The sequence below is a fragment of the Nocardia sp. NPDC057663 genome (assembly GCF_042799895.1).
In the GTDB taxonomy this organism is placed as follows: Bacteria; Actinomycetota; Actinomycetes; order Mycobacteriales; family Mycobacteriaceae; genus Nocardia.
The window spans coordinates 836628-892617 of sequence record NZ_JBHVHX010000001.1 but is presented as its reverse complement, the minus strand read 5'-3'; the positions used below and the strand labels follow the sequence as shown (position 1 = coordinate 892617).

Here is a 55990-nt window from a genome sequence, read left to right as displayed (position 1 = left end):
ACGGTGCCGGGTGTCTCGACGGTGTCGAGCGTGTTCCTGATGTGTCTGGCCGATCGGGTGCTCGCCTACGGCGACTGCGCGGTGGTGCCGGACCCGACCTCCGAGCAGCTCGCCGATATCGCGGTGTCCTCGGCGGAGACCGCGGCCCGCTTCGGCATCGATCCGCGGGTGGCCATGCTGTCCTACTCGACCGGCGCATCGGGCACCGGCGTGGATGTCGACAAGGTCCGCGCCGCAACGGTATTGGTGCGCGAGCGGGCGCCGCAGCTGCCGGTGGAAGGCCCGATCCAGTACGACGCCGCGATCGAGCCCGCCGTGGCCAGCGCCAAACTGCCGGATTCGGAGGTGGCGGGCCGGGCGACGGTGTTCGTCTTCCCCGACCTCAACACCGGTAACAACACCTACAAGGCCGTGCAGCGCAGCGCGGGCGCGGTCGCGATCGGCCCGGTGCTGCAGGGTCTGCGCAAGCCGGTCAACGACCTGTCCCGTGGCGCGCTGGTCGCCGATATCGTCAATACGGTGGCCATCACCGCCATCCAGGCTCAGGGAGATGACGCGTGAGCGACCTGGTGCTGGTGCTGAACTGCGGCTCCTCCTCGATCAAATATCAACTGCTGCACGCCGATTCGGCGCAGGTGCTGGCTTCCGGGCTGGTCGAGAAGATCGGCGAGGCGCACGGCGGCCGGATCGTGCACGAGTGCGGTGACCGCAAGCTCGTGCACGAGGGGACGATCGCGGATCACCGGGCCGGACTGCGGCAGGCGTTCGAGATGTTCCGGGAGACCGGCATCGACCTGACCACGATCGGGATCGGCGCGGTCGGGCACCGGGTGGTGCACGGCGGCGAGGTGTTCTGGCAGCCGACGCTCATCACCGACGAGGTCGTGCGCACCATCGACGAGCTGTCGGTCCTCGCGCCGCTGCACAATCCGGCCAATGTGATCGGCATCGAGTCGACCAGGGAACTGCTGCCCGGCATCCCGGAGGTCGCGGTGTTCGACACCGCCTTCTTCCACACCCTGCCCGAGGCCGCGAAGACCTACGCGATCGATGCGAAAGTGGCTGCCGCGCACGGTATCCGCAAGTACGGCTTCCACGGCACCTCGCACCAGTACGTGTCGGCGAAGGCCGCGGAATTCCTGGGCAGGCCCACCGAGGAGCTCAACCAGATCATCTTCCACCTGGGCAACGGCGCGTCGGCGTCGGCCGTCGCCGGTGGCGTCGCGGTCGACACCACCATGGGCCTGACCCCGCTCGAGGGTCTGGTGATGGGGACGCGGCCGGGCGATCTCGACCCCGGGATCATGCCGCACCTGATGAACGTCGCCGGCCTGGACCTGCCCGCGGTCGAGCAGCTGCTCAACCGCGATTCCGGGATCAAGGGCCTGTCCGGGGTGAACGACTTCCGGGAGTTGCAGCAGCTCATCGACAACGGCGACACGGCCGCGAAACTGGCCTACGACGTCTACATCCACCGCCTGCGCCGCTACCTCGGCGCCTACCTGGTGGAGCTCGGCGCCGTCGACAGCATCGTCTTCACCGCGGGTGTCGGCGAGAACAGCGCGTCCGTGCGCGCCGACGCGCTGGCCGGGCTGCAGAACATGGGCATCGAGGTCGACCCGGTCCGCAACGAGACGAGAACCCCTGGCATCCGCGCGATCTCGCCGGAGTTCGCGCCGGTGACGGTGCTGGTGGTGCCGACCAACGAGGAACTCGCGATCGCCCGCGCCGCGCACAAGCTGGTCACCGCCTAGAACCAGGACTTCGCGCGCAGGGAGTTGGCCAGGTCGACGAGGGCGTAGCGGTGCACCCGGTCCGGGGCGTTGCGGGCCAGTGCGCGCAGGCCCGCCTCGGTGCCGTCGCGCAGGTCCCGTTCGTCGAAGGGGCGGCCGAACAGCTTGGCGTCCTGGCGTTTCGGTGTGTTCCCGGCCTGCAGCCAGGCCAGCGCGGTGCCCTGGACCAGGGTGCGCATGAGTGTCGCCCGGTGCTCGCCCAGCGGGATGGACTGGGCGCGGGAGGCGGCCAGGCGCAGCACCTGCTCGTCGAGGTCGGCGACGGGAGCGCTGGTGAGCAGCAACAGGATCGCCGTGGTCTGGGCGGTCGTGAAGTGCCGGGACGCGGCGGGCACGTCGTCGAGGGCGTGCACCGCCTCGCCGACGCGGCCCGCCACCGCCAGCTGCCTGGCCAGGCCGAAGGCCGCGCTCACCACGGCGCGGTCGGTGCGCCAGACGGTGTCGTAATAGCGTTCGGCGAAGGATCGCCACTGTTCGGGCGCGTCGGAATCCCAGTGCTGCAGAATCAGTTCCGCGGTGGCGGCCAGTGCCAGCTTGGGCGCGATCTCACCGGGCAGCACCCGCAGGACCGCCTCGAAGGAGGCGAAGGCTGCCTCGTAGTCCAGTTCGAGCAGGTGCGCCTGGCCGGTGAACCAGTCTGCGCGCCAATCGGATTCGCCAAAGATGCGTTCGAGCAGGTGCAGCACCGCCGCCGATTCCCCGAGGTCGAGGCGGGCGCGTACCTCGGCGAAGACCAGCTCGCCCGCCAGGGTCTCGGGCGCGTTGTCCGGGTCGGCCTCGGCGCGCTCACGGGCGTCGTGCAGCGCTTCGAGTACTCGCTCCGGCTCCAGGTTCGCGGTCGCCGCCAGCAGCGGCGCCGAAGGGTCGGCCGGATCTAGCAGCGGAATCGGCAGCGCCGCAACCACATCGTGGGAGTCCAGCAGCGGGGAACGGCCGACGCCGTCGAGATAGGCGTCGGTCTGGCTGATCAGTTCCTCGGTGCCGAAGCTGGTGCGCTGCGGACTGAAAACGGTGGACAGCTGGGGATGTTCGGAGCCGGTGTCGTAGGCGAGGATCTCCCGCAGCACGCCGGCCAGCTGCGCCGACATCGCCCGTGCCGACGGAAACCGCAGTGCCGGATCGGCTTCGGTGGCTGTCAGCAGGAAACGGTGGAAGAACTCGTAGCGGGCCAGCAGCGGCTCGGCGGCGGGATCGGGAATGCCGTCGAGGTAGCGGCCGTGTTCGCTGGGCAGCGCCAGGGTGAGCGCGGCCAGCGTCCGCCCGACCGTGTACACGTCGGAGGCGGGGGTCGGGCCGGTCCTGGCGATCTCGGGCGCCTGGAAACCCTTGGTGCCGTACAGATTGCCGTAGGCCTCGATGGTGGCGACCGCGCCCAGGTCGATCAGCTTCACCTGGTCCTCGGTGACCATCACATTGTCGGGCTTGAGGTCGTTGTAGGTCAGGCCGATGGAGTGCAGGTGGTCCAGCGCGGGCAGGATCTCCAGCACGTAGGCGATCGCCTCGGCCAGCGGCATCCGCTCACCGGGCGGCAGGGTGTCGAGAATGTCGCGCAGCGATTGGCCGCCGACGTATTCCATGACGATGTAGCCGATGCCGGATCCATCGGCCGCCGTGTGCTCGACGAAGTTGTGGATCTTGACGATGCTCGGATGCGCCACCTCGGCCAGGAACTGCCGCTCCGCCACCGCCACCGCCTGCGCCTCGGCATCACCGGCGTGCAGCAAGCCCTTGAGCACCACCCAGCGGTCGCTGACATTGCGGTCGATGGCCAGATAGATCCAGCCGAGCCCGCCGTGCGCGATACAGCCCTGGATCTCGTACTGCCCGGCCACCATGTCGCCCTCGTGCAGCGAAGGCCGGAAATCATAGGCGGCGCCGCAGGTTTCGCATTTGCCCGCCGACGACGCCGCGCCCGCCGGAGTCGACCGGCCGACCGGATTTGCGCAGCGCCAGCAGAACCGCCTGCCCTCCGACACCACCGGATCGGCCAGCACCGCCGCGCGCGGATCGGCGGGGGAGACGGTCGGGATCGGCACCAAGCCGGCGCCGAGCCTGCGGGTCGGGCGCGATCTGGCGGTGCGCACGCTGCGTCCCGATCGCGCGGTGCTCGGGCCGGTTTGCGGTGTGGAAGACCAGGATTCGGGTGGCGTCGCCTGGGTAGCCGGCGGTTCGGTGGACCGGTGGGCGAGCTCGGTGGCGGCGGCCGCACCGGTGTGCTGTGTCCCGGGTTCCGAGCCGGGGCGCTGGGTGGCTTGGGTGGCCTGCGGCTCCGCCGGCCTGCCCGCGGCGATCTCGGTGGCCGCGTGCGGGGGGAAAATGGGCAGCGGCTGGGTCTCGTCGTCGGCCGGTGCCGGTGGCAGGGTCCAGCCGCCGGGCAGTTCGCCCTCGTCTCGCGGGGTCAGCTGCGTCGGCTGCCGATGCTCCGGATCATCCTGTGCTGGTTCGCCGTTCGGCGGTGGTGTCGTGCTCATGGCGGTCAATCCCGGTACGTCGGTGCGGGCGGGCTCGGCGTCTCCCCGAGGGAGGCGAGCCAGCGGCGGTGGATGCGGACCCAGGTGCCGTCGTTGCGGATGCGCTCGAGCGTGGCGTTGACGAAGCGGACCAGATCGTCGTCGCCCTTGGGGATGCCGATGCCGTACGGCTCGGGGCTGATGCTCTCGCCGACCACCTCGGTGTAGGGGTCCTGCGCGGCCAGGCCTGCCAGGATCGCGTCGTCGGTGCTCACCGCGTCGACCTGACGTTGCTGCAGCACCACCAGGCAGTCGGCCCAGGTCGGCACGGTCAGGATGGTGGCGGCGGGCTGGTCGCGGCGGATGTGGTCGAGCGAGGTGGTGCCGCGCACCACGCACACCCGCTTGCCCGCCAGATCGGCCAGGCCGTTGATGCCCGAGTTCTTCACCGCGAGCACCCGCTGGTCGGCGCGCAGGTACACGGTGGAGAACGCGACCCGTTCCTTGCGCTCGCAGGTGATCGTCATCGTCTTGGCGATGAGGTCGACGGTGTGGTCCTGCAGCGCCCGTTCACGTTCTTCCGAAGCGAGACTGCGGTATTCGATCAGATCCGGGTTGCCCAGCAGGTCGCGCGCGATCTCGCGGGCGATGTCGGCGTCGAAGCCGACGATGCGCCCGGTCAGCGGATCGCGGAAGCTGAACAGGTTGCTGCCCGCGTCCAGACCGACGATCAGCCTGCCGCGCGCGCGGATGGCGTCGACCGTCGGACCGCGCGAGGTACTCGGCCGCAGGCTGGCCGTCGGGTCACCGCACTGTTTGCTGTCGGCGGTAGGCAGCGGTGTGTCGGTGCCGATCGGAATCGCCTTGGCGGGCAGGGGCGGTTCGGAGTAGACCGCGCCGTTGTCGGGCGCCGGGGTGCTGTCGGAACAGCCACCGAGCAGCGCCGCCGCCGCGAGCAGCAGCGCCGCGATGGCGCGCCCCGGCCTCACCGGTACTCCCGCAGTCGCGGCCACAGGCCGAGCGCGACGCACACGGCGGCCACGATGCCGAGGACGAGCGCGCCGGGTGCCAGGAACGCCAGCACGTCGATGGCCTGGGACACCCTGTCGCGCAGGGTGTCCCGGGTGGCCGCTGCGGCCTTGTCGAGCGCCCGGTCGAGCGCGTCGACCTGGGCGGCCGCGTCGGCGGCGCTCGGGCCGGTGGCGACGGCGGCGGCGCCGGTGAAGTCGCCGCGGGCGAGGGTGTCGTTCATCCGCTGGTGCGCGGACTGCCAGCGGGCCAGCGCGGTGTGGGCGTCGGCGACCTCGCCGCGGGCGGGCGCGTCCCGGGGGTAGCCGTCGAGCAGTTCGGCCAGCCGGGTGGTGTTGGCGTCGAAGGTACGGTCGTAGTCGCCGGTCGCGTCGCGGCGCACCAGCTTCACCATCTCCGCCGACCTGGCCTGCTGCACCAGGATGCGGCTCTCGGCCAGCCGGGCCGCGGGGACAGCGCCCTGGTCGCGGCATTGGATCATCGACACCGCCGACACCGAGCCCGCCGCCACGGTCCAGATCAGGGTCAGCGCCAGCGCGCCGGTGCCGATCAGTAGTCCCATATTGAATACACGCCGCGACCGGCGGGCCAGTTCGACCTGGACCCAGATCAGCGCGCCGAGTGTCAGCATCAGCAGCACGATCGCGGGCCACGGCGGCAGCACATGCCGGTTCTGTGCGGCGATGATCGCATCCAGCCGGTGGCTCTCCAGCTCCTCGGCCATCGGCAGCAGCGTCGTCTGCATCTGATGCGAGGCCTCGCTGAGGTAGGCCGCGCCGACCGGGTAGCCGTTGCGGTTGTTGGCGCGCGCGGTCTCGATCAGACCGGTGTACACGGGCAGGCCGGTGGCGATGCCGGTGCGCAGCTTGCGGTCGGTGCCGGCCGGGTCGGCGGCCTCCTCCACGGAGATGTGGCCCGCCTGGGTCACCAGCTCGGCGGCGGCCTCACCGATGGCCTGGGTGTAGCGATCGCGCACGGCCGCCGGTTCCAGCCCGCCCGCCAGGAACGCGGTGCCCGCGGCGGCGTCGGCGATCGAGAGGGAGGTGTAGAGGTGATTGGCCGAGTGCGCGTCGGGTTCGGTGTCGTCGAGCAGGACGCCGAGCGCTTGCTGCCGGTCGCTGACGGTCGCCGAAGTCACCGCGCCCGCCGTCACGCACAACACCATCAGCACCAGTCCGGCCACCATCAGCCGGCCCGGCGAGGACTGCACGAAACCACGCAGACGTGCCGGATCGAACAGTGCGCGCAGCGCCTTCACATCCGGAGCAGGCGGGCGCTCGGCGACGATCGCGGGCCGCCGCATCGGCGTGCGCCTACCCGTCACCGGCTTGACGACTGCCCGCTTCGTGCCGTTCGCACCACCCGTGGCCTGCGGCGACGGGCCGGAACGAACGGCCGCCACTTCGGTCGAGGCATCGCGCTTCCCCGAGTCGACCATCGTTCACCTCCCCGTGCTGTCCGCGCACCCCTCATGGTGCGGAGTTTATTGTGGTCCTACCGGTGGCGCAGCCCCTCAGACACCCCCGAAGCGGTTGCTGCTCGGCTGCTACGGAGGAAAGAGTATTGGATGCGCGGTGACGGAGACGGCTGGTCGAACAGCCCGGGCGGAGTTCGGCACTGGGGCAAGTACGGTGCGGCGGGCCTGTTGCTGCGCGCGCCGCTGCCCCGTGGTGGTTCGGCGGTGCTGTTGCAGCACCGGGCGCCGTGGAGCCATCAGGGCGGTACCTGGGCCATCCCCGGTGGTGCGCGGGATTCCCACGAGAGCGCCGAACACGCCGCGGTCAGGGAAGCCTGGGAGGAAGCGGGCATCACCGCCGACCTACTGCGCGTGCGCGCCGAACGGCTGACGATGACCGCGCCGAGCGGCTGGACCTACACCACCGTGGTCGCCGACGCCGAGAGCCCGCTGGCCACCGTCGCCAACAAGGAGAGCTCCGAGCTGGTCTGGGTGCCCGAGGACGAGGTCACCGACCTGCCGCTGCACCCGGGTTTCGCGCTGGCCTGGCTCGAACTGCGTGCCGTGCCGGTGCGCCTGCGATTCGCGGCCGCGCCGGTGACCGATCTGCCGCGCACGGTCGAGATCGCGGATCGGGGGTTCTTCTGGCTGCACACCCAGCCCGACGGACCCGGCGACGAGGTGACGATCGGCGCCGAGCAGCCCGGCGAACTCGCCGCCGCGCTGACCAAGCTGCTGTCCTGAACCCGCGCCCGAGCTGGACCGCGGCGGCCCTGGCTCAGTCGGCAGCCGCGAGCAGGGCCTGCTTGAGCTCCCGCGCCGCGGTCTCGGGGTCGGCGGCTTCGGTGATCGCACGGACCACGACGACCCGTCGTGCGCCCGCGGACAGCACCTCGGGCAGCCGTTCGGCGTCGACACCGCCGATCGCGAACCACGGCATCGTCGGATGGGCGTCGGCGGTGGACCGCACCAGGTCGATGCCGGCGGCCTGACGGCCCGGCTTCGTCGGGGTGGTCCAGATCGGGCCGGTGCAGAAGTAGTCCAGATGGCCCTCGATCGCGGCGAGACCGGCTTGGGCGCGGTTGTGGGTGGATCGGCCGATCACCACATCGGGGCCGAGGATGCGGCGCGCGTAGGCGGGCGGCAGGTCGTCCTGCCCGAGATGCAGGACGTCGGCGCCCGCGGCCAGCGCGATGTCGGCGCGGTCGTTCACCGCCAGCAGCGCACCGTGTCTGCGGGTGGCCGCCCTGATCTCGGCCAGCGCGCCGAGCTCGGCCTTGGCCTCCAGCGGGCCGAATTCGGCCTCACCGGGCGACCCCTTGTCTCTGAGCTGCACGATGTCGACACCGCCGGCGAGCGCGGCATCGACGAACCGGGACAGATCGCCCTTGTCCCGGCGCGCGTCGGTGCACAGATACAGCAGTGCGCCGGCCAGGCGTTCCCTGGGCGGGACGGAACGATTCGGGTGGGAGGGCTGCACGGTGTCGACGGTAGTCGCGCTACCGTGGAGACGCGAACGCCGAGGCGTTCGACAGGCGGAAAAAGACAGGTGGAACGGTGATGCGAACTCTGGCGGTCGTTGGCGGCGGCGCCGTCGGACTCGCCGTCGCATGGCAGGCCGCCGAGGCGGGCTGGACCGTCACCGTCTTCGATCCGGCGCCCGGCTCCGGCGCGTCTTTCGTGGCGGGCGGCATGCTGGCGCCGCTGTCGGAGGGCTGGCCCGGTGAGGACCGGGTGCTGGCCTTCGGCGCCGCAGCGCTCGACGCCTGGCCCGCGTTCGCCGAGCGGCTGCGCGCGGTGACCGGCGAATCGGTGTTCGTCGCCGACGAGACGCTGACCGTCGCCCTCGACGGCGCCGATGCCGCCGACCTGCGCACCGTCGCTGACTGGCTGGCCGGTTTCGGTCACGAACTGCGGATACTCGACCGCGCCGGGGTGCGCGCGGTGGAGCCCGTACTGGCCCGCACCGTGCGGGCCGGTCTGCTGGCCACCACCGAACCCGCGGTCGACAACCGGCGGGTGCTGCGTGCCCTGCATGCTGCGTGTATCGCCGCCGGTGTCGAGATTCGCACGGAAGCCGTTGGCGCACTGGACGATCTACCGCACGACCGGGTGGTGCTCGCCGCGGGCGCCCACTCCGCCGACCTGTGGCCCGGCCTGCCGGTGCGACCGGTGAAGGGCGAGATCCTGCGGCTGCGGCAGCGTCCCGGCGTGAGTCCGGCGCCGAGCCGGGTGATCCGGGCGCGCGTGCACGGCAGGCAGGTCTACCTGGTGCCGCGCGAGGACGGCATCGTCGTCGGCGCCACCCAATACGAGGCCGGTTTCGACACCACGGTGACCGTCGGCGGCGTGCGCGACCTGATCGCCGACGCCGAAGCGATCCTGCCCGGCATCTCGGAATACGAACTGGCCGAAGCGAATGCGGGCTCCCGGCCGGGTACGCCCGACAACCTGCCGCTACTCGGCCCGCTGGACGACCGCGTGCTCGCCGCCACCGGCCACGGCCGCAACGGCATGCTCACCCTCGCCCTCACCGCGACCCTCGTCCCGGCGCTGCTCGACGACGAGTCGCCCGCGATCGCGGAACTCGCTTCCCCGCAGCGCTTTCCGGCGTTGCAGCTGTCCCCAGGAGGAGTTCGATGACCTCGACCATTCCGATCGGCGTCACCGTCAACGGTGTCGACCACGAGTTCGCTGAGCCGCTCAGTATCCGCGAACTGCTGACGAGGCTCGAATTGCCGTGCCAGGGCGTGGCATTGGCCGTCGACGGCGCGGTGTTCCCGAAGTCGCGCTGGGACGAGCCCGTCGGCCGTGGCTGGACCATCGAGGTGCTGACGGCGGTGCAGGGTGGCTGAGCCCGCGCCACTGCGCATCGCGGACAAGGAGTTCGGCTCGCGCCTGATCATGGGCACCGGCGGCGCCGAGAACCTGGCCGTCCTGGAAGAGGCGCTGATCGCCTCCGGCACCGAGCTCACCACCGTGGCCATGCGCCGGGTCGACGCGGCGGGTGGCACCGGCGTGCTCGACCTGCTCAAGCGCCTCGACATCACCCTGCTGCCCAATACCGCGGGTTGCCGCACCGCCGCCGAGGCCGTGCTCACCGCGCAGCTGGCGCGTGAGGCGCTCGACACCAACTGGGTCAAGCTCGAGGTCGTCGCCGACGAGCGCACCCTGCTGCCCGACCCGTTCGAGCTGCTCGACGCCGCCGAACAACTGGTCGACGACGGTTTCGTCGTCCTGCCCTACACCAACGACGACCCGGTGCTGGCCAAGCGCCTCGAGGACGCGGGCTGCGCCGCGGTCATGCCGCTGGGTTCCCCGATCGGCACCGGCCTCGGCATCGGCAACCCGCACAACATCGAGATGATCGTCGCCGCCGCCGGCGTGCCGGTCATCCTCGACGCGGGCATCGGCACCGCGAGCGACGCCGCCCTCGCCATGGAACTCGGCTGCTCGGCGGTGCTGCTGGCCACCGCGGTGACCAGGGCGCGCGAGCCGGAGCTGATGGCCTCGGCGATGGCGGCGGCCGTGCGTGCCGGTTACCTCGCGCGCGAGGCGGGCCGGATCCCCAAGCGGTTCTGGGCTCAGGCTTCCTCCCCAGCGCGGTAGTCCCTGCCTCAGGGTCGGGTCATCCTCGAGGATGACCCGACTCGCGACCTCGCGGCGACGCGCTCGCCGGCTTTGTCGGGCAAGCTGGGGCGCATGATCGAGCTGAGGGGCCTGACCAAGCAATTCGGCCAGACCGTCGCGGTGCAGGATCTCTCGTTCACCGTCCATCCAGGACAGGTGACCGGGTTCCTCGGACCCAACGGTGCCGGTAAATCGACGACCATGCGGATGATCCTCGGCCTCGACCGGCCGACGTCGGGTACCGCGCTGATCGACGGCAAGCGCTACGAGGATCTGGAGCGTCCGCTGACCCAGGTCGGCGCGCTGCTGGATGCCAAGTGGGTGCATCCGAACCGTTCGGCGCGTGCGCACCTGGAGTGGCTGGCCGTGTCCAACGACCTGCCGAAGTCGCGGGTCGAGGAGGTGCTGCGGCTGGTCGGCCTGTCCGAGGTCGCCGGCAAGAACGCCGGCGGCTTCTCGCTGGGTATGTCCCAGCGGCTGGGCCTGGCGGGCGCCCTGCTCGGTGATCCGAAGGTGCTGCTGTTCGACGAGCCGGTCAACGGTCTCGACCCCGAGGGCATCCTGTGGATCCGCCGGTTCATGCAGCGGCTGGCCGCCGAGGGCCGCACGGTACTCGTGTCGAGCCACCTGCTCTCGGAGATGGCGCAGACCGCCGAGCACCTGATCGTCATCGGCCGCGGTCAGCTCATCGCCGACACGACCACCAAGGACTTCATCGACCGCGCCTCCGAGCAGTCGGTCCGGGTCCGCAGTCCCCAGCTGGACCAGCTGCGCAGCCTGCTCACCTCGCACGGCATGACCGTGCGGGAGGAGGGCGATGCCGCGCTGATCGTCGCGGGCGTGACCAGCGACGAGGTCGGCAAGGTGGCCGGAACCAACAACGTCACGCTCTACGAGCTGGCACCGCAGCAGGCCTCCCTCGAGGAGGCGTTCATGCGGATGACCGGCGGCGCGGTGGAGTACCACGGCGCAGGCCTCGACCAGGTGATGGGAGGTGCGCTCTGATGGGCGTGCTCGCTGCGGAACGAATCAAGCTCACCTCGACCCGGTCGCCCTGGTGGTGCTCGGCGATCGTGGTTCTCCTCGGCATCGGCTTGGCCGTGCTGATCGCGCTGGTCACCAAGGCCGAGAACACCCCGCCCGGGGAAATGCCGACCCTGCTCACCCCGAGCCTGGTGACCTCCGGCGTCTCCGGCTTCGGCGTGATGGTGCTGATGATCATGGCCGCGCTGACGGTGACCAGCGAATACCGCTTCGGCGTCATCCGCGCCAGCTTCCTCGCGGTGCCGAACCGGTCGAAGGTCATCCTGTCCAAGGCAAGCCTGGTCGGCGTGTACGCGGCGGTGCTGACCGGTGTGCTCGCGCTCGTCGCCTTCGTGGTGTCCAAGCTGTTCGTCGGTGACGACGCGCCGCTGCTGGTGCTCGACGGCAACTGGAGGGCCATCTACGGCATCCCGATCTACGCCTTCCTGTGCGTGGTGCTGGCCATCGGCGTCGGTGTGCTGGTGCGCCAGTCCGCCGCCGCGATCTCGCTGATCGTGCTGTGGTCGCTGCTGCTGGAGGGTCTGCTCGGCGCGTTCGGCAGCTTCGGCCGCACCGTGAAGCCGTTCCTGCCGTTCCAGAACGCACAGCGCTTCCTGACCGTCGAAGAGGTCGCGGGCAACTGGCACTGGGGCGTGTGGGGCAGCCTGATCTACTTCGCCGCCTTCGTGGCGATCGTGTTCGCCGGTGCGCTCGTGGTGGTCAACCGCCGCGACGCCTGACAAGCCAGCCCGGGCTGCCCTCGCAAGAGCCCGGGCCGCGAGGGCCGCGACCTTGTCGGGAGGTCGCGCGACCCGGCCTTCGGCTTCCGCTGCCCGGTTGCCGAAGGTACGACCGCCGGTCCGCTGTACACAAGCAGCGGACCGGCGGTCGTCGTTCGGTGCGATAGTCTCGGAGCGTGAGTGAAACGCCTTCTGGCGGGGTGGATCCACGGCAGCGCGACGCTGCTGCGGAGGTGGTGATCCCGTTGGAGCCCACCGGGAGTGGGCAGTCCGACGCGTCGCAGGCGGGAGCCGACGACGCCGGGGCGCGATCCGGTCGGCGGCGCGCCCAGTTCTCGTCGAAATTGCAGGCGGCCAACCGTCGCGCCGATGTGATCGGCGCGGTGCGCAAGGCCAGGCATCAGCTCCCCGGCGACCCGGCGTTCGGCGATCCACTGTCGGTGACGGGCCCCGGTGGCGCCCGCGCGGTGGCGCGGGCGGCGGACAAGATCGTCGGCGGCAACCCGAGCGCGGCCCGCGAGATCGGTTTCGGCGCGCTGCAGGTCTGGCAGGCCGCGCTGGAGCGGATCGGCCGTGGCCGTGGCACCGAGGAGGTGACCATCGTGTTCACCGACCTGGTGGCGTTCTCGAGCTGGTCGCTCGCCGCGGGCGACGAGCGCACCCTGGAACTGCTGCGCAAGGTCGCCAAGGCCATCGAGCCGCCGATCGCCGAGCGTGGCGGCCAGGTGGTCAAACGCATGGGCGACGGCCTGATGGCGGTGTTCTCGTCCCCCGACCGCGCGGTCCGCGCCGCGATCGCCGCCCGGCGCAACCTGGCCGCGGTCGAGATCGACGGCTACAAGCCCCGCATGCGCGTCGGCCTGCACACCGGCTCCCCCCGCGAGATCGGCGGCGACTGGCTCGGCGTCGACGTCAATATCGCCGCCCGGATGATGGAAGCGGGCGGCAACGGCAACATGATGCTCTCCAGCACCACCCTCGCCGCCCTGCGCCCGGAAACCCTCGACGAACTGGGCGCCACCGTCAAGCCCTACAAACGCAATTTCTGGGCCGCACCGCTCAACGGTGTCCCGGAGGACGTCCGCATCTTCAGGCTCAGCACCAGCTGAGTCAGCCGCGCTGCTGTTCGCGCTGGTAGGCGCGCCAGGCCTGCTGGGTGGGGGTGGGCCTGGTGGTCAGCGCGGTCCAGTTGGCCGACTTCACGAAGTTGATCGCGAGCAGCACCGGCAGGATGAACGCCTGGAAGAAGATCAGGTAGCTGCCGCCCTCGAAGACGAACGCCAGGTAGCCCGCGTAGCCGAGGAACCCGACGCCGAAGACGGCGTTGAGGGCACGGGCCAGATCGCTCTGCCCGTTCCCGACGTTGGCCATGATGATCATTGCGATGCCGCTGACGGCCAGCAGGCCGACGTACCAGGTGAACATGCCCCAGAGCTAACTGCGATCGCCTTGCCCCGGGCTTTCGAAAACCTTGGCTACTGCAACCAGAGCACCGCGCCGACCGCGGCGAGGACGGCGGCGGCGATCAGGGCGATCGACATCGCGCGATTGTTCTTCCAGGTCGTGTAGGCGCCGCCGAGCAGGAATCCGGCCAGGGCGAAGAGGAGGACCGATGACATGAGTTCCATCTTGCCTGGTCGATTGCTTGCAATTAACAAGCACGCATGCTTGCTTTTTTTCTGAACCGATGTGATCCTGGGATTCATGAGTGCACTCTCGGCGGACCCGGACCTGATCCGGATCGGCAACTGTTCCGGCTTCTACGGCGACCGGCTCAGCGCGATGCGCGAGATGCTGGAGGGCGGGCAGCTCGACGTGCTGACCGGCGACTACCTCGCCGAGCTCACCATGCTGATCCTGGGCCGCGACCGGATGAAGGACCCCAGCCTCGGCTACGCCAAGACGTTCGTGAAGCAGATCGAGGACTGTCTTGCCCTCGCGCTCGAGAAGAACGTCCAGATCGTCACCAACGCGGGTGGCCTGAACCCGGCCGGGCTGGCCGAGCGGCTGCGCAAGGTCGCCGCCGACCTCGGCCTGGACGCCAAGATCGCGCACGTCGAGGGTGACGACCTGGTCGCCCGCGCCGGCGAGCTCGGTCTCGGTCAGCCGCTCACCGCCAACGCCTACCTCGGCGCGTGGGGCATCGTCGAATGCCTGAACTCCGGCGCCGACATCGTCGTCACCGGCCGGGTCACCGACGCATCGGTGATCGTCGGTCCCGCCGCGGCCCACTTCGGCTGGGGCCGAACCGATTACGACGCCCTCGCCGGCGCCGTCGTCGCGGGCCACGTGATCGAGTGCAGCACCCAGGCCACCGGCGGCAACTTCGCCTTCTTCACCGAGCTCGGTGACATCGGCCGTCCCGGCTTCCCGATCGCCGAGATCCGCCGCGACGGCTCTAGCGTCATCACCAAGCACGACGGCACCGGTGGCGCGGTCACCGTCGACACCGTCGAAGCCCAGCTCATGTACGAAATCCAGAGCGCGCGCTACGCGGGCCCGGACGTCACCACCCGGCTCGACAGCATCACCCTCAGCCAGGAGGGCAAGGACCGGGTGCTGATCAGCGGTGTCACCGGTGAGGCGCCGCCGCCGCAGCTCAAGGTCTCGCTGAACACCCTCGGCGGCTTCCGCAACGAGATGGAGTTCATCCTCACCGGCCTCGACATCGAGGCCAAAGCCGCACTGGCGCAACGGCAGCTGGAAGCCTGGCTGCCCGCCAGGCCCGCCGAGCTGTCCTGGACGCTGGCCCGGCTCGACCGTCCCGACGCCGACACCGAGGAGCAGGCCAGCGCGCTGCTGCGCTGCGTGGTGCGCGACCCCGATCCGAACAAGGTCGGCCGCGGATTCTCCAGTGTCGCCGTGGAATTGGCGCTGGCCAGCTACCCGGGCGCGACTTTTACCACGCTGCCCGGCAACGGCTCGCCCTATGGCGTGTTCACACCGGGCTTCGTCGACGCGCACGAGGTGCCGCACACCGCGGTCCTGGCCGACGGCACCCGCGTCGCCATCGAGCCCGCTGCCGAAACCGCGGTGCTCGAACCGGTTTCCGAGCCCGAGTTGCCCGCCGGCCTGCCGCCGTCGGAGACCACCCGCGTCCCGCTCGGCACCGTCGCGCTGGCTCGCAGCGGTGACAAGGGCGGCGACGCGAACATCGGCGTCTGGGTGCGCACCGACGAGCAGTGGCGGTGGCTGGTGCACACGCTCTCCGTCGAGAAGCTCCAGGAACTGCTGCCCGAGACGGCCGAACTGACCGTCACCCGGCACGTGCTGCCGAACCTGCGGGCCGTCAACTTCATCATTTCCGGTCTGCTCGGCAAGGGCGTCGCCTACCAGGCGCGTTTCGACCCGCAGGCCAAGGGGCTCGGCGAATGGCTGCGCTCTCGCCACATCGATATGCCGACGGAGCTGTTCGCATGACATCTGTTTGGGACACGCCGGAACGTAGAGAGCTGCGCGCTAGCGTGCGCGGGTTCGTCGAGCGGGAGATCCTGCCCGACCTCGACACCTGGGAACGCGAGGGTTCGCTGCCCCGCGAGCTGCACAAGAAGGCCGGCGAACTCGGCCTGCTCGGCATCGAGTACCCGGAATCGGCGGGCGGCGAGGGCGGCAGCATCATCGACACCGTGATCGTCGGCGAGGAGATTCACCTCGCCGGTGGCTCCGGTGGTCTGTGGGCGTCGCTGTTCACCTGCGGAATCGCGTTGCCGCACATCATCGCCTCGGGCAACCAGGACCAGATCGAGCGGTGGGCGAAGCCGACGCTGCGCGGTGACCTGATCGGCTCGCTGGCCATCACCGAACCCGGCGGCGGCTCCGATGTCGGCCACCTGACCACCACGGCGGTGCGCGACGGCGACGACTTCATCATCAACGGCGCCAAGACCTTCATCACCTCGGGTTGTCGCGCCGACTTCGTCGTCACCGCGGTGCGTACCGGCGGCGCGGGCGCGGCGGGCGTCTCGCTGATCATCGTGCCGACCGATACGCCGGGCTTCACCGTCAGCCGCAAGCTGGAGAAGATGGGCTGGCTGGCCTCCGACACCGCCGAGCTGTCCTACGTGGACGTGCGGGTGCCCGCGGCGAACCTGGTCGGCGGCGAGAACACCGGCTTCGCGCAGATCGCCAACGCGTTCGTCAGCGAGCGGGTGGGCCTCGCGGTGCAGGCGTACTCGCTGGCCCAGCGCGCCCTGGACCTCACGGTGCAGTGGTGCCGCGACCGGGAGACCTTCGGCCGCCCGCTGATCAGCCGCCAGAAGGTGCAGATGACGCTGACCGAGATGGCCCAGCGGGTCGATGTGTCGCGCACCTACACCCGGGCCCTGGTCGAACGCTTCGTCGCGGGTGATCAGAACCTGATCGCCCAGGTCTGCTTCGCCAAGAACAATGCCGTCGAGACCGCCGAATGGGTCGCCAACCAGGCGGTCCAGCTGCACGGCGGGATGGGCTACATGCGCGAGTCCGAGGTGGAGCGCATCTACCGCGATGCGCGCATCATCGGCATCGGCGGCGGCACCAACGAGATCCTGACCATGCTGGCGTCGAAAGTATTGGGGTACCAGTCGTGACGACCTTCCGTTCCATCATCGACACCGCGTCGCCGGAGTACACCGCGGCCGCCGAGGCGATGGCCACCAAGCTCACCGAGGTCGAGGCCGAGTTCGCCAAGGCGATCGCCGGTGGCGGCCCCGACAAGGTGGCCCGGCATCACAAGCGCGGCAAGCTCACCGCTCGTGAGCGCATCGAACTGCTGCTCGACGAGGACTCGCCGTTCCTCGAGCTGTGCCCGCTCGCGGCCTGGGGCAGTGACTTCCACGTCGGCGCGTCCACGATCGCCGGTATCGGCATCGTCGAGGGTGTCGAGTGCATGATCGTCGCACCCGATCCGACCGTGCGCGGCGGCACGTCCAACCCGTGGACGCTGCGCAAGACCTTGCGCATCAACGAGATCGTCAAGCAGAACCGCCTGCCGGTGATCTCGCTGGTCGAGTCCGGCGGCGCGGACCTGCCGACGCAGAAGGAAGTCTTCATCCCGGGTGGCGCGATGTTCCGCGACCTCACCCAGGCCTCGGCGGCCGGAATCCCCACCATCTCCCTGGTCTTCGGCAACTCGACAGCCGGTGGCGCGTACATCCCCGGTATGTCCGACTACGTGGTGATGGTCAAGGAGGGCGCGAAGGTCTTCCTGGCTGGCCCGCCGCTGGTGAAGATGGCCACCGGTGAGGACTCCGACGACGAGACCCTCGGCGGCGCCGAAATGCACGCCCGCACTTCGGGTCTGGCCGACTACATGGCCGCCGACGAGCAGGACGCGATCCGCATCGGCCGCAATATCGTGCGCAGGCTGAACTGGAAGAAGCAGGGCCCCGAACCGCGCGCCGAGGTCATCTCGCCGCTATACGATCCCGAGGAACTGCTCGGCATCGTGCCCTCGGACCTGAAGATCCCGTTCGATCCGCGCGAGGTCATCGCCCGCGTCGTCGACGGTTCCGACTTCGACGAGTTCAAGCCGCTCTACGGCTCGAGCCTGGTGACCGGCTGGGCCGAGATCAACGGCTTCCCAATCGGCATCCTGGCCAACGCGCGCGGCGTGCTGTTCTCCGAGGAATCGCAGAAGGCCACGCAGTTCATCCAGCTGGCGAACAAGAAGAACACGCCACTGTTGTTCCTGCACAACACCACCGGCTACATGGTCGGCAAGGAGTACGAGCACGGCGGCATCATCAAGCACGGCGCGATGATGATCAACGCGGTCGCCAACTCCACGGTGCCGCACATCTCGCTGCTGGTCGGCGCGTCCTACGGCGCCGGGCACTACGGCATGTGCGGGCGCGCGTTCAACCCGCGCTTCCTGTTCGCCTGGCCGAGCGCGAAGTCCGCCGTGATGGGCGGCGCGCAGCTGGGCGGCGTGCTCACCATCGTGCAGCGCGGCGCGGCCGAGGCCAAGGGCATGCCGTTCGACGAGGAGGCCGCCGCCGGTCTCGCCGCGATGGTCGAGGCGCAGATCGAGGCCGAGGCCATGCCGATGTTCCTGTCGGGCAGGCTCTTCGACGACGGCATCATCGACCCCCGTGACACCCGCACCGTGCTGGGGATGGCCCTGTCGGCCATTCACACGGCACCGATCCAGGGCGCCGAGGGCTTCGGCGTCTTCCGAATGTGAGGCGCACAGTGTCTATGTCCCCCACCCCACCCCGGATCACGAACGTTCTCGTTGCCAACCGTGGTGAGATCGCGCGTCGCGTGTTCGCCACCTGCCGCCGGATGGGTATCGGCACCACTGCGGTGTACTCCGACGCGGACGCCGCGGCTCCGCACGTGTCCGAGGCCGACGCCGCCATCCGGCTGCCCGGCAACACGCCCGCCGAGACCTACCTGCGCGGTGAGCTGATCATCGAGGCCGCGCTGTCGGCCGGCGCCGATGCCATCCACCCCGGCTACGGATTCCTCTCGGAGAACGCCGAATTCGCGCGCGCCGTGCTCGACGCTGGCCTGGTGTGGATCGGCCCGCCGGTCGCGGCCATCGAGCAGATGGGCTCGAAGGTCGAATCGAAGAAGATGATGGACGCCGCCGGTGTCCCCGTCCTCGCCGAGCTCGACCCCGCCGAGGTCACCGAGGCGCACCTGCCGGTGCTGATCAAGGCCTCCGCCGGTGGTGGCGGTCGCGGCATGCGTGTGGTGCGCGAGCTGGGCGAGCTGCGGGAGCAGATCGCCGGCGCCCAGCGCGAGGCCGAGTCGGCCTTCGGCGATCCGACCGTGTTCTGCGAGCGCTACCTCGAGACCGGCCGCCACATCGAAGTGCAGGTCATGTCGGATACTTTCGGCAAGACCTGGGCCGTTGGCGAGCGTGAGTGCTCGATCCAGCGGCGTCACCAGAAGGTCGTCGAGGAAGCGCCCTCGCCGCTGGTCGAGAAGATCGACGGCATGCGGGACCGGCTGTTCGAGGCGGCCCGGCTGGCCGCCGAGGCGATCGGCTACGAGGGTGCGGGCACCGTCGAGTTCCTGGCCGACGAGAAGGGCGACTTCTTCTTCCTGGAGATGAATACCCGTCTGCAGGTGGAACATCCGGTCACCGAGCAGACCACCGGCCTCGACCTGGTCCGCTTGCAGCTGCAGGTGGCCTCCGGTCTGCCGCTGCCTGCGACCCAGCCTGCCCAGCGCGGTCACTCGATCGAGGTCCGCCTCTACGCCGAGGATCCCGCCCACGATTGGCAGCCGCAGAGCGGCCCGGTGCACAGGATCGAGATCCCGTTCACCACCGGCGAATTCACCGTGCTCGACCAGCCCGGCGTGCGCCTGGACACCGGTGTCGTCGACGATTCCGTGGTCGGCGTGCACTACGACCCGATGCTGGCCAAGGTGATCTCCTACGCCGAAACCCGTGCCGAGGCAGCGCATCTGCTCGCCACGGCGTTGCAGCGGGCCAAGATCCACGGCCTGGTGACCAACCGCGACCTGCTCGTGCGGGTGCTGCGGCACCCGGCGTTCCTGGCCGGTGACACCGACACCGCCTTCTTCGTCACCCACGACCTGGCCGCGCTGTCGGCGCCGCTGGCCTCCGAGGCCGACGAAGCGCTGTCCATCGTGGCCGCGGCCCTCGCCGATTCGGCCGCCAACCACGCGGCGAGCCGCTACACCCGGCTGGCGCCCAGCGGCTGGCGCAACCTGGCCTCGCTGCCGCAGATCAAGTCCTACGAGAGCCGCACCTCCGGCACGCACGAGGTGCGCTACCGCTTCACCCGCACCGGGGTCGCGGTGGAGGGCCACGAGGGCCTGGAACTGATCTCGGCGACGCCCGAGCGCGTCGTCCTGGCGGTGCCGGGCGAGCGTGGTCCGGTGCGCAGGCAGTTCGAGATCGCCCGCTACGGCGACCTCGTCGCGGTGGACTCCCCGCTCGGCCCGGTGGCCGTGCGCAGGCTGCCGCGCTTCACCGACCCCTCCGAGCAGGTCGCGGCCGGTTCGTTGCTCGCGCCGATGCCGGGCAGCGTGATCCGCCTCGGTGCCGCCGAGGGCGATCACGTGCAGCAGGGTCAGCCCATTCTGTGGCTCGAGGCGATGAAGATGGAACACACCATCGCCGCGCCGGCCACCGGCATTCTCAGTGCACTCAATGTGACCGTCGGCCAGCAGGTCGAGGTCGGAACCGTCCTCGCCGTCGTCGAGGAAGAAGAGCAGGAGCAGGAGCAGGCATGAGCTTCATCGAAACCGAAGAGCAGAAGGCGCTGCGCGCGGCGGTCGCCGCGCTGGCGTCGAAGTACAACTACCGCGACTACGTGCTGCCGCTCTCGCGCAAGAACGAGCCGCTCACCGAACTGTGGGACGAGGCGGGCAAGCTCGGCTTCCTCGGCGTGAACCTGCCCGAGGAGTACGGCGGCGGTGGCGCGGGCATGTACGAGCTGGCGCTGGTGCAGGAGGAGCTGGCGGCGCAGGGCGCCGGGCTGCTGCTGATGGTCGTCTCCCCGGCGATCTGCGGCACCATCATCACCAAGTACGGCACCGACGCGCAGAAGCAGACGTGGCTGACCAAGCTGGCCGACGGCTCGTCGAAGATGGTCTTCGCGATCACCGAGCCCGACGCCGGCTCCAACTCGCACCAGATCACCACCACCGCCCGTCGCGACGGCGGCGACTGGATCCTCAACGGCCGCAAGATCTTCATCTCCGGCGTCGATCAGGCCGAGGCCATCCTGGTGGTCTCGCGCACCGAGGACCACAAGACCGGCAAGCTCAAGCCCGCGCTGTTCATCGTGCCGGTCGACGCGCCCGGCCTGGTGAAGAACGTCCAGGAGATGGACATCGTGGAGCCGGACAACCAGTTCACGCTGTTCTTCGACGATGTGCGCCTGCCCGCCGATGCCCTCGTCGGCTCCGAGGACGCCGCCATCGCGCAGCTGTTCGCCGGCCTGAATCCCGAGCGCATCATGGGCGCGGCCATGGCGGTCGGCCTCGGCCGCTACGCCATCGACCGGGCTGTGGAATATGCCAAGGAGCGCACGGTCTGGAAGTCGGCGATCGGTGCGCACCAGGGCATTTCGCATCCGCTCGCCCAGGTCAAGATCGAGCTGGAACTGGCCAAGCTGATGATGCAGAAGGCCGCGACGCTCTACGACACCGGTGACGAGTTCGGCGCCGCCGAAGCGGCCAATATGGCCAAGTACGCGGCCGCGGAAGCCAGCATCAAGGCGCTCGACCAGTCGATCCAGACCCACGGCGGTTCGGGTCTGACCCGCGAGGTCGGGCTCGCGGCCATGCTGCAGGCTGCGCGCATCTCGCGCATCGCGCCGGTCAGTCGCGAGATGATCCTGAACTTCGTCGCCCAGCACTCACTCGGTCTGCCCCGCTCGTATTAGTTGGAGCGCTGGCGCGCTCGAGTCGCGGCCCCTAGGGGCCGCCGGTCAGGCACCGTTTCTTGCTCCTTCGTCGCCTACGAAACGGCGCCTGACCGGCGACCCGGCCGCGACCGGCCACTACGTGGCCGCCGCTCCTCGAGGTCGCGGGTGCGGGCTGGGTGTGCGGTCAGAGTTGAGTTTGATCTAGGAAAGGTTGAGGTGGGTTCGATGAGTGATCCTGAAGCTGCGCCCTATGTCCGCTACGAGGTCGTCGATAGGTTCGCGACGCTGACCTTCGATTCCCCGCACAACCGCAATGCGCTCTCGTCCAAGCTGGTTCGTGAGCTGCTGGCTGGACTGGACGCGGCGAACGCCGACCCCGCGGTCCGCGGCATCGTGCTCGCGCACACCGGCGACACCTTCTGCGCGGGCGCCGACCTGAAAGAGGCGAGCACCGCCGACCCGGCGACCGCGGCCGATCAGCGGACCCGCGTGATGATCGACGTGCTGCGCGGCATCCTCGCCTCGCCCAAGCCGGTCGTCGCCCAGATCGACGGCAATGTCCGCGCCGGTGGCATGGGCATCATCGGCGCCTGCGATCTCGTCGTCGCCGGACCCGGCAGCAGTTTCGCCCTCACCGAGGTGCGCATCGGCATGGCGCCGTTCATGATCTCGCTCACGCTGGTGCCGCGCATGGACCAGCGCTCGGCGAGCCGCTACTTCCTGACGGGCGAGAAGTTCGACGCCGCGACCGCGCAGGAGATCGGGCTGGTCACCATCGCGGCCGCCGATGCCGCCGCCGAGGTGAAACGCCTGTGTGGCGAGCTGCGCAAGGGTTCGCCGCAGGGTCTGGCCGAGTCCAAGAAGCTGGTCAACTCGGTCCTGCTCGCGCGCTTCGACGCCGAGGCCGAGGAGCTCGCGCAGCGCTCGGCCGGCTTCTTCGGCACCCCCGAGGTGATCGAGGGCATGACCGCCTTCTTCCAGAAGCGCCCGCCCAGCTGGGCACAATAGTCCGATGGCGACACCCCACGAACCCAAGCAGGACCGCAGCCGGGCCACCCGGCAGCGGCTGCTCGAGGCGACCATCGACTGCCTGGCCGAAACCGGCTGGGCAGCCGCCACCGTGTCGGTGGTCGCCGAACGGGCCGGGGTGTCGCGCGGTGCGGCCCAGCACCATTTCCCCACCAGGGAAGACCTGATCACCGGCGCGCTCGAGTACATGTTCGACACCAGGATGGACCAGTCGGCCGCGGAGGCCGCCGCCATCAGCGAGGTCGCCGAGGGGGTCGGCCGCACCCGCGCGGTCGTCTCCGGCCTGGTCGAGTCCTACACCTCGCCGCTGTTCAAGGCGGCGTTGCAGGTGTGGACCCATGCCGCCGCCGACCCGGCCCTGCGCGAGCGGATCGTCCCGCTCGAGGCCCGCTTCGGCCGTATCGCCCACCGTCGCGCCGTCGAAGCGCTCGGCGTCGACGACTCCGATCCGGTCAATCATCACCTGGTCCAGGCGACCCTCGACCTGGCCCGCGGACTCGGCCTCGCCGATGTCCTCACCGACGACTCCGCGCGCCGCAAACTGATCGTCGAGCAGTGGGCGTCCACCCTGCACGCGGCACTCAACGCCTAGGAACAACCCTTGTGACCTGCGCAGTTCCGTGTATATACTCCACGAATGGGGGATATATCGAGGGACTGTGACATGACCAAGCGACTTATCGAGATCGACGACGAACTACTCGAGTCCGCGCAGGCCGCACTCGGGACTTCGGGCGTCTCCGATACCGTTCGCGCCGCGCTGAACTCAGCTGTGGTGGCTCGTGCACGTGCTCGCGAAGTCGAGTGGTTGATCAACGGCGGTATGGCCGAGATGGCCGACAAGGAACGGCGTGACGACGTATGGCGATAACGGCGCGCTACCTGCTCGACACGAGCGCATCCGCGCGGATGCGGCATCCCGGAGTCGCCGCCGAAATTGCTCCGCTGATCAAAGCGGGGTTGATCGCCACCTGTGGCCCGCTTGATTCGGAGGCGCTGTACAGCGCCCGAAATCCGGCCGAGTACGAGGAGATCCGGTTCCGTCGGCGGGCGGCCTACGAATATCTGCCCACCAACGACGAACACTGGCACAGCGCGTTCGTCGTTCAAGGGGAACTGGCACGTTCGGGGCGGCACCGATCGGTCGGCATCCACGACCTGCTCGCCTCGGTTCTGGCGGTCGAACATCGCTTGGTCCTGATCCACTACGACGCGGATTTCGAAGCGGTCGCCTCGGTCGTCGACCTCAATCACCGCTGGATAGCGCCACGAGGGAGCCTCGAATCATCCTGATGTCACACTCCGCCGCGCTGCTTCGTCGTCTCTGTGAACGCGAAAGAAGCTACGAAGGAGCAGATCATGGGTGAGCAGAAGAAGATCGCGGTGGCGGGTGCGACCGGCCGGCTGGGCAAGCACGTCGTGGACGTGCTGACCGAGCGCGGACACGAGGTCGTGGCGTTCTCCCGTGCGAACGGCGTCGACATCGAGACCGGTGCGGGCCTCGACGAGGCGCTGACCGGGGTGGACATCGTGATCGACGCGTCGAGCACCCCGTCGGCGGATCAGCAGGTGGCGACGGAGTTCTTCACCGCCTCCGCCCGCAACCTGCACGCGGCGGGTGAGCGTGCCGGGGTGGAACGGCTCGTCGTGGTCTCCATCATCGGCATCGACGGCTCCCTCGCCGGCTACAACGCCGCCAAGCTCACCCACGAGCAGGAACTGCTGAAAGGAGCTGTGCCGGTGCAGATTCTGCGCGCCGCCCAGTTCCACGAGCTCGTCGAGGTGATGGTGCAGTGGGGCACCCAGGGCGAGGTCGCCTACCTGCCGCGGATGCGCACCCAGCTGGTCGCCGCGCGCACCGTCGCCGAGGCGCTGGTGGATCTCGCGACGAATCCGATTCCGGCCGAGGAGATCCCGTTCCCCGAGATCGCCGGTCCGCAGCCGGAGACGATGGCCGCCGCTGCCACCGCACTCGTCGCTGCCCGTGGTGACGCCCTCCAGATCATCGAGGTCTCCGACAACGCCAACCCGGATCGCGAGCAGTTCGAGAACGGCACCTTGCTGCCCTCCGCCCACGCCACCCTCGCAGGCCCGACCTTCGCCGAGTGGGTCGCCGCGACCGTTCCGTCCGGTCGGTGACTCCGCCTCCGTGCGAAGAGCTGCCGCACGGTGCCTGCCGGGTCGGCGACGGTGTCGAGCGAGGTGCTGGGCGCCCTGCCGACGCTGGGTGCGCCGACCCGACGACGGCGGCAGGTCAGCCGCCGGTTTCTCCCGCGCAACTGGTTGAATCGCGAGCATGTCGGCTCGGCGCCGAGAACAGGCCTGGAGGATCAGTGCGATCCGCCAGGCCCGGCCTCGAGTGTTGGCTACGACTTGGGTTGGGTCAGGTCGTAGAGGGTCACCCCGTCGACCGTGGTGGCGGTGTAGTTCGCCGTCACCCAGGCGGTGATGGCCGAGCTGGTCGACTCGCTGTTCCCGCCGGGTCCGCCCCGGCCGCCCGCCACGAAGTAGTGGATCTTGCCCTCGGTGACATAGTTCTTGAACTGTTCGAGGGTGGGGGACGGGTCGCTGCCGTTGAAGCCGCCGATCGGCATCACGGGCAGTTCGGTGGCCAGCTGGTACCCGGCGGCGCTGTTGGAGCCGACCGTCGCGGCGACCCAGGTGTAGTCGCCACCGTTCTGTTCGAGCAGCGTGACGATCTGGTCGCTCGGACGTGAGCCGCCGAGCAGGCCGCCCGCACCGCCCATGCGATCACCCTGCATGGCACCGTCCTGCTGCGACGCGCCTCGCTGACTCGCCGAACCACCCGATGGTGTGCTGCTGCTCGGTGCGGCAGCGCCGTCCGAGGGCGTACTACCGCTTTGCGCGGTGGAACCGTCCGGCGGTGTGGAGCTGCCGCCCGGGGTAGTTGAGCCGTCCGGTGGCATAAGGCCGCCCTGCCCGGCGGAGCCGTCCGGGGGCATGGCACCGCCTTGGGAGCCGTCCGGCGGTGTGGCGCCGGTTCCGGTGTTGCCGGGGGCGGCACCCATCCGGCCGTCACCCCCGTCGGGACGCATACCGGGCCCGCCCATCCCGCCCATCCCACCGGCATTCGGTCCGGCAGACGGGATCGCACCGGAATGCGCGGTGGCGATGGTGTCGATCGAGTAGGCGACCGGCCCGGCGAGCCCGATGAAGGCGGCGGCGAGCGCGGCGATCACCGATTGCCTGCGCGCGAGTGGGAAGGCGGCGGCGATCGTCACGAGCACCCCGACCACCAGGATCGTCCAGCGCAGCCACGGTTGGAAGGAAGCGCTGCGTGACAACAACACCCACGCAGTCGCGGTCGTGAGGCCCAGGCCGAGAGCGCAGCTCAGACGCACCCACAGCCGGTCCCGCGCACCCCAGAGCTGCACGGCGCCGATGCCGACCAGCGCGGCGACGGCGGGCGCGAGAGCCACCGTGTAGTACTGGTGGAAGATCCCCGCCATGAAGCTGAACACCAGGCCGGTGACGAGTAGCCAACCGCCCCACAGGATCAGCGCGGCACGGCGCCGATCGGTGCGCGGCGCGCGTCCGCACAGCACGAGTCCGGCGACCAGGGCGACCAGGGCAGCCGGGATCAGCCAGGCGATCTGACCGCCCTGGGCGGGTTCGAACAGCCGGGTGATCCCGGTGCTGCCCCACATCCCGTTGCCACCCGCGGGCAGTTCACCGCCGGGGCCGACGCTGCCGCGCTCGTTGCCGTTCAACCGGCCGAGTCCGTTGTAGCCGAGGGTGAGTTCGATGATCGAATTCTCGTGCGACCCACCGATCCACGGCCGCTGATCGGCAGGCCAGAGCTCGACGGTCAGCAACCACCAGCCGGCGGCGACGACCATCGCGGCACCGGCGGCGAACAGTTGCGCGATGCGCTTGCCCAGCTTGGGCGGACCCGCGAACAGATAGGTCAGCGCCAGCGCGGGTACCACCAGCAGTACCTGCAACTGCTTGGCGAGGAAGCCGAAGCCGATCAGGCCGCCGGTGAGCAGCAGCCACCGCCACCGGCCGTCGGCGACGGCACGGGTCATCGCCCAGGCCGCCGCGGTCATCAGCAGCACCAGCAGGGCGTCGGGGTTGTTGAACCGGAACATCAGCACCGCGACGGGAGTCACCGCGAGCACCGTGCCCGCGATCAATCCCGCGGCGGGTCCGAACGACCGGCGCACCGCCGCCCACAGCACCGCGACCGACGCGACGCCGAGCAGCACCTGCGGAACGAGCATGCTCCAGCTGTTGAGCCCGAACAGGCGCACCGACAGCTCCATCACCCACAGCGAGGCCGGTGGTTTGTCGACGGTGATCGAGTTCGCCGCATCGGAGGAGCCGAAGAAGAACGCCTCCCACGATTGCGAACCCGCCTGCACGGCAGCGGCATAGAAGTCGTTGGCCCACCCGTTGGCGCTCAGATTGATCAGATAGGCGATGGCAGTGCCGACCAGCAACACCGCCAAGCCCGGTACTTCCCAGCGTTTTCGAGCCACAGCTGTGGTCTCGGCGCCGGTAGAAGCTCGTCGCTCGATCGTCGCAGTCATCGACGCACCTCCATCGTGCTCGGCCGCGCTGTCGAATCCGTGCCGCCGGTGATGGTCACCGGGCGGTCGGCTGCCGCAGTACCGTCGGTGGTGACACATGCGGCGGACTCGGTGGCCGAGCGCCGGTAAGCCGAGCCGTCAGCGATGCTCGCGGTGCGGTCGGAGCCCGCATGCCGGAAGACCCAGCGCAGGCCGACGAAACGGGCGAGTGTCGCAACGAGATTGGCTGTGACGAGGACACCGAGTTCCACCGCGACGGGTGCGTCGGGTGCCCAGCGGTGCAGGGCGAACAGTGAGCCGCTGGTGATCGCGAGCCCGAACCCGAAGATTGCCAGGCCTTGGAACTGGTGCGACACCGCGTCTCTACGGCCCCGCACACCGAACGTGAACGTCCGGTTGGCTGCGGTATTGCCCACCGCGGTCACCAGCAGCGCCACCAGATTCGCGCCCTGGCCGCCGAACAGCGGTTGCAGCAGCAGGTACAGCACGATGTAGGCCAGCGTCGAGCTCACGCCGACGATCGCGAACCGCACCAACTGGCCGACCATTCCGAGCGGCACCCCGGCAACCAGCGGCTCCCGGCCGACGGCGGCGCGCAGTTCGTCCAGCGGCAGCGCGCCGGTGGTCAGCGCCCTGGTCAGCCGCCAGATCCCGCGTAGATCCTTGCGCGCGGTGTCGATGATGTCGACCCGGCTGTCGGGATCGTCGATCCAGTCGACGGGCACCTCGTGGATGCGCAGCCCCGCGCGCTCGGCGAGGACGAGCAGTTCGGTGTCGAAGAACCATTCACCGTCGCGCACCAGCGGCAGCAGCTCACGGGCGACCTCGGTGCGGACGGCCTTGAAACCGCACTGCGCGTCGGAGAAGTGCGCGCGCAGTGTGGTTTTCAGCAGCAGGTTGTAGCAGCGGGAGATGATCTCGCGCTTGGGTCCGCGCACCACCCTGGCCGCCGCGTCGAGCCGGGTGCCGATCGCGAGGTCGGAGTGGCCCGACACCAACGGGGCGACCAGCGGCAGCAGCGCGTTCAGGTCGGTCGACAGGTCGACGTCCATGTACGCGACCACCGCCGCGTCCGATCCGGCCCACGCGGTGCGCAGCGCCCGGCCGCGGCCCTTGGCCTCCAGGTGCAGCACCTGCACGCCGTCGAGCTCGTCGGCCAGCAGCCGCGCCACCGCCAGGGTGGCATCGGTGCTGGCGTTGTCGGCGATCGTGATCCGGGCGGTGAACGGGAATCCCGCGCGCAGGTAGGCGTGCAGCCTGCGCACGCACACACCTAGATCGGTCTCTTCGTTGTAGACGGGAATCACCACGTCGAGCACCGGCGCGCGGGTGCTCTGCGTGGTCTGTGGCTCGGCCTCGGTCTGGGTCATGGCACCACCCTCGACGGCGGCGCTGCCACCGGGCTGGGACCGAGCTGGGAGGTTGCTGGGGATCGGCGGAAGGCGCCGAGCCCGCTAAACTGAGCGGGCTCGACGACATGCTGGAACAGTGATCGGCTGGAAGCATGGAGGCTCTCCGATGCCCACCATCATCGCGGTGCTGGTCGCCCTCGTCGGCGGGTTCGTGCAGAGCCGACGCCGGCCGGGCCGCCCGGCGGCCGACATCCACATGGTGTGGTGGATGGTGGCTGTCGTCGGCGTCGCGTCCGTTCTCGGCGCGGCCGCGCATATCTTCGACGGCGCGAATGTCGCCGAGCAGATCGGCTACACCCGTGGCGACGGCGGCTTCCAATGGGAGAACGCGATGGGCGACCTGGCCATCGGCGTGGTCGGCATCATGGCCTACTGGTTCCGTGGCCACTTCTGGTTGTGCACGATCGTCGTCTTGACCATTCAGTACTGGGGCGACGCGGCCGGGCACATCTACTTCTGGGTGGCCGAGGACAACACGAAGCCCTACAACATCGGGATCCCGCTGTGGACCGACATCCTCCTGCCGATCGTCATGTGGGTTCTCTACCTGCTGTCGCGACGAAGCAACGGCGACGCGGTGCCGAAAGCCGAAGCGGGCGCCCAGGGTAGCTGACCACCCCGTGCTAGCCGCGACGAATGCGCAGCACGCTGTCGGCGCGTTCGCCCTCGACGCCGTCGGGGCTCTTGGACGGGCTGGTGATCAGTCCCGCGGCCTCCACCTCCCACTCGGGGCCGAGGTCGAGCTGCGCGAGCATCTGCTCGATGGTCGGAAAGACGACGTCGTGCGGTGGGGTGGTCACCCAGGTCGGCCAGTGCGCGTGGCTGCCGATCACCAGCACGCCACCAGGCGCGACGGCGGCCGCGGCCTTGCGCAGGATGGTCGGGCGCTCGTCGGGACGTTCCACCGGTGAGTGCAGGAACTGCGCGGAGACCAGGTCGAAGGTGCCCGCCGGGAAGCTCGTCTGAAGGTCGTGGCGCTCCCAGGTGATCCGCACGCCCGCGTCGGCCGCGTGCCGGGCACCGCGTTCCAGCGCCGTCGCGGAGACGTCGACCGCGGTGACCTGCCAGCCCTGCTGAGCCAGCCAGATCGCGTCGCCGCCCTCGCCGCAGCCGAGGTCGAGCGCGGTGCCCGCTGGCAGCCCGGTGACCTCGCTGACCAGGGTCTTGTTGGCGTTGCCTGTCCAGATCTGGTCCCGCTCGCGGTAGAAGTCTTCCCAGAACTGTTCGGGGGCTGTTCCGCCTCCCCGGGAATTCAGGCCAGACTCGTGTGCTGTTCCGCCTCCCCGAGAATTCAGGCCAGACTCGTGTGCCTCCCGTGCCGCGTTGGCGGCTTGCTGTTCGGAGGGGTGCGAGTTTGCCCGTACCCGGTGAGTTACCGATGTACTCGCGGTGGTCGGTCGTTCGGTCATCGGGGCTCCTCGATCGGGGATGCGGAATCTATTCGATAGTGCAGTGCCCCGCCGAAAACCAGCAAGGAAAATTGCCGGTCTGGCAAACACTGCCCCGCGGAGACCTGGAGCCGACCGCCCCAATAGGCTTCTGCCCGTGACGCGGGGTTACCGGAAGGCAGACGAGATGCCCGGTCGTCGTGTCGATGCGCGGACCGAGCGGTGGCGCGAACACCGGGTGCAGGTGCGCATCGAGTTCGTCGACGCCGCCTTCCGTGCCCTGGATCGGGTCGGCCCCGATGTGAGCATGGGTGATATCGCCAAGGAAGCGGGCGCGGCCAAGCCGAAGCTCTACCGGCATTTCGAGGACAAGACCGACCTCTACAACGCGATCGTCGACCGGGTGCGCGACATGCTGTGGGAACGCATGCTCAGCGGGGTGAATCTCACCGACGATTCCGTCGCCGACCTGGTCCGTCGCGCGGCTGCCGAATACGTGGCGGTGGTGTCGGAACACCCGAATGTCTTCCGGTTCATGCTGCACAGCCATTTCAGCCAGCAGGCCAAGGAAACGGAACGGGCCTTGGTCGCCGCCCGGCAGTCCGCGCGACGCGCCGCCGAATTTTTCGCCGGTCTGCTGCCGACGGAGTCGATCGACGTGGCCGGGATCGAACTGGTGAACTACTCGATTTTCGGTGCGGTGGCCTCGGCCACGGACTGGTGGCTCGGCGCGAATCAGCGCGAAGTCTCGGCGATGCCGGTCGAGCGATTCGTCGAGTATCTGGCCGAGAGCATCTCGGCGCTGGCGCAGGCGCACGCGCGCTTCAACGGGGTCAGGATCGACCCGTCGCAGCCGCTGCGCGACGCGTTCGTCGTCGACTGACGCTTCCTTCTGCCGCGCCCGGCACGAACTCCGTTGTTCTCGCCGGCTACGCCGTTGGAACCGGTGGGGGGTGCGGCGAATTCAGTATGAACCCGCCCACCGACAAGTTCGCGACGCCGCGCTAGGCGTCGGTGTGCAACCGCCACAGCGGGGAAACCGGCCCGTGGCCTGCGCCGAGATCGTAGGACGCGGCCAGGCAGCGATAGGTCCACTCCTTGGCGAAGGCGACCGCGTCGGGAACCGGGTACCCGTTGGCGAGCGCGCTGGCGATGGCCGCGGCGAGAGTGTCGCCGCCGCCGTGGTCGTTGCCGGTGTCGATGCGCGGCGCGGTGAACTCGCGGAAGGTGTCGCCGTCGTAGAGCAGGTCGGTGCTGTACTCCGAGGCGCGCAGGTGCCCGCCCTTCACGATCGCCCACTGCGCGCCCAGCGCGTGCAGCGCCTCGGCGGCCTTGCGGGCGGTGGTGTCGTCGACGACCTCGACGCCGGTGATCAGGCGGACCTCGTCGAGATTCGGGGTGACCACTGTCGCCAGCGGGATGAGGGTGTTGCGCACCGCGTCCAGCGCCTCGGCGTGCAGCAGCGGGTCGCCGTGCATCGAGGCGGCGACCGGGTCGACGACGAGTGGGACCGCGGCGTCGCGCCCGATCCCGACCTCCCGGCACACCCCGGCGACGGCCTCGATGATCGCGGTGGAGGCCAGCATGCCGGTCTTGGCCGCGCCGATCCCGATATCGCGGACGACCACCCGCACCTGATCGGCCACGATCTGCGGCGGGATCTCGTGAAATCCGCTGACGCCCACCGTGTTCTGCACGGTCACCGCCGCCACCGCGACGCAGGCGTGCACGCCGCACAGCGCCATGGTCCGCGAATCGGCCTGGATGCCCGCGCCGCCACCGGAATCGGTGCCCGCGATGGTGAGCGCGCGGACGGGGGTCTGGCCATCGGGGGTCAGCGGCAGCATCTTCACGCCCCAACCCTACGACCGGCTGTCCGGTTCCAGGACCCCGCCCACAAACATGAAATGAAAACCATTACCATTAACTGGTGACCAACTCCGCCGCTCCCTCCCACCTGCCCGTCACCGTCCTGTCCGGCTTCCTCGGCGCGGGCAAGACCACGCTGCTCAACCACATCCTCGCCAACCGGGACGGCCGCCGGGTCGCGGTCATCGTCAACGACATGAGCGAGGTCAATATCGACGCGGCGCTGGTCGCGGGCCAGGGGCAGCTGGACCGCACCGAGGAGAAACTGGTCGAGCTGACCAACGGCTGCATCTGCTGCACGCTGCGCGAAGACCTGATCGAGGCGGTCGCCCGGCTCGCCCGCGACGGGCGGTTCGACCAGCTGGTGATCGAGTCGACCGGCATCTCCGAGCCGATGCCGGTGGCCGCGACCTTCGACTGGGAGTTCGAGGACGGATTCCGCCTCGGCGATCTCGCCCGCCTCGACACCATGGTGACCGTCGTCGACGCCTCGACCTTCCTGGCCGAGCTGGTCAAGGGCCAGGCCTTGGCCGAGCGGGAACTCGAAGCGGGCGAGGGTGATTCGCGCACCATCGCCGATCTGCTGGTCGACCAGGTGGAGTTCGCCGACGTGCTGCTGATCAACAAGACCGACCTGGTGAGCGCGAACGCCGCGGCCACCGTGGAGGCGACGGTGCGGCGGCTCAACCCGCGGGCGCACGTACTGCGCACCGAGAAGGGCGTCGTCGATCTGGACGAGGTGCTCGGCACCGGCCGGTACAACCCGGTGGTGGCCGCCGAGACCGAGGGCTGGGCCGAGGAGCTGGCAGGCGGTCACACTCCCGAAACCGAGGAGTACGGGATCAGCAGTCTCACCTACACCGCCGATCGCCCGTTTCATCCGGAGCGGCTCGGTGTTGCGCTGTCGGTACTGCGGGGGATGTTGCGCAGCAAGGGGTTCTGCTGGATCGCGAGTCGTCCCGAGCTCGCCGCGATCTGGTCGCAGGCCGGTCCGAATCTGACCTTCGAACCGGGGGCGTGGTGGTCGTCGCTCGAAGTGCCCGCGGGACAGGAGCTCGTCGTCATCGGAGTGCGCCTCGATAAGGCCGGGGTCCGGCGGGAACTCGACGCCGCGCTGCTCACCGATGCGGAGTTCGTGGCGGGTCCGGCCTCCTGGACCGGCTACGCCGATCCCTTCCCTGCCTGGGGTGACCTGCACGAGCATCACTGATTGCCGCCTTTGGGGCGCGTATCACACTGTGCTGGTGCATGATTCGAAGGGGTCGCGACCCACGCACCGATGAGGGGAGCGTGGGCCGCGGCACCGAAGCCGAATCAGGCGAGGCCGGCGAAGAACTGGCGGATATCGCCGACCAGGACCTCGGGCGCCTCGTGCGCGGCGTAGTGCCCGGCCGCGTCGTTCGCGCCGCCGGATGCCGCGGCGGTGTCGTAGGAATTCCAGCGCACGATATTGCTGTGGTCGCGCTCTGCGAACCGGCGGATCGACTGGAAATCGCCCGCGAACATCGCCAGCCCGGTCGGCACGACGGTCGGCTCGGCCGGGTGCTCGGTGGCGTGCGCGTCCTCGTAGTAGAACCGCAGCGAGGAGCCCGCGGTCCCGGTGAGCCAGTACAGCGCCACATTCGCGACGATGAACTGGGCGTCGAGCGATTCACCGAACAGCTGGGAATTCCAGCCGAGCAGGCCGATCGGGGAGTCGGCGAGGGCGTAGGCCAGGGTCTGCGGCTGCTGGCTGTGCAGGGTGTTGAAGGCCATCTTGTTCTCGTGGAACCACTGCAGGTGCTGCAAGGCGGCCATATCCGCCGCCGAGAGGCCCTCGAACTCGGCCGGGTCGCCGGAGGGGAACGAGAACAGCTGGGTGACGTGCACGCCGATCACCTGCTCCGGCGCGATCCGGCCGAGCTCGGGCGAGACCATCGAGCCGCCGTCGTTGCCGATGGCGCCGTAGCGCTCGTAGCCGAGACGTGCCATCAGTTCCGCCCAGGCGCGGGCGGTGCGGTAGCGGTTCCAGCCGGTGCTGCGGGTCGGGCCGGAGAAGCCGAAGCCGGGCAGCGACGGGATGACCAGGTGGAAGGCGGGATCCTCGGCCGACTCCGGCTCGGTGAGCGGCGCGATGACGTCGACGTATTCCAGGATCGAGCCGGGCCAGCCGTGGGTCAGGATCACCGGCGTCGCGTCCGGGCGCGAGGACCGGATGTGCAGGAAGTGGATGTCCTCACCCTCGATCTCGGTGGTGAACTGCGGGTACGCGTTCAGCTCGGCTTCCAGTGCGCGCCAGTCGAACTGCTCGAGCCAGTACTGGACGAGGGCGCGGACGCGATCGGCCGGGACACCGTAGGAATCGCCGACGCCGGGCAGCTCGTCCGGGTACAGCGCGCCGCGCAGGCGGGCGGCGAGGTCGTCGAGACGGGCCTGGGGGACATCGATGCGGAAGGGGGTGATGGTGGCCGTGGTGGTCATGACGACTCCTTCTAGTGAAACGGAATGTTTCGTTCTGTTCCAAATGTAGCAGAACGGATCATTCCGTTTCAAGTGGTAGGCTGATATTCATGCCGAAGCAGACCGAAGCCGCAGCTCAGCCCCGCTTATCCGGCCGCAAGGCGCAAGCCGCGCGCAACGACGGGCTGATCCTCGACGCCGCCCGCGCCGTGTTCCTCGACGACCCGACCGCGCCGATCGCGGCCGTCGCCGAACGAGCGGGCGTCGGGATCAGCGCGCTCTACCGGCGCTACCCGAGCAAGGAGGTGCTGCTGCGCACGCTGTGCCATGAGGGGCTGCGCCGGTTCAACGCCGAAGCCGATGCGGCGCTGGAGGATTCGGATGGCTGGCGTGGTTTCGTCGGCTTCCTGGAACGGGTGGTCGAGGCCGACGTGCACTCGCTGACGGTGAAGCTCGCCGGCACCTTCACCCCCGACGAGTCGATGCTGCCCGACGTGACCCATTCGGGCGAGGCGGCCACGGAGCTGGTGCGCCGGGCCCACGCGAGTGGACAGCTGCGGTCCGATTTCGACGCGCAGGACGTCGGACTGCTGCTGGAAGCCTGCGCCGCCGTGACGATGCCCGATCCGGTGCGGACCTCCGAACTGCGGCAGCGGGTGCTGGCATTGCTGATCGACGGCATGACGGCCGAGGGTGACTTGCCAGGCCCACCCCCAGCCGTCGGCGAATACGCCTGGCGGTGGGAGCGCAGGCCATGAGCGGGTCGTTCGGCCGCGACGAGGCGGGGCTGGTGGCAGACTTGGCGCGACCATCCGACACCGCAGGAGGCACGTCGTGAACTGGACCTTGGAAGTGGTGATCGTCCCGGTGTCCGATATCGATCGGGCCAAGGATTTCTACGCGAATCAACTCGGCTTCGTCGTCGACCACGACACCGTGATCTCCGACGATGTGCGCATCGTGCAACTCACCCCGCCCGGGTCCGGCTGCTCGATCGTCATCGGCAAGGGCGCGGTGCCCGAGATGCCGCCCGGGTCGCTGAAGGGGTTGCAGCTGGTGGTGCCCGATATCGAGCAGGCGCACGCCGAATTGGTGGCGCGTGGCGTCGAGGTCACCGACGTGCAGTCGCTGGGGCAGAACCCGTCGCCGACACCGCACCCGCTCGACAATGTCGGCTTCGTCTTCTTCAGCGATCCCGACGGCAACGGCTGGGCCGTCCAGCAGATCTCGAGCCGGGCCGGGTAATTCTCGAGCTGATTCGAACCCTGTCGGGGGACCTGTCCGGGCGGGCACCATGCACGAATGCTGTTGGCGAGCCCCATCGAAACCGACGAGCGACGGATCCCGCTGTACCGTCGCGCTGGCTTCCTGCGCGCGCTCTCGCCGATCGTGCTGCTGCTCGTCTGGCAGATCGGCAGCACCAGCGGCTGGATCCCGGCCAAGAAGCTGCCCGCGCCGTCGGTCGTCTTCGACGCGGGACTGGAGACCTTCCGTTCCGGCCAGCTCGGTGAAGCGCTGCTGGTCTCCGGCCAGCGCGCCCTGTACGGCTTCGTGCTCGGCGCGGTGCTCGCGCTGGCGCTCGGAGTCCTCGCCGGGCTGAGCAAGATCGGCGAATACGCGGTCGACCCGCCGCTGCAGATGATCCGCACCATCCCGCTGTTCGGCCTGATCCCGCTGTTCATCATCTGGTTCGGCATCGGTGAGGAACCGAAGGTCTACCTGATCGCGCTCGGCGTGTTCTTCCCGCTGTACCTCAACACCTTCGCCGGTATCCGCCAGCTCGATCCGAAACTGCTCGAGCTCGGCAGCGCCCTGCGACTGGGCCTCGGCGAGCGGCTGCGGCTGCTGATCCTGCCCGGCGCGCTGCCGCAGATCCTGGTCGGTGTCCGGCAAAGTCTCGGCATCGCCTGGCTCTCGCTCATCGTGGCCGAACAGATCAATGCCAGTGCGGGTCTCGGCTTCGTCGTCAACAACGCCCGTGAATTCCTGCGCACCGACATCGTCGTGTTCGGCCTGGTGATCTACAGCCTGCTCGGCCTGCTCACCGACTCCATCGTGCGTCTCCTCGAACGCCGCGCCCTGCGCTGGCGCCCGGCGGTGCACCACTGATGTCCGTCTTCGTCACCTCCACCAACCCGGGGACCTACTCCGTCCCGGTTGTCGGCCGGCCCACCACAAGCCGCCTTTCGATCGCGAGGATCTCGTCATGACCGCTGCTACCGTCACATCCCTTTCCGCGAGACCCGCCGTCGGCCCGACCGCCGCGCGAATCGCCGGTCTGGGCAAGCGATTCGGTCAGCGTACGGTGCTCGACGGCATCGATCTCGAGATCGGTGCGGGCGAGATCGTCGCGCTGGTCGGGCGCAGTGGATCGGGCAAGTCCACCCTGTTGCGGATCATCGGCGGGCTCGATACCGCCAGTCGCGGTGAGGTTTCCGTCGAGGGCAGGCCGACGATCGTGTTCCAGGAACCCCGGCTCATTCCGTGGCAGCCGGTGGTGCGCAATGTCGCCCTCGGCAGGCCCAAGCCGCGCAATCGCCGCGCCGGCGAGCGGGCCGCCCGCGACCTGCTCGCCGAGGTCGGCCTCGCCGGTCGCGCGGACGCGTGGCCGCTGACGCTGTCCGGTGGTGAGGCGCAACGCGCGGCACTGGCACGCGCGCTGGTGGCCGAGCCGACGCTGCTGCTGCTCGACGAACCCTTCGGCGCCCTGGACGCGCTGACCCGCCTGACCATGCACGAACTGCTGCTCGGCCTGCACGCCCAGCGCGCGTTCGGCGTGCTGCTGGTGACCCACGATGTGCTCGAGGCGATCACGCTGGCCGACCGCGTGCTCGTGCTCGACGAGGGGCGCATCGCCGCCGACGTGCCCATCGACCTGCCGCGACCGCGCACCGCGGGCGCCCCGGACATCGCCGACTACGCCACGCAACTGCTCACGCTGCTCGGCGTCACCCACTGACCATCTGGCGCACCACCCAACGCACGAAAGTTGTTCCCGTGAAACGCACTCCGAAGACCCGCCTGGCTGGGCTCGCCCTCGCCGTCATCGCCGCGCTCTCGCTGAGCGCCTGCGGTGACGACGCGGCAACCGATGCCGCGCCGTCGGGGCCCGTTGATCTGAGCACGGTGACGCTGAAAGTCGGCGACCAGAAAGCGATCTCGATCGAGGTGCTGCTGAAGGCCTCCGGCCAGCTGGAGAACCTGCCCTACAAGATCGAGTTCTCCACCTTCACCGCCGGCCTGCCGCTGGTCGAGGCGGCCAGCGCCGGTGGCATCGACATCGCCCAGACCGGCAACACCCCGGTCATCTTCGGCGCGGCGGCCGATGCCGACATCAAGATCGTCGGCGCGCTCTCGGCCACCGGCAAGGGCGACGCGATCCTGGTCGGCAAGGACTCCTCGATCAGCTCCGTCGCGGCGCTGAAGGGCAAGAAGGTCGCCGTCTACAAGGGCAGCTCGGCCAATGCGAATCTGCTGCTGCAGCTGCAGAAAGCGGGCCTGTCGCTCGGCGACGTCGAGCCGGTCTACCTGGCTCCGGCCGACGGTTACACCGCGCTCACCCGGGGCGATGTCGACGCCTGGGCGACGTGGGACCCCTACACCGCCATCGCCGAGAAGGAGATCGGCGCGAAGTCGATCGCCACCGCCGACCAGGCCGCCAACGGGTACAACTTCTGGGTCGCCGGCAACAAGGCCGTGGGCGACGCGGGCAAGTCCGCCGCCATCGCCGACTTCTTCCAGCGCTACGCCGCCGCCACCAAGTGGTCGTCGGACAATCTCGACACCTGGTCCACCAGGTACGCCGAACTCACCCAGATCAGCATCGACGCCTCCCGCACCACCTGGACCCGCTCGATCAAGGAACCGATCAAGCTCACCGACCAGGTGATCGCCTCCGAACAGGAGATCGCCGACGCCTTCACCAAGGCCAAGGCCATCCCCGGCAAGGTCGACTTCGAGTCCTTCGTCGACACCAGATTCGACAAGGCCTAGTAACCTGCCGCAGGCATTACCGGGCGTGCCCGGTCGCTCTCGGTAGCTTGTCGACAACGGACGTCGACGGCCGAGCGGCGGTGAGGTGGCCAGCGTGAGCGACACACAGGAGAAGACCTACGGCACGATCCGGTGGGTCATGCTCGGGGTGCTGTGCGCCAGCCTGTTGCTGGTGGCCATGGACGCCACGATTCTCAATGTGGCCCTGCCGTCGCTGATCGACGATCTGCAGGTCGGGCCGCTCGAGCAGCTGTGGATCATCGACATCTACGGTCTGGTGCTCGGTGGGTTGCTCATCACCACGGGTGCGCTCGGTGACCGGGTGGGCCGAAAGCTGTTGTTCATCAGCGGCTTCGTGCTGTTCGGTGTCGCCTCGGTGATCGCGGCGACCGCCGGGAGCGCGGCCCAGCTGATCGGCGGCCGCGTGCTGCTCGGCATCGGTGGCGCGATGGTGATGCCGTCGACCCTCTCGCTGATCCGCAATATCTTCACCGACGCGCGCGAGCGCACCATGGCCATCGGGATCTGGGCGGCGGTGGCGGGCGTCGGCGCAACGGTGGGACCGATCGTCGGTGGGTTCCTGGTCGAGCACTTCGGCTGGTCGTCGGCGTTCTGGCTGAATGTGCCGGTGGTGCTGGTGACGGTGGTGGTCGGGCTGTGGGTGCTGCCGGAATACCGTGCGCCGCAAGCGGGCAGCCTCGACTGGTTCGCCGCGGTGCTGTCGATCGCGGGCGTCGTGTGCCTGGCCTGGGGTGTCAAGCATCTCGCCAAAGGCGAAGCGGGACTGGTCGACTGGGTGATCCTGCTGGTCGGCATCGGCGCGATGGCCTGGTTCGTCCGCCGCCAGCTCACCGCCGACGACCCGCTGCTGGACGTGCGCCTGTTCCGCAACGGCGCGTTCACCGCGGCCGCCGTCGCGACCCTGCTGGCCATGATGGCGATCGGCGCGGCGATGTTCCTGGTCTCGCTGTGGCTGCAATACGTCCACGGCTACAGCCCGTCGCAAGCCGGCATCCGGATGCTGCCCGCGGCGCTCACTCTGCTCACCGCCTCGCTGCTGACGCCGATGCTGATGGAAAAGTTCGGCGTCCGCACGGTGCTCGGCGTCGGCCTCGGCGCGGTGTCACTGGGCTTCTTGCTGCTGGCGGTGAGTCCGGAACCCACGACCTATCCGGTGGTCGCGCTGGTCCTGGTGTCGTTCGGGCTCGGCGACGGCATGGCGGTGACCGCGGCCGCTGCGGTTCTCGTCGGCGCCGTCCCCGCCGATCGGGCAGGTCAGGCGGGCGCGGTCGAGGAGACCAACTACGAGGTCGGTGTGGGTTTCGGTGTCGCGCTGCTCGGCAGCCTGCACGCCAGGATCTTCAGTCAGCACATGGCGAACCCGCCGGTCCCGGCCGACAAGGTGGAGCAGGCGAGCGGCTCGGTCGGCGGGGCCTACGAGGTGGCCACCGAGCTGCCCGAACCAGCCCACACCCAGCTCCTCGACACCGCGAGCCATGCCTTCGACACCGCGCTCACCACGACTTCCTACATCTCCGCAGTGGTGGTCGCGCTGGTCGCGGTCGGCGCGGTGTGGCTGGTCCCGCGCGGTTTCCGGGTCACCGGCGAGCACTGACCCTTGACGCAACCAATCGGTTGCCATACTCTGAGTTGCAACCAACTGGTTGCTACTGACTGAGGAGAACACCATGGGATTCCCTGATCAGATCGTGCGGACCGTCGAGCTCGCCCATCCGCCCGCCAAGGTGTGGGCGGCGATCACCACCGCCGAGGGGCTCGCGAGCTGGTTCGGCAATACCGCGGAGATCGACCTGCGTCCGGGTGGGGACATGCGGATGACCTGGAAAGAGGGGTTCGCCGCCGATATGCGGGTGGAGCGGGTCGAGGAGCCGACCGTGTTCGGCTACACCTGGCCGATCAACGGCCTGCCTGACGATGACCCGCGGCGCACCTACGTCGAGTTCACCCTCGAACCGCACGGTGACGGCACCCGGCTCACGGTCGTCGAGTCCGGGTTCGCGCAGCTGCCGGAGGACGCGCACAAGGAGGCGTTCGAGGGCAATGTCGGTGGCTGGAAGAGCGAGCTGGGCGAGCTCGTCGAGTACCTCGATGCGGCCTGAGTTCGAGGCCACCGCCGAGCGGGTCTTCGTCGCGCTGGCCGACCCGAGCAGGCGATCGGTCCTGGCCGCCCTCGCCGCGGACGGGCCGTCGACCGCGACCGACCTCGCCGATCGCCTGCCGATCACCCGGCAGGCGATCGCCAAACACCTTGCCCTGCTGGCAGATGCGGGCTTGGTGATCGCGGAACCCGGCGAACGGCGTCGCGTGCGCTACCGCCTCGATTCCGCACCCATGCAAGTGGCCCAACAGTTCCTGGCCGCGCTGGCGCGCGACTGGGACGGACCGCTGGACGCGCTGCGCCGCCACCTGGACGGCTAGCCGGAAGGAAAAGCAATGAGCGACACCGATTTCACCGTCACCATCACCGTCGACAAGAGCCCCGACGAGGTCTTCGCGGCCGTCAACGACGTCTGGTCGTGGTGGTCGGAGACCATCGAGGGCAGCACCGGCACCGTCGGCGACAGCTATCTGTTCGAGGTCCCCGGAATCCACCGCTGCACCATGACGACCACCGAGTCCGTCCCCGGCAGGCGCCTGGTCTGGCACGTGACCGACTCGCACCTCTCGTTCGTCGCCGACACCACCGAATGGGAGGACACCGACGTCGTCTTCGACATCGTCGAAGGCGCCGACGGGACCGAGATCCGTTTCACCCATCGGGGTTTGGTGCCCGCGGGCGAATGCTATGAGGTGTGCTCCAACGCCTGGGGCGCCTATATCACCACGAGCCTGCGCGGCCTGCTCACCACCGGCCAGGGCGATCCGTTCCGCCGCACCAGCACCGCGGAATCGGAACTACGCAAGCACGGCAACGACGACCTGGTGAATCTGGACGCCCTGCGCTGATCAGCCGCGCGGCGCGATGAGCAGCGTCTGCGTGCTGCGCCCGATCGGCCCGGTCTCGTCGAACAACGCCGATTCGGCGAGGCCGATGCCGTGCGGCTGCGGATGGGTCACCGCGTCCAGGCACACCCATTCGCCGACCGGCTGCCGGTGCAGGGTGACGGTGAGGTCGGTATTGATGAACAGGTACTTCGACCAGTCGAGTACCGAGCTCACCCCGTTGCCCGAGTCGGCGGCGGCCAGCGTCCGCTCCAGGGGGCTCGGTGTGGTGCCCGCGACGATTGGATACTTCAACCGGATCCAGCAGACCGCGGGCCCCGGCCGCCCGAAAGAGCCGGAGGCGAACCGGTATTCGATACCGGTGTGGAAACCGATCTGCTGATCGGAGGGGAACACCTCGGGTTCCGTCGCCGTCGGCAGCGGGCGCGTACCGCTCGGCAGGAATTCGACCGGCAGATCGAGTTCGGGCTCACTGAGCTTGAGCCGCCACGCGTTGGCCTGCATCACCGGCCCACGCTCCGACGACAACGTCGCCTGGATCAATTCCACGCTCCGCCCCGACCGCACCACCTCGGCCCGCGCCGTCAGCGGCGCCAGCGGCACGGGCCCGAGGATCTCCACCGCGACCCGCCCGACCTGGAACCCGTCCCGCGGCTCGCACCGCTCGATCACATGCCCGAGCAGCGCCGAGGGCGGCCCCGCGTGCTGCGCGTCCGGCGACCAGGGGCCGCGGGTGAGCTCGGTCGACTCGAACCGGTTCGGGTCCGCCGGGTCGGGGAGATAGAACGCATCGGCCATATCGCCGACGCTACCGCAGGGGATTCGCGGTTAGTTGCCGCCTCCGGCGGAGCCACTGGTCAGCGCGCTGAGCAGGTCGAGCAGCGGGCGGATGGGGCAGGGATTGATATCGGTCGACGTGCAGCCGATGGACGACGAACCGGAATCGGCGACCGGCAGCGGCGAGGCCGCCGCAGCGGTACCGAGCGGTGCGGAGAGAGACAGGGCGGCGGCCGCGACGGCCCCGGCGACGATGCGTTTCGTGCGAGCAGACATGCCAGCACCCTACTGATCGCCCGGAGTAGGGAAAGCCCCCGAAATCCAGGGGTGGACGTCGGGGGCTCGGCTCCGTTCGGTCAGGAGACGACGGGCAGGTAGACCTTGTTGCCCTGGTCGGCGAACTCGGCCGACTTCTCGGCCATGCCCGCTTCGATGGCGGCGACGTCGGTGAGGCCCTGCTTTTCGGCGTATTCGCGCACGTCGGCGGAGATACGCATGGAGCAGAACTTCGGGCCGCACATGGAGCAGAAGTGGGCGGTCTTGGCGGGTTCCGCGGGCAGGGTCTCGTCGTGGTATTCGCGGGCGGTGTCCGGGTCGAGCGAGAGCGCGAACTGGTCGTGCCAGCGGAATTCGAAACGGGCCTTAGACAATTCGTTGTCGCGGTCCTGGGCGTGCGGGTGGCCCTTGGCGAGGTCGGCGGCGTGGGCGGCGATCTTGTAGGTGATCACGCCGACCTTGACGTCGTCGCGGTTGGGCAGGCCGAGGTGCTCCTTGGGGGTGACGTAGCAGAGCATCGCGGTACCGGCCTGGGCGATGATCGCGGCGCCGATGGCCGAGGTGATGTGGTCATAGGCGGGCGCGATATCGGTGGCCAGCGGGCCGAGGGTGTAGAACGGCGCCTCCTCGCACAGCTCTTCCTCGAGCTTCACGTTCTCGACGATCTTGTGCATCGGCACGTGGCCGGGGCCTTCGATCATCACCTGCACGCCATAGGATTTCGCGATCTTGGTGAGCTCGCCGAGGGTGCGCAGTTCGGCGAACTGGGCCTCGTCGTTGGCGTCGGCGATCGAGCCGGGACGCAGGCCGTCGCCGAGGGAGAAGGTGACGTCGTACTTCGCGAGGATCTCGCAGAGCTCACGGAAGTGCGTGTACAGGAACGATTCCTGGTGATGGGCCAGACACCACGCGGCCATGATCGAGCCACCGCGCGAGACGATGCCGGTGACGCGCTTGGCGGTCAGCGGGATGTAGCGCAGCAGCACGCCCGCGTGCACGGTCATGTAGTCCACACCCTGCTCGCACTGCTCGATCACGGTGTCGCGGTACATCTCCCAGGTGAGCTTGGTGGGATCACCGTTCACCTTCTCCAGCGCCTGGTAGATCGGCACGGTGCCGATCGGGACCGGGGAGTTGCGCAGGATCCACTCGCGAGTCTCGTGGATGTTCTTGCCGGTCGACAGATCCATGATGGTGTCGGCGCCCCAGCGCGAGGCCCACACCATCTTCTCGACCTCTTCGGCGATCGACGACGACACCGCGGAGTTGCCGATGTTCGCGTTGATCTTCACCAGGAACTTCTTGCCGATGATGGTCGGCTCCAGCTCCGGGTGCTTGTGGTTGGCCGGGATCACCGCGCGGCCGGCGGCGACCTCGTCACGCACCAGCTCCGGCGAGACACCCTCGCGCGCGGCGATGAAGCGCATCTCCGAGGTGATGATGCCCTGGCGCGCCCAGGCGAGCTGGGTGGGCGGACCGTCGACGGCGGGCTTGTCCCACTCGTCGCGCAGCTTCGGCAGACCGGCCTCGAGGTCGATCACCGCGTTGTCGTCGGTGTACGGGCCGGAGGTGTCGAAGACGTCGAAGTGGTCGCCGTTGGTGAGGTTGATCCGGCGCACCGGAATGCGCAGGCCGTCGACCTCTTGGTAGTGCTTGACGCTGCCCTGGATCGGACCGGTGGTGACGGTGTCGACCGGAGCGGTGCTCCCGTTCGAAGACGTGGCTGTGCCCATGGTGTTTCCTCCCTACGCCGGCATTACCCGGTCAGGTTCAAACGGTCGACGGCCCTGAGCGCCCTATTCGAATGGGCTAGCCGTCCTCTCAGCCCGCTGGTGCGAGCCCCCGTTGGCGTGTGAAATTTTTCGAGGCCGACGATACCCGGCGTGGTTCGCGACCCGCCCGGGAAGTCCGGGACGGGCCGCGAACAGCTCAGACCGAGGCCGGTTCGAGGACGGGCTTGTCGGCCCGGTCGGGCACGGCCTCGACCGCGGGTTCGTCGGCCTCGCGCAGACCGAACTTGTTGTGCAGCAACACCAGCGGCTTGGGCGCCCACCAATTCCACCGACCCATCATCCGCATCAGCGCCGGTGCGAGCAGTCCGCGGATGACGGTGGCGTCGCTGATCACGGCCAGCGCGCAGCCGAGGCCGAACAGCTTCATCATCGACACGCCGGAGGTCGCCACGCCGAGGAACACGATGCTCATCAGCAGCGCGGCGGCGGTGAAGATGCGGCCGGTGCGGGCGACGCCCATGGCGACGGCTTCGGTGTTGCCCTCGTTCGTCTTGGGCCCGGCCAGCCATTCCTCGCGGATCCGCGAGAGCAGGAACACCTCGTAGTCCATCGAAGCGCCGAACGCCAGGCTGAACATGAGGATGGGCATGGCCAGGTTGAGGGTGCCGGTGGAGGTGAAACCGAGCAGCCCCGACAGGTTCCCCTCCTGGAAGATCCAGACCATCGCGCCGAAGGTCGCCGCCAGCGACAGGATGTTCAGGGCCAGTGCCTTCACCGGCAGCACCACACTGCCGGTGAACAGGAACAACAGCACCAGCGTGGTGAGCGCGATCAGCGCGCCGGCCAGCGGCAGCTTGCCGGTGATCGCGGTGACCGAGTCCTGGTTGAGGGCGGCCGGGCCGGTGACCAGGGCATCGGACGGAGCGGGGACGGCGCGCACCGCGTCGAGCTGGTCACGGCCCGCGTCGGAGTACGGGTCGAGCGTGGTCGCGACCGTCAGGTACGCGCCCGCCGACGCGTCCGACATCTCGGGAACACCGGCGGCCACCCGCAGCCCGTTGCGGTAGACGGCCGCGCTGCTGAGCACGGCGGGCACATCGGGCACCTTGGACAGCTCGCGGGCGTAGCCGTCCAGGTCGGCGGGGGTGCCACGGAACTCGGGCAGCACGATGGTCGCGCTCGACGCCATGTCGGCGTCGAATTCGGTGCGCAGCACGTCACCGACCTCGCGACTGGCCACCCCGGTGGGCAGCGAGCGGTCGTCGGGGTAGCCGAACTGGACGCCGAGGAACGGCGAGCCGAGCAGCAGCAGGAACGCGGTCGTGACCAGCGCGATGGGCAGCGGCCGCTTCATCACGGCGGTGACCAGGCGGTACCAGAATGTCTGCTGCGGCTGTTTCGCCGCGCGCGGCGCCCGCCGGAACAGCTTGCGCAGCGGCGCTCGCAGGTCGAGCGCATCGATGCGGGGGCCGACCAGGATGAGCAGTGCGGGCAGCACGATCACGGCGGCGGCGGTGGCCGCGGCGACGACCGCGATGCCCGCGTAGGCGAACGACTTGAAGAAGTACTGCGGGAACACCAGCAGCGCCGACAGCGACAGCGCGACGACCAGCGCCGAGTAGACGACCGTCCGGCCCGCGGTGCGGATCGACCGGATCACGGCGTCGGTCGGGGAGGCGCCCGCGGTCAGTTCCTCGCGGTAGCGGCTGACGATGAACAGGCTGTAGTCGATCGCCAGCGCCAGCCCGAGCGCGGTGGTCATGTTCAGCGCGAAGATCGACACATCGGTGACCGCGGTGAGTACCCGCAGGATGCCCAGCGCCGCCGCGATGGCGAACAGGCCGATCGCGATGGGTAGTGCCGCGGCGACGGCGCTGCCGAACACCAGAGCCAGCAGCAGACCCGTGATCGGGATGGCGACGGCCTCGGCGATCACCAGATCCTTGCTGATCTGGGTGTTGATATCGGAGAACGAAGCGGCCAGACCGCCCGCCTCGATCGTCACCGGCCCGCCCTCGACCTGCACTTCCTCGCTGAGCTTGCTCGCGCGGACCGGCAGCTCGGCGTCATCGCCCTCGATGCTGGCCAGGATGAGCGCCCGCTTGCCGTCCTCGCTGCGCAGGGCCTGCTTCAGGTCGGGACGCGAGGTCCAGTACGACTGCACACCGCTGACGATGTCGGGATGCGACCGCAGCTGGGCGATCGCGGCATCGGCAGCGGCGCGCGCCGCCGGCGAATCGGCGCCGTCCTCGGCGGTGACGAGCAGGACGTAGTTCGGCTCGGAGCCGGGGAAATGCTCGCTCAGGTACTGGCTCGCCTGTACCGAATCGAGATCGCCGGTGACGAATCCGCCCGATTTCATATGCGAGTGCACGGTGGCGCCGATCGCGCCACACAGGATCATCAGCAACAGTGCGACCGCGACAACCAGCCGGGGCCTACCCACGGCGGTGCGGGCGATTCTCGTCAACATCTCGTCGGGGGGCTCTCTGCTCGGGATCGTCTCGAACGTCACGGTATCCCGCAATGAATTCTGCTCGATACCACCCCAAGGTGGAGGTTAGACCACTACCATCTCCGCCCCCGGGCGGTTGTCGAGTGGATAGCGTTGCTCGCTACGGCGTGGACGAACCGCCGAACAGGGCCTGCCGCAGCAGGGCGAAGACGTCCTGGATCTGCTCCGAGGAACTGGGTGCGCAGGGCACGGGATAGGGGCCGCACGTTGCCGCTGCCGCCGGCGCCGCCAACGGCAGCTGAACGAGGCCGATGAGGGCGAGACCTGCCACGGCGGCGATGGTGGATTTCATGGATGTACCTCCGGATGTGATGCTCGGACGCGGTCACGGTATCGAGAGGTACGGTGGCCGCGGCAGACCCGAGTTCCGGGGTGGTTCGGTGGCGTCAAGTGTTGCGGGCGGGCAGGATTCGTCCACTGACCTGGCCGAGGGCGATGCGGCGGCCCGCCGTGCCGGGTGCGGTGGCGGTGATCGTCACCTCGTCGCCGTCGGCCAGGAACGTGCGGGATTCGCCGCGCACGGTGACGGGTTGCGTTCCGCCCCAGGACAGTTCGATGAACGAACCGCGCTGGGTGGGTTCGGAGCCGGAGATGGTGCCGGAGGCGTAGAGATCGCCGGGGCGGACCGAGGCGCCGTTGGCGGTGAGGTGAGCGAGCATCTGGGCGGGGGACCAGTACATGCGTGAATAGGGCGGGTGCGCGACGACTTCGCCGTTCCAGCTGACGGTCAGGTCGATGTCGAGGCCGTAGTTGTCGGTGCCGCGCAGGTAGGGGAGCGGTTCGGGGGACTGCGCCGGTAGCGGAATCCGGGCTTCGGCCAGTGCCGCGAGCGGGGTGATCCAGGCGGAGATCGACGTACTGAACGACTTGCCCAGGAATGGGCCGAGCGGCTGGTACTCCCAGGCCTGGATGTCGCGGGCCGACCAGTCGTTGACCAGGGCGACTCCGAAGACGTGCTCGGCGAACTCGTCGACACCCACCGCAACGCCGAGCGGTGATCCGGTGCCGACCACGAAACCCAGCTCCGCCTCGATATCGAGCCGCCGCGACGGCCCGAATTCCGGTGCGCCGGAATCGGTGCGGCGCTGTCCCTGTGGGCGGATCACCGGTGTTCCCGACACGATGACCGTGCCCGCGCGGCCGTGGTACCCCACGGGCAGATGCCGCCAATTCGGCAGCAGCGGTTCACTATCCGGCCGGAACAGCCTGCCCAGGTTCGTGGCGTGGTCGATGCTGGCGTAGAAGTCGACGTAGTCCCCGATCCGCACCGGCAGCGCCAGATCCACCGCGTCGACGGGATGCAGCGCCTCGACCGGCAGCTCGTGCTCGGCGAGCTCGCGCAAGTGGTCACGCACCGTGCGCCAGCGGGCGGGGCCTGCCGCGAGGAAGGCATTCAGATCCGGTCGGGCGAAGATCGGATCACCGAGCAGCACGACCAGATCCAGCACCGTGTTGCCGAGCCTGACCCCCACACGGAACTCGCCATCGGGCGGCGCGAAGACCCCGTACGGCATGTTCTCCGGCCCGAACAGCGAGTCCGGGTGCACCTCGACGCGCAGCAGCCGGCCGCTCATCGCAGCCCCGGTCCCCGGCCGGACCAGGTCCAGGCATACGCCGGATCCTCGCAGGCCAGCGCGCCTTCCCCGAGTTGCAACGGCCGGAAGGTATCGACCATCACCGCCAGCTCGTCGAAGAACTCCGCGCCGATGCTGCGTTCGTAGGCGCCCGGTTGCGGGCCGTGCGCGTAGCCACCCGGATGTACCGACACCGAACCCTGCGTGATCCCGGAACCCTTGCGCGCCTCGTAGTTTCCGCCGCAATAGAACATGATCTCGTCGGAATCCACATTCGAGTGGTAGTACGGCACCGGAATCGACAGCGGGTGATAGTCCACCTTGCGCGGCACGAAATTACAGACCACGAAGTTGATGCCCTCGAAGGCCTGATGCACCGGCGGCGGCTGATGCACCCGGCCGGTGAGCGGTTCGAAGTCGGCGATATCGAAGGTGTACGGGTACAGGCAACCGTCCCAGCCGACCACATCGAACGGGTGCGTGGCATAGGTCATCCTGGTGCCGACCACTTCAGCACCTGGCCGGTGCTTGACCAGCACCTCCACCTCGGCACCCTCGGCGAGCAGGGGTTCGGACGGGCCGTGCAGATCCCGCTCGCAGTACGGCGAATTCTCCAGCAGCTGACCGAATTTCGAGAGATACCGCTTGGGCGGGGTGATGTGGCTCGACGCCTCGATCACATACGCGCGCAGCGGTTCCCCGCCGGAGGGCAGCCAGCGATGGGTCGTCGCCCTCGGCAGGATCACCTGATCGCCTTGCTTGACCGGCACCACGCCGAACACGCTCTCCACCACGGCCGCACCGGATTCCACGTACACCAGCTCGTCGCCGATGGCATTGCGGTACAGCGGGGACGCGCCTTCGGCGACCACATACGAGATCCGCACATCGGCATTGGCCAGCAGCAGCCTGCGGCCGGTCACCGGGTCGGTCTTCGCCGGGGTATCGCCCGGGAAGAGGTCAGGGAGCCGTAGATGCCGATGGCGCAGTGGATGATTCGGTGTCAGTGACTGATCGGGCAGTTCCCACACGGTCGCATCGACGATCGCGGGCGGCAGGCCACGGTGGTAGAGCAGCGAGGAGTCACCGGAGAAGCCCTCCTCACCCATCAGCTCCTCGTAATAGAGGTTGCCGTGCTCGTCCCGATGCTGCGTATGCCGCTTCGGTGGCACCGCTCCCACCTGCCGATAGAAAGCCACAAGCACACCTCCCGCTACGTCGCAGGCCGGATGGTCCTGTCATCCACGGTACCGCTCGCGGAGGGTCAGTCGGTGAACTCCGCGATGACCGGGGCGTGGTCGCTGGCGCCCTTGCCCTTGCGCTCCTCCCGGTCGACGGAGGCGTCCTCGACCGTGTCGGCGAGGGCGGGGGAGGCCAGGATGAAGTCGATGCGCATGCCCTCCTTGCGGGGGAAACGCAGCTGGGTGTAGTCCCAGTAGGTGAAGACGCCAGGTCCCGGCGCGAACGGGCGCATCACATCGCGGAAGCCGGTGTCGAGCATGCTCTGGAAGGCGGCGCGTTCGGGCCCCGAGGTGTGGGTCTTGCCTTCGAAGAACTCCGGCGACCACACGTCGTCGTCGGTGGGGGCGATATTCCAGTCGCCGACCAGGGCGATCTTGGCCGCCGGATCGTCGGCCAGCCAGCCGGTCGCCTGCTCGCGCAAGGTCGACAGCCAGTTCAGCTTGTAGGTGTAATGCGGGTCGGCGAGCGCGCGGCCGTTGGGCACGTACAGGCTCCACACCCGCACCCCTCCGCAGGTCGCGCCGATCGCCCTGGCCTCGACCACCGGCGACTCGATCAGCGAATCGCCCGCGTTCTTGTCGAAACCGGGCTGGTGCGGGAACGCGACCTCGACGTCGGTGAGTCCCACTCTGGACACGATGGCCACACCGTTCCACTGGTTGAGCCCGACGTGGGCGACCTCGTAGCCCGCGGCGTCGAACTGCTCGTAGGGGAACTGGTCGTCGCGGCACTTGGTTTCCTGGATCGCCAGCACGTCGATGTCGTGGCGGTCCAGGAAGGCCGTCACCCGATCGACGCGGGAGCGGACCGAGTTGACGTTCCAGGTGGCGAGACGCACTTCGCGTTCCTTTCCTACGGCGCGCTCGGCGGCGCGGCGTAGCGGTAGCTGTGGTGTTCGAGGAAGCCGAGCTCGCGGTAGAGCGCGAGTCCGGCGGCATTGCCCATTTCCACCTGCACATAGGCGTGGGTGGCTCCGTGCTCGGCGCCCCAGCGGATCAGTTCGGCGCACAGCAGCGCGGCGAGTCCGTTGCGGCGGTGCGCGGTGGCGACGGCGACACAGGTCAGGCCGACCCAGCGCCTGCCGTCGGGCGCCGTTGTCACCGCGCCGCGACCGATGGCCAGCGGCTCCGGCATGCCGAGCGAGGCGAAGCCCAGGGCGCCGTCCAGGACGGAGGTGAGCACGGCCCGGTCCGGTGCGCGCACGGCGGGATCGAGCGGGATCTCGCCGCGGTAGCGGTGTACGGCCAGCCAGCCGTCGTCGGGCTCGCCGGTGATCCGCACCATCGACGGGCCTTGCGGCAGGACGAAATTCGCGATGTCGAGACCGAGGACGACGGTCTCGCTCCAGGTGTTCCAGCCCGGCGGGACCGGGGCCAGCCGATCGGGCAGCTGCAACAGCAGCGGCAGCCCGTTGGCGGTGTACCAGTCCGCGATCCGGTGCATGGTGTCGATGGACAGCACGGCGGGCACGCCGGATTCACCGAGCGGCACAGCGGAATTCGCGCGCCCGGTGTAGCCGTTGCCCGCCCGGACGAGCCAGCCGTCGATCCACAGGTGACTGCTGCCCGGCCACGCGGCGGCCGCGGCGGTCTCCAGCGACCTGATCTCTTTGGTGCGAATCGGCCTGGGCCCCAGCGCTTTCAGCGCGACGACCCGATCGGCCGCGACCGAGACCAGCTCACCCTCGGCGGTCCGTACCGACGGTGGGCTCAACGACACCAGTTCGCCGATCACATCGGTGAGCGGCTGCGGATAACCCTCCGGCAGCTGGTACCGCATCACCACGCGGCGGCCGAGGGGGATTTCAGTCGTCATGACCGAACGGATCGGGGACGGTGCCGGGGATCCAGCTCAGACCCGGTGTGCCCCAGCCGTTGCGCTTGATCGCCTTCTTCGCCGCGCGGGCGTTGCGGCCGATCAGCACGTCGACGTAGAGGAAGCCGTCGAGGTGGCCCACCTCGTGCTGGAGCATCCTGGCGAAGAAGCCGGTGCCCTCGATGTCGACCGGCTCACCCTTCTCGTCGGTACCGGTGACCCTGGCCCAGTCGGCGCGACCGGTCGGGAACTGCTCACCCGGCACGGACAGGCAGCCCTCTTCGTCGTCGTCGGGATCGGGCATGGTCTCCGGGATCGCGGAGGTCTCCAGCACCGGGTTGATCACCACGCCCTTGCGGCGGATCTGCTGGCCCGCTGCGTCGAAGTCGGGGCAGTCGTAGACGAACAGCCGCTTGCCGACGCCGACCTGGTTGGCCGCCAGGCCGACACCCTTGGATTCCTCCAGGGTGTCGTACATGTCCGCGATCAGGTCGGCCAGCTCGGCCGGCGTCTCCGTCACCGGTGCGGTGGGGTTGTGGAGGACGGGGTCACCGACGATCACGATCGGGAGAATTGCCATGGCCGCCATTATCGCCGTTCGCGCGCGTCGGCGGGCGGCGACCCCTGTGGCCCGCAACACCCTACTGGCCTGTAGCCAACACGCCGGGGCATCGGTCGGACGATCCGGCCGCTACATGGTTGAATGATCCGCGACGTGCAAGCGTCATTTTCATCTCGTGATACTCGGCGAGGGAGCAAGATGGACGGCGCAGCGGCTCGCGATATCGAGGCTCGTACTACGGAAGACGCGGCCATCGACGCAGGCAGTGGTCTGAGTCGCCGTGAGCTCGACATCCTCGATTTCGAACGCAAATGGTGGAAGTACGCGGGCGCCAAGGAAGACGCGATCCGCGACCTGTTCTCCATGTCGGCGACCAGGTACTACCAGGTACTCAACGCGGTCGTGGACAAGGATGAAGCGCTGGCGGCCGACCCGATGCTGGTCAAGCGGCTGCGCAGGCTGCGGGCGAGCAGGCAGAAGGCGCGTGCAGCGCGCCGACTAGGTTTCCAGGTCTGACATGACAGCCACACAGCGGTGGTTGCGACTAGGGTTGCTCGGGTGAGCAACCCTAATCCCACCCCCGGCGGCCCACCGCTGCGCGCGCTGGCGATGGTGTTGATCGCGCTGGCCATCGTCTTCGCCGGTCTGGGTGCGATGTCGTTGTCGAACTCCGGTGCCGAGGCATCCGATTCGGCCGAGCAGACCGAGACGACGACCTCCAGCGTGGTCGCGCAGGCGCCCGCGACCACGGCCGCCGCCACGACCACCCGCGCGGCCGTCGCTCCGACCAGCAGCGCGGCCGCCGCCTCGACCACGACGACGGTCGCGCCCACGACCACCACGGCACCCACTACCACGGCGCCCGCCGCGCCCGCGGCCAGCGTCGATCAGAGTGTGCCCGTGCGCGTGCTGAACAACAGCCTGGTCGCGGGCCTGGCCGCCCGCACCGCGAGCGAACTGACCTCGGCGGGCTGGAGCAATGTCAGCACCGGCAACTACAACGGCGCGAACCTGACCGCCACGACGGTGTTCTACGGCAGCGGCGCGGGCGACAAGGCCGCGGCCACCGAGATCGCCGCGGATATCGGCGGAACGGTCGCGCCGAAGTCCGGTGACACTTCGCCGGGCGTCGTGGTCGTGCTGACCGGCAGCTGAACGAGGCGCGGCACGCGGTGCCGGGGGCTGTACCTGCGCTGTGGCATCATCTTGAGCGGTACAGCCCTGTCCACCCAGCTTTACTCGTTAAACTCGGTACTCGTAAAGGAGTTCCCTGATGGCCACGTCGACAACTCGTCGCCCGTCCTGGCGCATTGTGACCCCGGTGCTGGCGGTTGCCGTGTTCGGTCTCGCTGCTTGCACCAACAGCCAGGAATCGAGTGACGTCAAGGGAACCACGCCGCCGGTGTGGACCAGCTCGCCCGCGCCCGCGAGTACGGGCGATGCGCACGGCGGCGGTGGCCACGCTGCGCCGACCACCGCCGACAGCCACGGCGGCGGCAATCACGGCGCCCCGGCGGCCGGTGGGCTGAAGACCGATCTGAAGAACAGCTCCGGCGCGAATGTCGGCACCGCGACCATCGTCGCCGAGGGCAACCACCTGGTCGTCACCGTCGAGGCGCAGGGGCTGACCCCCGGCTTCCACGGCCTGCACTTCCACCAGAACGGCACCTGTGAGGGCGATTTCGCCTCCGCGGGCGGTCATCTGCAGGTCGGCGCGGCCAACGCGCACCCGGCCAGCGGCGACCTGACCTCGTTGCAGGTCAACGCCGACGGCACCGCGAAGCTGGTCACCCGGACCGACACGGTCACCCTGGACAACGTCAAGGGCAAGGCCCTGATCGTGCACGCCGGCGCCGACAACTTCGGCAACATCCCGACCCGGTACTCCCGCGAGGGTGGCACCGGTCCCGACGAGACCACGCTGTCCACGGGTGACGCTGGAACCCGGGTCGCCTGCGGCGTGGTCGGTTAGCGAGACGCACATGGCCGGGGCAATCCAGTCGGTACCGTTCCCTGGTTCGCCCCGGCCGACTATCGGCATCGAGTGGGAGATCGCGCTCGTCGACAAGGTGACGCGTGATCTGTCCAACACCGCCTCCGCGGTGTTCGACGCCGTCGGCGATCTGCGTGCCTACGACGGCACCCCGCAGGTCACCAAGGAATTGCTGCGCAATACGGTCGAATTGGTGACCGGCGTGCACGATACGGTCGGCGGCGCGGTCGACGATCTGCGCGGCACCATGGACGCGGTGCGCCGCGCGGCCGATCCGCTCGGCGTCGACCTGTTCTGTGCGGGTACCCATCCGTTCGCGCAGTGGTCGGCCCAGCAGCTCACCCGCTCACCGCATTACGACGAGCTGATCGAGCGTACCCAGTGGTGGGGCCGCCAGATGCTGATCTGGGGCGTGCACGTGCACGTGGGAGTCTCGCACCGGGACAAGGTCTTTCCGATCCTGAACTCGCTGCTGCTGTCGTATCCGCATCTGCTCGCGCTCTCGGCGTCCTCGCCGATGTGGTCCGGCGACGACACCGGCTACGCCAGCAATCGCGCGCTGATGTTCCAGCAGCTGCCGACCGCCGGGCTGCCGTTCCAGTTCGAGAGCTGGCCGCAGTTCGAGGGTTTCGTGCACGACCAGCTCAAAACCGGTGTGTTCGAACAGCTCGGCGGCATGCACTGGGATATCCGGCCCGCGCCCAAGTGGGGCACGATCGAGATCCGGGTGTGCGACGGGCTGTCCAGCCGGGCCGAGCTGGCCTCGGTGGCCGCGCTGATCCACTGCCTGGTAGTCGATCTGGAGCGCAGGCTCGACGCGGGGGAGGACCTGCCGACGCTGCCGCCGTGGCATGTGCAGGAGAACAAGTGGCGGGCAGCGCGCTACGGGCTCGACGCCATCGTGATCGTCGACGACGCCAGTAATGAGCGTTTGGTCACAGACGATCTGATGGACCTGCTGAATAAACTGGAGCCGACCGCGAAGCGGCTCGGCTGCTCCGACGAGCTGGCCGCCGTCGCCGACATTCCCCGGCACGGTGCCTCCTACCAGCGGCAACGTCGCGTCGCCGCGCATTCGCAGGGTGATCTTGTCGCGGTCGTCGATTCGCTGGTGCGCGAACTGGATCAGTAGCGTTCAGCTACGCATCGGGGTGGCGTTTACCCGCCGTTTACGATGTCTGGATGCTAGTCGAACATCCGTGCGCCGCTGCGGGGGGTGCCGCCCTCCGGAACCGTCTCCGTGAGCCACGCACACTCGCCGTCGTCGGGGTGTCGTCGGTGCTCGCACTGCTCATCGGATTGCAGATCGCCGCGACCGTCAACGGTTTCGACGGACCGCTGGCGAGTCTGGCCCGCGACTACATCGGGACACCGAAGTCGATGTCGGTGCCGTGGGCCGGGCTGGTGCTCGCGCTGGTCGGGGTGAACGCGCGCAGGCGGATGTTCGCGGTGTTCGCGGCGATCGGGATCGACGCGGTGTGCGCCGCGCTGCGGGTGCTCGACGGCAAACCGTTCACGGTCGGCAACGGGCCGACGATCGTCTTGACCGTGCTCGCGATCGTCGCGGCGGTGTCCTGGAGCGGTCGCGAACGCACGGATGCGTTGAAGGCGGCGGCGCTGGGCGCGCTGCTCGTGCTCGCCACCAAGGTCGGTGACGTGTGGTTGCACGTCACCTCGGCGGTGCGGCCCGCGGTGCTCGACGAATATCTGCTGCTCGCCGATCACGCGCTCGGTGATCCGTCGTGGGTTCTCGGCCGGGTGCTGGATGTGCTCGGGCCCGAGGTGTACGCGGTGCTGCACTGGGTGTACATCGAGCTGCCGGTGGCGGCGATCGTTGTCGCGGTGTGGCAGTTGCGCAAGGTCGTCCCGACCGGGGAGTGGCCGACGCACTACCTGGTTCGGACGTTCCTGGTGCTCGGGCTGGTCGGTCCGCTGTTCTATGTGCTGTTTCCCGTCGTCGGGCCGATGTTCGCGTTCGGCGCGGACGGGCACGGTTTCCAGGTGGGCAACTTCTGGCCGACCGCGCTGCCGCCGATCGACCACAGCCCGGCGGCGCTGCCGTTCGACGCGTTCACCCCGCGCAACTGCATGCCGTCGATGCACACCGCGTGGGCGCTGTCGCTGTTCATCCACACCCGCCGCGATATCGACGGTTCCCGCGCGCCCGCCTGGTTGCGCTGGGGTGGCGCGTTCTGGCTGGTCGCGACCGTGGCCGCCACGCTCGGATTCGGTTACCACTACGGTGTCGACCTGGTGGCGGGCGCGGTGCTGTGCCTGACCGTCGAGTCGGCGCTGCGGGCGCCCGAACGCGGCTGGGGTGCGTTCCGGGTGCAGATGGTCGGCTTCGGCGCGGTCGCCTTCGCGGGGCTGCTGCTGTCCTACCGGTACCTCGCGGTGCCGATG

57 protein-coding genes and 1 riboswitch (2 of these 58 only partly in view) are annotated in these 55990 nt (G+C 69.1%); of the genes, 36 read left to right on the top strand and 21 right to left on the bottom strand.

Annotation, left to right across the window (positions count from 1 at the left end; translation table 11 throughout):
• Together pta and ACFVAV_RS04175 are read left to right on the top strand one after the other, a co-directional pair.
• Positions 1-561 carry the end of a phosphate acetyltransferase gene (gene pta, locus ACFVAV_RS04180; protein WP_379029587.1) on the top strand. 1518 nt of this gene lie to the left of the window's left edge, so only the last 561 of its 2079 coding nucleotides appear in the window; its start codon lies beyond the left edge, outside the window; its stop codon occupies positions 559-561.
• A complete protein-coding gene (locus tag ACFVAV_RS04175) occupies positions 558-1754 on the top strand; it encodes an acetate kinase (RefSeq protein ID WP_379029584.1) in 1197 nt (398 codons plus the stop codon). Before pta ends, ACFVAV_RS04175 begins: the two co-directional genes overlap by 4 nt.
• On the opposite strand, the gene ACFVAV_RS04170 is transcribed toward ACFVAV_RS04175, so the two are convergent.
• Genes ACFVAV_RS04170 through ACFVAV_RS04160 form a run of 3 tightly spaced genes read right to left on the bottom strand, consistent with a single transcriptional unit; the run spans position 1751 to position 6710 of the window.
• A complete protein-coding gene (locus tag ACFVAV_RS04170; RefSeq protein ID WP_379029581.1) occupies positions 1751-4264 on the bottom strand; it encodes a tetratricopeptide repeat protein in 2514 nt (837 codons plus the stop codon). The two genes, ACFVAV_RS04175 and ACFVAV_RS04170, sit on opposite strands and share 4 nt — an antisense overlap.
• Positions 4265-4269: 5 nt before the next feature.
• The gene (locus ACFVAV_RS04165; protein ID WP_379029578.1) at positions 4270-5232 is read right to left on the bottom strand and encodes a glutamate ABC transporter substrate-binding protein; all 963 of its coding nucleotides are present in this window, start codon (positions 5230-5232) and stop codon (positions 4270-4272) included.
• On the bottom strand, positions 5229-6710 hold the full coding sequence (locus ACFVAV_RS04160; RefSeq protein ID WP_379029575.1) for a hypothetical protein: 1482 nt from the start codon (positions 6708-6710) through the stop codon (positions 5229-5231). The genes ACFVAV_RS04165 and ACFVAV_RS04160 overlap by 4 nt, the downstream gene beginning before the upstream one ends.
• Before the next feature lie 129 nt (positions 6711-6839).
• Here ACFVAV_RS04160 and ACFVAV_RS04155 point away from each other — a divergent pair, with 129 nt between their 5' ends.
• The gene (locus ACFVAV_RS04155; RefSeq protein ID WP_379029572.1) at positions 6840-7472 is read left to right on the top strand and encodes an NUDIX domain-containing protein; all 633 of its coding nucleotides are present in this window, start codon (positions 6840-6842) and stop codon (positions 7470-7472) included.
• Positions 7473-7506: 34 nt separating this feature from the next.
• On the opposite strand, the gene thiE is transcribed toward ACFVAV_RS04155, so the two are convergent.
• Positions 7507-8208: a thiamine phosphate synthase gene (thiE, locus tag ACFVAV_RS04150; RefSeq protein ID WP_379029569.1), complete on the bottom strand. Its 702-nt coding sequence runs from the start codon at positions 8206-8208 to the stop codon at positions 7507-7509.
• A gap of 80 nt (positions 8209-8288) precedes the next feature.
• Between thiE and thiO the strand changes: the two genes are divergently transcribed.
• The 6 genes from thiO (at position 8289) to ACFVAV_RS04120 (ending at position 13230) form a co-directional block, all read left to right on the top strand.
• On the top strand, positions 8289-9371 hold the full coding sequence (gene thiO, locus ACFVAV_RS04145) for a glycine oxidase ThiO (RefSeq protein WP_379029567.1): 1083 nt from the start codon (positions 8289-8291) through the stop codon (positions 9369-9371).
• Positions 9368-9583, top strand: a complete 216-nt coding sequence (gene thiS / locus ACFVAV_RS04140) for a sulfur carrier protein ThiS (protein ID WP_189025092.1) — start codon at positions 9368-9370, stop codon at positions 9581-9583. The genes thiO and thiS overlap by 4 nt, the downstream gene beginning before the upstream one ends.
• A complete protein-coding gene (locus ACFVAV_RS04135) occupies positions 9576-10337 on the top strand; it encodes a thiazole synthase (protein ID WP_379029564.1) in 762 nt (253 codons plus the stop codon). The genes thiS and ACFVAV_RS04135 overlap by 8 nt, the downstream gene beginning before the upstream one ends.
• A gap of 93 nt (positions 10338-10430) precedes the next feature.
• Positions 10431-11363: an ABC transporter ATP-binding protein gene (locus ACFVAV_RS04130; RefSeq protein WP_189025096.1), complete on the top strand. Its 933-nt coding sequence runs from the start codon at positions 10431-10433 to the stop codon at positions 11361-11363.
• A complete protein-coding gene (locus tag ACFVAV_RS04125) occupies positions 11363-12121 on the top strand; it encodes an ABC transporter permease (protein WP_379029561.1) in 759 nt (252 codons plus the stop codon). The genes ACFVAV_RS04130 and ACFVAV_RS04125 overlap by 1 nt, the downstream gene beginning before the upstream one ends.
• 344 nt (positions 12122-12465) lie before the next feature.
• Positions 12466-13230, top strand: a complete 765-nt coding sequence (locus tag ACFVAV_RS04120; RefSeq protein WP_379029969.1) for an adenylate/guanylate cyclase domain-containing protein — start codon at positions 12466-12468, stop codon at positions 13228-13230.
• A gap of 1 nt (position 13231) precedes the next feature.
• Here ACFVAV_RS04120 and ACFVAV_RS04115 read toward each other — a convergent pair whose 3' ends face one another.
• Positions 13232-13546: a hypothetical protein gene (locus ACFVAV_RS04115; protein WP_379029558.1), complete on the bottom strand. Its 315-nt coding sequence runs from the start codon at positions 13544-13546 to the stop codon at positions 13232-13234.
• 50 nt (positions 13547-13596) lie between these two features.
• On the bottom strand, positions 13597-13740 hold the full coding sequence (locus ACFVAV_RS04110; protein ID WP_189027590.1) for a hypothetical protein: 144 nt from the start codon (positions 13738-13740) through the stop codon (positions 13597-13599).
• An 85-nt stretch (positions 13741-13825) separates the two neighbouring features.
• On the opposite strand from ACFVAV_RS04110, the gene ACFVAV_RS04105 reads away from it, so the two are divergent.
• From ACFVAV_RS04105 to ACFVAV_RS04060, 10 genes are all read left to right on the top strand, one after another.
• Complete coding sequence (locus ACFVAV_RS04105; RefSeq protein ID WP_379029551.1) at positions 13826-15541, top strand: acyclic terpene utilization AtuA family protein; 1716 nt, start codon at positions 13826-13828, stop codon at positions 15539-15541.
• The gene (locus ACFVAV_RS04100; RefSeq protein WP_379029548.1) at positions 15538-16689 is read left to right on the top strand and encodes an acyl-CoA dehydrogenase family protein; all 1152 of its coding nucleotides are present in this window, start codon (positions 15538-15540) and stop codon (positions 16687-16689) included. Before ACFVAV_RS04105 ends, ACFVAV_RS04100 begins: the two co-directional genes overlap by 4 nt.
• Entirely contained in the window at positions 16686-18284 is a 1599-nt protein-coding gene (locus ACFVAV_RS04095; RefSeq protein WP_379029545.1) for an acyl-CoA carboxylase subunit beta, read from the top strand. The genes ACFVAV_RS04100 and ACFVAV_RS04095 overlap by 4 nt, the downstream gene beginning before the upstream one ends.
• Before the next feature lie 14 nt (positions 18285-18298).
• Positions 18299-20314, top strand: a complete 2016-nt coding sequence (locus tag ACFVAV_RS04090) for a biotin carboxylase N-terminal domain-containing protein (RefSeq protein WP_379029543.1) — start codon at positions 18299-18301, stop codon at positions 20312-20314.
• Positions 20311-21471 carry an acyl-CoA dehydrogenase family protein gene (locus ACFVAV_RS04085; protein WP_379029540.1) on the top strand — a complete coding sequence of 387 codons (1161 nt, stop codon included), beginning with the start codon at positions 20311-20313 and terminating at the stop codon, positions 21469-21471. Before ACFVAV_RS04090 ends, ACFVAV_RS04085 begins: the two co-directional genes overlap by 4 nt.
• A 207-nt stretch (positions 21472-21678) precedes the next feature.
• Entirely contained in the window at positions 21679-22461 is a 783-nt protein-coding gene (locus tag ACFVAV_RS04080; protein WP_379029537.1) for an enoyl-CoA hydratase family protein, read from the top strand.
• A 4-nt stretch (positions 22462-22465) separates the two neighbouring features.
• A complete protein-coding gene (locus ACFVAV_RS04075) occupies positions 22466-23074 on the top strand; it encodes a TetR/AcrR family transcriptional regulator (RefSeq protein ID WP_379029534.1) in 609 nt (202 codons plus the stop codon).
• A gap of 72 nt (positions 23075-23146) precedes the next feature.
• A complete protein-coding gene (locus tag ACFVAV_RS04070; protein ID WP_379029532.1) occupies positions 23147-23353 on the top strand; it encodes a DUF2191 domain-containing protein in 207 nt (68 codons plus the stop codon).
• A complete protein-coding gene (locus tag ACFVAV_RS04065; RefSeq protein ID WP_379029529.1) occupies positions 23344-23775 on the top strand; it encodes a PIN domain-containing protein in 432 nt (143 codons plus the stop codon). Before ACFVAV_RS04070 ends, ACFVAV_RS04065 begins: the two co-directional genes overlap by 10 nt.
• A 66-nt stretch (positions 23776-23841) precedes the next feature.
• Entirely contained in the window at positions 23842-24621 is a 780-nt protein-coding gene (locus tag ACFVAV_RS04060) for an SDR family oxidoreductase (protein ID WP_379029526.1), read from the top strand.
• A gap of 227 nt (positions 24622-24848) precedes the next feature.
• On the opposite strand, the gene ACFVAV_RS04055 is transcribed toward ACFVAV_RS04060, so the two are convergent.
• Complete coding sequence (locus ACFVAV_RS04055; RefSeq protein ID WP_379029524.1) at positions 24849-27035, bottom strand: glycosyltransferase family 39 protein; 2187 nt, start codon at positions 27033-27035, stop codon at positions 24849-24851.
• Entirely contained in the window at positions 27032-28405 is a 1374-nt protein-coding gene (locus tag ACFVAV_RS04050) for a glycosyltransferase (RefSeq protein ID WP_379029521.1), read from the bottom strand. The genes ACFVAV_RS04055 and ACFVAV_RS04050 overlap by 4 nt, the downstream gene beginning before the upstream one ends.
• Positions 28406-28553: 148 nt before the next feature.
• Here ACFVAV_RS04050 and ACFVAV_RS04045 point away from each other — a divergent pair, with 148 nt between their 5' ends.
• Positions 28554-29060, top strand: coding sequence for a DUF6790 family protein (locus tag ACFVAV_RS04045; protein ID WP_379029518.1), 507 nt, complete (start codon positions 28554-28556; stop codon positions 29058-29060).
• Positions 29061-29070: 10 nt separating this feature from the next.
• Here the strand turns inward: ACFVAV_RS04045 and ACFVAV_RS04040 are convergent, their stop codons facing one another.
• The gene (locus ACFVAV_RS04040) at positions 29071-29856 is read right to left on the bottom strand and encodes a class I SAM-dependent methyltransferase (protein WP_379029516.1); all 786 of its coding nucleotides are present in this window, start codon (positions 29854-29856) and stop codon (positions 29071-29073) included.
• Between the two features lie 166 nt (positions 29857-30022).
• Between ACFVAV_RS04040 and ACFVAV_RS04035 the strand changes: the two genes are divergently transcribed.
• Positions 30023-30718: a TetR/AcrR family transcriptional regulator gene (locus tag ACFVAV_RS04035; protein ID WP_379029512.1), complete on the top strand. Its 696-nt coding sequence runs from the start codon at positions 30023-30025 to the stop codon at positions 30716-30718.
• 121 nt (positions 30719-30839) lie between these two features.
• Here the strand turns inward: ACFVAV_RS04035 and thiD are convergent, their stop codons facing one another.
• Positions 30840-31688, bottom strand: a complete 849-nt coding sequence (gene thiD / locus ACFVAV_RS04030) for a bifunctional hydroxymethylpyrimidine kinase/phosphomethylpyrimidine kinase (protein WP_379029509.1) — start codon at positions 31686-31688, stop codon at positions 30840-30842.
• A gap of 77 nt (positions 31689-31765) precedes the next feature.
• Between thiD and ACFVAV_RS04025 the strand changes: the two genes are divergently transcribed.
• Positions 31766-32914, top strand: a complete 1149-nt coding sequence (locus ACFVAV_RS04025) for a GTP-binding protein (protein ID WP_379029506.1) — start codon at positions 31766-31768, stop codon at positions 32912-32914.
• A 104-nt stretch (positions 32915-33018) separates the two neighbouring features.
• On the opposite strand, the gene ACFVAV_RS04020 is transcribed toward ACFVAV_RS04025, so the two are convergent.
• Positions 33019-34164, bottom strand: coding sequence for an epoxide hydrolase family protein (locus ACFVAV_RS04020; RefSeq protein ID WP_379029503.1), 1146 nt, complete (start codon positions 34162-34164; stop codon positions 33019-33021).
• 89 nt (positions 34165-34253) lie between these two features.
• Here ACFVAV_RS04020 and ACFVAV_RS04015 point away from each other — a divergent pair, with 89 nt between their 5' ends.
• The 9 genes from ACFVAV_RS04015 (at position 34254) to ACFVAV_RS03975 (ending at position 41103) form a co-directional block, all read left to right on the top strand.
• Positions 34254-34901, top strand: a complete 648-nt coding sequence (locus ACFVAV_RS04015; RefSeq protein ID WP_379029500.1) for a TetR/AcrR family transcriptional regulator — start codon at positions 34254-34256, stop codon at positions 34899-34901.
• Positions 34902-34977: 76 nt separating this feature from the next.
• Positions 34978-35388: a VOC family protein gene (locus tag ACFVAV_RS04010; protein WP_379029497.1), complete on the top strand. Its 411-nt coding sequence runs from the start codon at positions 34978-34980 to the stop codon at positions 35386-35388.
• A 57-nt stretch (positions 35389-35445) separates the two neighbouring features.
• Positions 35446-36252 (top strand): ABC transporter permease, encoded by an 807-nt coding sequence (locus ACFVAV_RS04005; RefSeq protein WP_379029495.1) that lies wholly within the window; start codon positions 35446-35448, stop codon positions 36250-36252.
• 97 nt (positions 36253-36349) lie between these two features.
• Positions 36350-37102 (top strand): ABC transporter ATP-binding protein, encoded by a 753-nt coding sequence (locus ACFVAV_RS04000; RefSeq protein ID WP_379029492.1) that lies wholly within the window; start codon positions 36350-36352, stop codon positions 37100-37102.
• Positions 37103-37140: 38 nt separating this feature from the next.
• Entirely contained in the window at positions 37141-38136 is a 996-nt protein-coding gene (locus ACFVAV_RS03995; RefSeq protein WP_379029489.1) for an ABC transporter substrate-binding protein, read from the top strand.
• Positions 38137-38230: 94 nt separating this feature from the next.
• Positions 38231-39751: an MFS transporter gene (locus ACFVAV_RS03990; protein ID WP_379029487.1), complete on the top strand. Its 1521-nt coding sequence runs from the start codon at positions 38231-38233 to the stop codon at positions 39749-39751.
• Positions 39752-39824: 73 nt separating this feature from the next.
• Positions 39825-40256 carry an SRPBCC domain-containing protein gene (locus tag ACFVAV_RS03985; protein WP_218722137.1) on the top strand — a complete coding sequence of 144 codons (432 nt, stop codon included), beginning with the start codon at positions 39825-39827 and terminating at the stop codon, positions 40254-40256.
• A complete protein-coding gene (locus ACFVAV_RS03980) occupies positions 40246-40575 on the top strand; it encodes an ArsR/SmtB family transcription factor (protein ID WP_379029484.1) in 330 nt (109 codons plus the stop codon). The genes ACFVAV_RS03985 and ACFVAV_RS03980 overlap by 11 nt, the downstream gene beginning before the upstream one ends.
• A 15-nt stretch (positions 40576-40590) precedes the next feature.
• On the top strand, positions 40591-41103 hold the full coding sequence (locus ACFVAV_RS03975) for an SRPBCC domain-containing protein (protein WP_379029481.1): 513 nt from the start codon (positions 40591-40593) through the stop codon (positions 41101-41103).
• On the opposite strand, the gene ACFVAV_RS03970 is transcribed toward ACFVAV_RS03975, so the two are convergent.
• The 10 genes from ACFVAV_RS03970 to ACFVAV_RS03925 form a co-directional block, all read right to left on the bottom strand.
• Complete coding sequence (locus tag ACFVAV_RS03970) at positions 41104-41898, bottom strand: thioesterase family protein (protein WP_379029478.1); 795 nt, start codon at positions 41896-41898, stop codon at positions 41104-41106. It lies immediately after the preceding gene.
• Between the two features lie 30 nt (positions 41899-41928).
• Positions 41929-42153, bottom strand: coding sequence for a hypothetical protein (locus ACFVAV_RS03965; RefSeq protein ID WP_379029475.1), 225 nt, complete (start codon positions 42151-42153; stop codon positions 41929-41931).
• 80 nt (positions 42154-42233) lie between these two features.
• A complete protein-coding gene (gene thiC / locus ACFVAV_RS03960) occupies positions 42234-43886 on the bottom strand; it encodes a phosphomethylpyrimidine synthase ThiC (protein ID WP_379029472.1) in 1653 nt (550 codons plus the stop codon).
• A riboswitch (TPP riboswitch) is annotated at positions 43879-44009 on the bottom strand. Its footprint overlaps the gene before it by 8 nt.
• Before the next feature lie 73 nt (positions 44010-44082).
• Positions 44083-46359 (bottom strand): MMPL family transporter, encoded by a 2277-nt coding sequence (locus ACFVAV_RS03955; protein WP_379029468.1) that lies wholly within the window; start codon positions 46357-46359, stop codon positions 44083-44085.
• 142 nt (positions 46360-46501) lie between these two features.
• On the bottom strand, positions 46502-46693 hold the full coding sequence (locus ACFVAV_RS03950; RefSeq protein ID WP_379029465.1) for a hypothetical protein: 192 nt from the start codon (positions 46691-46693) through the stop codon (positions 46502-46504).
• A gap of 94 nt (positions 46694-46787) precedes the next feature.
• Positions 46788-47975 carry a fumarylacetoacetase gene (gene fahA / locus ACFVAV_RS03945; protein WP_379029462.1) on the bottom strand — a complete coding sequence of 396 codons (1188 nt, stop codon included), beginning with the start codon at positions 47973-47975 and terminating at the stop codon, positions 46788-46790.
• Positions 47972-49174: a homogentisate 1,2-dioxygenase gene (locus ACFVAV_RS03940; protein ID WP_379029459.1), complete on the bottom strand. Its 1203-nt coding sequence runs from the start codon at positions 49172-49174 to the stop codon at positions 47972-47974. The genes fahA and ACFVAV_RS03940 overlap by 4 nt, the downstream gene beginning before the upstream one ends.
• Positions 49175-49239: 65 nt before the next feature.
• Positions 49240-50055 (bottom strand): exodeoxyribonuclease III, encoded by an 816-nt coding sequence (locus ACFVAV_RS03935; RefSeq protein ID WP_379029456.1) that lies wholly within the window; start codon positions 50053-50055, stop codon positions 49240-49242.
• Between the two features lie 14 nt (positions 50056-50069).
• A complete protein-coding gene (locus ACFVAV_RS03930) occupies positions 50070-51032 on the bottom strand; it encodes a GNAT family N-acetyltransferase (RefSeq protein ID WP_379029453.1) in 963 nt (320 codons plus the stop codon).
• On the bottom strand, positions 51022-51612 hold the full coding sequence (locus ACFVAV_RS03925; protein WP_379029450.1) for a peptide deformylase: 591 nt from the start codon (positions 51610-51612) through the stop codon (positions 51022-51024). The genes ACFVAV_RS03930 and ACFVAV_RS03925 overlap by 11 nt, the downstream gene beginning before the upstream one ends.
• A 180-nt stretch (positions 51613-51792) precedes the next feature.
• On the opposite strand from ACFVAV_RS03925, the gene ACFVAV_RS03920 reads away from it, so the two are divergent.
• The 5 genes from ACFVAV_RS03920 to ACFVAV_RS03900 all read left to right on the top strand — a co-directional run.
• A complete protein-coding gene (locus tag ACFVAV_RS03920; RefSeq protein WP_379029447.1) occupies positions 51793-52110 on the top strand; it encodes a DUF3263 domain-containing protein in 318 nt (105 codons plus the stop codon).
• 42 nt (positions 52111-52152) lie between these two features.
• The gene (locus tag ACFVAV_RS03915) at positions 52153-52749 is read left to right on the top strand and encodes a LytR C-terminal domain-containing protein (RefSeq protein ID WP_379029444.1); all 597 of its coding nucleotides are present in this window, start codon (positions 52153-52155) and stop codon (positions 52747-52749) included.
• Between the two features lie 118 nt (positions 52750-52867).
• Positions 52868-53566: a superoxide dismutase family protein gene (locus ACFVAV_RS03910; RefSeq protein WP_379029441.1), complete on the top strand. Its 699-nt coding sequence runs from the start codon at positions 52868-52870 to the stop codon at positions 53564-53566.
• Between the two features lie 10 nt (positions 53567-53576).
• The gene (locus tag ACFVAV_RS03905; RefSeq protein WP_379029438.1) at positions 53577-54719 is read left to right on the top strand and encodes a glutamate--cysteine ligase; all 1143 of its coding nucleotides are present in this window, start codon (positions 53577-53579) and stop codon (positions 54717-54719) included.
• 50 nt (positions 54720-54769) lie between these two features.
• Positions 54770-55990, top strand: the 5' portion of a protein-coding gene (locus tag ACFVAV_RS03900) for a DUF5933 domain-containing protein (RefSeq protein WP_379029436.1). 129 nt of this gene lie beyond the right edge of the window; the window shows 1221 of its 1350 coding nt (coding positions 1-1221); its start codon is at positions 54770-54772; its stop codon lies beyond the right edge, outside the window.

Coding starts and splice junctions, on each gene's coding strand:
- ACFVAV_RS04170 (WP_379029581.1), bottom strand. CDS start 4,264: ATGAGCACGACACCACCGCCGAACGGCGAACCAGCACAGGATGATCCG.
- ACFVAV_RS04160 (WP_379029575.1), bottom strand. CDS start 6,710: ATGGTCGACTCGGGGAAGCGCGATGCCTCGACCGAAGTGGCGGCCGTT.
- ACFVAV_RS04155 (WP_379029572.1), top strand. CDS start 6,840: ATGCGCGGTGACGGAGACGGCTGGTCGAACAGCCCGGGCGGAGTTCGG.
- thiO (WP_379029567.1), top strand. CDS start 8,289: ATGCGAACTCTGGCGGTCGTTGGCGGCGGCGCCGTCGGACTCGCCGTC.
- thiS (WP_189025092.1), top strand. CDS start 9,368: ATGACCTCGACCATTCCGATCGGCGTCACCGTCAACGGTGTCGACCAC.
- ACFVAV_RS04130 (WP_189025096.1), top strand. CDS start 10,431: ATGATCGAGCTGAGGGGCCTGACCAAGCAATTCGGCCAGACCGTCGCG.
- ACFVAV_RS04125 (WP_379029561.1), top strand. CDS start 11,363: ATGGGCGTGCTCGCTGCGGAACGAATCAAGCTCACCTCGACCCGGTCG.
- ACFVAV_RS04115 (WP_379029558.1), bottom strand. CDS start 13,546: ATGTTCACCTGGTACGTCGGCCTGCTGGCCGTCAGCGGCATCGCAATG.
- ACFVAV_RS04110 (WP_189027590.1), bottom strand. CDS start 13,740: ATGTCATCGGTCCTCCTCTTCGCCCTGGCCGGATTCCTGCTCGGCGGC.
- ACFVAV_RS04105 (WP_379029551.1), top strand. CDS start 13,826: ATGAGTGCACTCTCGGCGGACCCGGACCTGATCCGGATCGGCAACTGT.
- ACFVAV_RS04100 (WP_379029548.1), top strand. CDS start 15,538: ATGACATCTGTTTGGGACACGCCGGAACGTAGAGAGCTGCGCGCTAGC.
- ACFVAV_RS04090 (WP_379029543.1), top strand. CDS start 18,299: ATGTCCCCCACCCCACCCCGGATCACGAACGTTCTCGTTGCCAACCGT.
- ACFVAV_RS04085 (WP_379029540.1), top strand. CDS start 20,311: ATGAGCTTCATCGAAACCGAAGAGCAGAAGGCGCTGCGCGCGGCGGTC.
- ACFVAV_RS04080 (WP_379029537.1), top strand. CDS start 21,679: ATGAGTGATCCTGAAGCTGCGCCCTATGTCCGCTACGAGGTCGTCGAT.
- ACFVAV_RS04075 (WP_379029534.1), top strand. CDS start 22,466: ATGGCGACACCCCACGAACCCAAGCAGGACCGCAGCCGGGCCACCCGG.
- ACFVAV_RS04070 (WP_379029532.1), top strand. CDS start 23,147: ATGACCAAGCGACTTATCGAGATCGACGACGAACTACTCGAGTCCGCG.
- ACFVAV_RS04065 (WP_379029529.1), top strand. CDS start 23,344: ATGGCGATAACGGCGCGCTACCTGCTCGACACGAGCGCATCCGCGCGG.
- ACFVAV_RS04060 (WP_379029526.1), top strand. CDS start 23,842: ATGGGTGAGCAGAAGAAGATCGCGGTGGCGGGTGCGACCGGCCGGCTG.
- ACFVAV_RS04055 (WP_379029524.1), bottom strand. CDS start 27,035: ATGACTGCGACGATCGAGCGACGAGCTTCTACCGGCGCCGAGACCACA.
- ACFVAV_RS04050 (WP_379029521.1), bottom strand. CDS start 28,405: ATGACCCAGACCGAGGCCGAGCCACAGACCACGCAGAGCACCCGCGCG.
- ACFVAV_RS04045 (WP_379029518.1), top strand. CDS start 28,554: ATGCCCACCATCATCGCGGTGCTGGTCGCCCTCGTCGGCGGGTTCGTG.
- ACFVAV_RS04040 (WP_379029516.1), bottom strand. CDS start 29,856: ATGACCGAACGACCGACCACCGCGAGTACATCGGTAACTCACCGGGTA.
- ACFVAV_RS04035 (WP_379029512.1), top strand. CDS start 30,023: ATGCCCGGTCGTCGTGTCGATGCGCGGACCGAGCGGTGGCGCGAACAC.
- ACFVAV_RS04020 (WP_379029503.1), bottom strand. CDS start 34,164: ATGACCACCACGGCCACCATCACCCCCTTCCGCATCGATGTCCCCCAG.
- ACFVAV_RS04015 (WP_379029500.1), top strand. CDS start 34,254: ATGCCGAAGCAGACCGAAGCCGCAGCTCAGCCCCGCTTATCCGGCCGC.
- ACFVAV_RS04005 (WP_379029495.1), top strand. CDS start 35,446: ATGCTGTTGGCGAGCCCCATCGAAACCGACGAGCGACGGATCCCGCTG.
- ACFVAV_RS04000 (WP_379029492.1), top strand. CDS start 36,350: ATGACCGCTGCTACCGTCACATCCCTTTCCGCGAGACCCGCCGTCGGC.
- ACFVAV_RS03985 (WP_218722137.1), top strand. CDS start 39,825: ATGGGATTCCCTGATCAGATCGTGCGGACCGTCGAGCTCGCCCATCCG.
- ACFVAV_RS03980 (WP_379029484.1), top strand. CDS start 40,246: ATGCGGCCTGAGTTCGAGGCCACCGCCGAGCGGGTCTTCGTCGCGCTG.
- ACFVAV_RS03975 (WP_379029481.1), top strand. CDS start 40,591: ATGAGCGACACCGATTTCACCGTCACCATCACCGTCGACAAGAGCCCC.
- ACFVAV_RS03970 (WP_379029478.1), bottom strand. CDS start 41,898: ATGGCCGATGCGTTCTATCTCCCCGACCCGGCGGACCCGAACCGGTTC.
- ACFVAV_RS03965 (WP_379029475.1), bottom strand. CDS start 42,153: ATGTCTGCTCGCACGAAACGCATCGTCGCCGGGGCCGTCGCGGCCGCC.
- thiC (WP_379029472.1), bottom strand. CDS start 43,886: ATGGGCACAGCCACGTCTTCGAACGGGAGCACCGCTCCGGTCGACACC.
- ACFVAV_RS03955 (WP_379029468.1), bottom strand. CDS start 46,359: ATGTTGACGAGAATCGCCCGCACCGCCGTGGGTAGGCCCCGGCTGGTT.
- ACFVAV_RS03950 (WP_379029465.1), bottom strand. CDS start 46,693: ATGAAATCCACCATCGCCGCCGTGGCAGGTCTCGCCCTCATCGGCCTC.
- fahA (WP_379029462.1), bottom strand. CDS start 47,975: ATGAGCGGCCGGCTGCTGCGCGTCGAGGTGCACCCGGACTCGCTGTTC.
- ACFVAV_RS03930 (WP_379029453.1), bottom strand. CDS start 51,032: ATGACGACTGAAATCCCCCTCGGCCGCCGCGTGGTGATGCGGTACCAG.
- ACFVAV_RS03925 (WP_379029450.1), bottom strand. CDS start 51,612: ATGGCAATTCTCCCGATCGTGATCGTCGGTGACCCCGTCCTCCACAAC.
- ACFVAV_RS03920 (WP_379029447.1), top strand. CDS start 51,793: ATGGACGGCGCAGCGGCTCGCGATATCGAGGCTCGTACTACGGAAGAC.
- ACFVAV_RS03910 (WP_379029441.1), top strand. CDS start 52,868: ATGGCCACGTCGACAACTCGTCGCCCGTCCTGGCGCATTGTGACCCCG.
- ACFVAV_RS03905 (WP_379029438.1), top strand. CDS start 53,577: ATGGCCGGGGCAATCCAGTCGGTACCGTTCCCTGGTTCGCCCCGGCCG.